General features: G+C 66.1%; 49 protein-coding genes (2 of these 49 cut by a window edge). 19 read left to right on the top strand and 30 right to left on the bottom strand.

Annotation, left to right across the window (positions count from 1 at the left end):
• The 3 genes in view from ASE39_RS18170 to ASE39_RS18160 are tightly spaced (at most 2 nt apart) and all read right to left on the bottom strand, a layout consistent with a single transcriptional unit that may run on beyond the window.
• A protein-coding gene (locus ASE39_RS18170; protein ID WP_057272036.1) for an enoyl-CoA hydratase family protein crosses the window boundary here: on the bottom strand, window positions 1-25 show its 5' portion. It extends 830 nt beyond the left edge of the window; 25 of the gene's 855 nt are visible here — the first part of the coding sequence; the start codon lies at window positions 23-25; the stop codon falls past the left edge of the window.
• Window positions 22-513: a MarR family transcriptional regulator gene (locus ASE39_RS18165; RefSeq protein WP_056745653.1), complete on the bottom strand. Its 492-nt coding sequence runs from the start codon at window positions 511-513 to the stop codon at window positions 22-24. Before ASE39_RS18165 ends, ASE39_RS18170 begins: the two co-directional genes overlap by 4 nt.
• A gap of 2 nt (window positions 514-515) precedes the next feature.
• The gene (locus ASE39_RS18160; protein WP_057272035.1) at window positions 516-2,888 is read right to left on the bottom strand and encodes a bifunctional salicylyl-CoA 5-hydroxylase/oxidoreductase; all 2,373 of its coding nucleotides are present in this window, start codon (window positions 2,886-2,888) and stop codon (window positions 516-518) included.
• 112 nt (window positions 2,889-3,000) lie between these two features.
• Between ASE39_RS18160 and ASE39_RS18155 the strand changes: the two genes are divergently transcribed.
• From ASE39_RS18155 to ASE39_RS18145, 3 genes are all read left to right on the top strand, one after another.
• Entirely contained in the window at window positions 3,001-4,269 is a 1,269-nt protein-coding gene (locus ASE39_RS18155) for a class I SAM-dependent methyltransferase (RefSeq protein WP_057272034.1), read from the top strand.
• A gap of 27 nt (window positions 4,270-4,296) precedes the next feature.
• Window positions 4,297-4,617, top strand: coding sequence for a DUF1840 domain-containing protein (locus ASE39_RS18150; protein WP_057229455.1), 321 nt, complete (start codon window positions 4,297-4,299; stop codon window positions 4,615-4,617).
• A gap of 172 nt (window positions 4,618-4,789) precedes the next feature.
• A complete protein-coding gene (locus tag ASE39_RS18145; protein ID WP_242421483.1) occupies window positions 4,790-5,383 on the top strand; it encodes a GyrI-like domain-containing protein in 594 nt (197 codons plus the stop codon).
• A 132-nt stretch (window positions 5,384-5,515) separates the two neighbouring features.
• On the opposite strand, the gene ASE39_RS18140 is transcribed toward ASE39_RS18145, so the two are convergent.
• The 9 genes from ASE39_RS18140 to ASE39_RS18100 form a co-directional block, all read right to left on the bottom strand.
• Window positions 5,516-6,538, bottom strand: a complete 1,023-nt coding sequence (locus ASE39_RS18140; RefSeq protein ID WP_057272032.1) for a tripartite tricarboxylate transporter substrate binding protein — start codon at window positions 6,536-6,538, stop codon at window positions 5,516-5,518.
• 190 nt (window positions 6,539-6,728) lie between these two features.
• The gene (locus ASE39_RS18135; protein ID WP_010462879.1) at window positions 6,729-7,715 is read right to left on the bottom strand and encodes a tripartite tricarboxylate transporter substrate-binding protein; all 987 of its coding nucleotides are present in this window, start codon (window positions 7,713-7,715) and stop codon (window positions 6,729-6,731) included.
• Between the two features lie 464 nt (window positions 7,716-8,179).
• Window positions 8,180-9,427: an AMP-binding protein gene (locus ASE39_RS18130; RefSeq protein ID WP_057272031.1), complete on the bottom strand. Its 1,248-nt coding sequence runs from the start codon at window positions 9,425-9,427 to the stop codon at window positions 8,180-8,182.
• A gap of 221 nt (window positions 9,428-9,648) precedes the next feature.
• Window positions 9,649-10,458, bottom strand: coding sequence for an ABC transporter ATP-binding protein (locus ASE39_RS18125; protein ID WP_010462875.1), 810 nt, complete (start codon window positions 10,456-10,458; stop codon window positions 9,649-9,651).
• A 236-nt stretch (window positions 10,459-10,694) separates the two neighbouring features.
• Window positions 10,695-12,026 (bottom strand): ABC transporter substrate-binding protein, encoded by a 1,332-nt coding sequence (locus ASE39_RS18120; RefSeq protein WP_010462872.1) that lies wholly within the window; start codon window positions 12,024-12,026, stop codon window positions 10,695-10,697.
• Between the two features lie 41 nt (window positions 12,027-12,067).
• Window positions 12,068-13,144, bottom strand: a complete 1,077-nt coding sequence (locus tag ASE39_RS18115; protein WP_010462870.1) for a branched-chain amino acid ABC transporter permease — start codon at window positions 13,142-13,144, stop codon at window positions 12,068-12,070.
• Between the two features lie 151 nt (window positions 13,145-13,295).
• Entirely contained in the window at window positions 13,296-14,225 is a 930-nt protein-coding gene (locus ASE39_RS18110; RefSeq protein ID WP_057229446.1) for a branched-chain amino acid ABC transporter permease, read from the bottom strand.
• A gap of 28 nt (window positions 14,226-14,253) precedes the next feature.
• Window positions 14,254-15,039, bottom strand: coding sequence for an ABC transporter ATP-binding protein (locus ASE39_RS18105; protein WP_010462867.1), 786 nt, complete (start codon window positions 15,037-15,039; stop codon window positions 14,254-14,256).
• A 38-nt stretch (window positions 15,040-15,077) separates the two neighbouring features.
• Window positions 15,078-17,024 carry an AMP-binding protein gene (locus ASE39_RS18100; RefSeq protein ID WP_010462865.1) on the bottom strand — a complete coding sequence of 649 codons (1,947 nt, stop codon included), beginning with the start codon at window positions 17,022-17,024 and terminating at the stop codon, window positions 15,078-15,080.
• Window positions 17,025-17,265: 241 nt separating this feature from the next.
• Here ASE39_RS18100 and ASE39_RS18095 point away from each other — a divergent pair, with 241 nt between their 5' ends.
• Complete coding sequence (locus tag ASE39_RS18095) at window positions 17,266-19,065, top strand: AAA family ATPase (RefSeq protein WP_057272030.1); 1,800 nt, start codon at window positions 17,266-17,268, stop codon at window positions 19,063-19,065.
• Window positions 19,066-19,067: 2 nt separating this feature from the next.
• Entirely contained in the window at window positions 19,068-19,901 is an 834-nt protein-coding gene (locus ASE39_RS18090) for a general secretion pathway protein GspB (protein WP_010462861.1), read from the top strand.
• A gap of 253 nt (window positions 19,902-20,154) precedes the next feature.
• Here ASE39_RS18090 and ASE39_RS18085 read toward each other — a convergent pair whose 3' ends face one another.
• Window positions 20,155-21,330 (bottom strand): ABC transporter substrate-binding protein, encoded by a 1,176-nt coding sequence (locus tag ASE39_RS18085; protein ID WP_057229440.1) that lies wholly within the window; start codon window positions 21,328-21,330, stop codon window positions 20,155-20,157.
• Window positions 21,331-21,516: 186 nt separating this feature from the next.
• On the opposite strand from ASE39_RS18085, the gene ASE39_RS18080 reads away from it, so the two are divergent.
• Window positions 21,517-22,254 carry a Crp/Fnr family transcriptional regulator gene (locus ASE39_RS18080; protein ID WP_035196981.1) on the top strand — a complete coding sequence of 246 codons (738 nt, stop codon included), beginning with the start codon at window positions 21,517-21,519 and terminating at the stop codon, window positions 22,252-22,254.
• Window positions 22,255-22,283: 29 nt separating this feature from the next.
• Here the strand turns inward: ASE39_RS18080 and ASE39_RS18075 are convergent, their stop codons facing one another.
• Window positions 22,284-23,987 carry a methyl-accepting chemotaxis protein gene (locus tag ASE39_RS18075; RefSeq protein WP_010462853.1) on the bottom strand — a complete coding sequence of 568 codons (1,704 nt, stop codon included), beginning with the start codon at window positions 23,985-23,987 and terminating at the stop codon, window positions 22,284-22,286.
• A 398-nt stretch (window positions 23,988-24,385) separates the two neighbouring features.
• Between ASE39_RS18075 and ASE39_RS18070 the strand changes: the two genes are divergently transcribed.
• The 6 genes from ASE39_RS18070 (at window position 24,386) to ASE39_RS18045 (ending at window position 31,877) form a co-directional block, all read left to right on the top strand.
• Complete coding sequence (locus ASE39_RS18070) at window positions 24,386-25,282, top strand: DUF4394 domain-containing protein (RefSeq protein ID WP_057272029.1); 897 nt, start codon at window positions 24,386-24,388, stop codon at window positions 25,280-25,282.
• Window positions 25,279-25,944 (top strand): methylamine utilization protein, encoded by a 666-nt coding sequence (locus ASE39_RS18065; RefSeq protein ID WP_057229434.1) that lies wholly within the window; start codon window positions 25,279-25,281, stop codon window positions 25,942-25,944. Before ASE39_RS18070 ends, ASE39_RS18065 begins: the two co-directional genes overlap by 4 nt.
• Window positions 25,944-28,286 carry an EAL domain-containing protein gene (locus ASE39_RS18060; protein WP_057272028.1) on the top strand — a complete coding sequence of 781 codons (2,343 nt, stop codon included), beginning with the start codon at window positions 25,944-25,946 and terminating at the stop codon, window positions 28,284-28,286. Before ASE39_RS18065 ends, ASE39_RS18060 begins: the two co-directional genes overlap by 1 nt.
• 372 nt (window positions 28,287-28,658) lie before the next feature.
• Window positions 28,659-29,486, top strand: a complete 828-nt coding sequence (locus tag ASE39_RS18055) for a pseudouridine synthase (protein ID WP_057272130.1) — start codon at window positions 28,659-28,661, stop codon at window positions 29,484-29,486.
• A 54-nt stretch (window positions 29,487-29,540) separates the two neighbouring features.
• Window positions 29,541-30,806, top strand: coding sequence for a permease (locus ASE39_RS18050; RefSeq protein WP_057272027.1), 1,266 nt, complete (start codon window positions 29,541-29,543; stop codon window positions 30,804-30,806).
• Between the two features lie 135 nt (window positions 30,807-30,941).
• The gene (locus tag ASE39_RS18045) at window positions 30,942-31,877 is read left to right on the top strand and encodes a hypothetical protein (RefSeq protein WP_057229428.1); all 936 of its coding nucleotides are present in this window, start codon (window positions 30,942-30,944) and stop codon (window positions 31,875-31,877) included.
• A 39-nt stretch (window positions 31,878-31,916) separates the two neighbouring features.
• Here ASE39_RS18045 and aqpZ read toward each other — a convergent pair whose 3' ends face one another.
• Complete coding sequence (gene aqpZ, locus ASE39_RS18040; RefSeq protein WP_010462839.1) at window positions 31,917-32,612, bottom strand: aquaporin Z; 696 nt, start codon at window positions 32,610-32,612, stop codon at window positions 31,917-31,919.
• 324 nt (window positions 32,613-32,936) lie between these two features.
• Between aqpZ and htpG the strand changes: the two genes are divergently transcribed.
• Window positions 32,937-34,913 carry a molecular chaperone HtpG gene (htpG, locus tag ASE39_RS18035; RefSeq protein WP_010462837.1) on the top strand — a complete coding sequence of 659 codons (1,977 nt, stop codon included), beginning with the start codon at window positions 32,937-32,939 and terminating at the stop codon, window positions 34,911-34,913.
• Window positions 34,914-35,035: 122 nt separating this feature from the next.
• Here htpG and ASE39_RS18030 read toward each other — a convergent pair whose 3' ends face one another.
• Window positions 35,036-35,344, bottom strand: a complete 309-nt coding sequence (locus tag ASE39_RS18030) for a hypothetical protein (protein ID WP_029413997.1) — start codon at window positions 35,342-35,344, stop codon at window positions 35,036-35,038.
• Between the two features lie 312 nt (window positions 35,345-35,656).
• Here ASE39_RS18030 and ASE39_RS18025 point away from each other — a divergent pair, with 312 nt between their 5' ends.
• Window positions 35,657-39,139: an IPTL-CTERM sorting domain-containing protein gene (locus ASE39_RS18025; RefSeq protein ID WP_242421482.1), complete on the top strand. Its 3,483-nt coding sequence runs from the start codon at window positions 35,657-35,659 to the stop codon at window positions 39,137-39,139.
• Between the two features lie 141 nt (window positions 39,140-39,280).
• On the opposite strand, the gene ASE39_RS18020 is transcribed toward ASE39_RS18025, so the two are convergent.
• The 10 genes from ASE39_RS18020 to ASE39_RS17975 all read right to left on the bottom strand — a co-directional run bounded on the left by ASE39_RS18020 (window position 39,281) and on the right by ASE39_RS17975 (window position 48,154).
• On the bottom strand, window positions 39,281-39,985 hold the full coding sequence (locus tag ASE39_RS18020) for a response regulator transcription factor (RefSeq protein ID WP_010462833.1): 705 nt from the start codon (window positions 39,983-39,985) through the stop codon (window positions 39,281-39,283).
• A 187-nt stretch (window positions 39,986-40,172) separates the two neighbouring features.
• Window positions 40,173-41,237, bottom strand: a complete 1,065-nt coding sequence (locus ASE39_RS18015) for a serine/threonine protein kinase (protein ID WP_057272025.1) — start codon at window positions 41,235-41,237, stop codon at window positions 40,173-40,175.
• A gap of 45 nt (window positions 41,238-41,282) precedes the next feature.
• Window positions 41,283-42,380, bottom strand: a complete 1,098-nt coding sequence (locus tag ASE39_RS18010; RefSeq protein WP_057272024.1) for a DUF2855 family protein — start codon at window positions 42,378-42,380, stop codon at window positions 41,283-41,285.
• An 85-nt stretch (window positions 42,381-42,465) separates the two neighbouring features.
• Entirely contained in the window at window positions 42,466-43,902 is a 1,437-nt protein-coding gene (locus tag ASE39_RS18005) for a bifunctional serine/threonine-protein kinase/universal stress protein (protein ID WP_057272023.1), read from the bottom strand.
• Window positions 43,899-44,657: a metallophosphoesterase family protein gene (locus tag ASE39_RS18000; protein ID WP_010462828.1), complete on the bottom strand. Its 759-nt coding sequence runs from the start codon at window positions 44,655-44,657 to the stop codon at window positions 43,899-43,901. Before ASE39_RS18000 ends, ASE39_RS18005 begins: the two co-directional genes overlap by 4 nt.
• A 136-nt stretch (window positions 44,658-44,793) precedes the next feature.
• Window positions 44,794-45,177: a DUF1304 domain-containing protein gene (locus ASE39_RS17995; protein WP_010462827.1), complete on the bottom strand. Its 384-nt coding sequence runs from the start codon at window positions 45,175-45,177 to the stop codon at window positions 44,794-44,796.
• A gap of 4 nt (window positions 45,178-45,181) precedes the next feature.
• Window positions 45,182-45,598 (bottom strand): organic hydroperoxide resistance protein, encoded by a 417-nt coding sequence (locus ASE39_RS17990; protein WP_010462826.1) that lies wholly within the window; start codon window positions 45,596-45,598, stop codon window positions 45,182-45,184.
• 72 nt (window positions 45,599-45,670) lie between these two features.
• Window positions 45,671-46,135: a MarR family transcriptional regulator gene (locus ASE39_RS17985; RefSeq protein ID WP_057229411.1), complete on the bottom strand. Its 465-nt coding sequence runs from the start codon at window positions 46,133-46,135 to the stop codon at window positions 45,671-45,673.
• 270 nt (window positions 46,136-46,405) lie between these two features.
• On the bottom strand, window positions 46,406-47,224 hold the full coding sequence (locus tag ASE39_RS17980) for a crotonase/enoyl-CoA hydratase family protein (RefSeq protein WP_057272022.1): 819 nt from the start codon (window positions 47,222-47,224) through the stop codon (window positions 46,406-46,408).
• Window positions 47,225-47,305: 81 nt separating this feature from the next.
• Complete coding sequence (locus ASE39_RS17975; RefSeq protein ID WP_057272021.1) at window positions 47,306-48,154, bottom strand: 3-hydroxybutyryl-CoA dehydrogenase; 849 nt, start codon at window positions 48,152-48,154, stop codon at window positions 47,306-47,308.
• A gap of 129 nt (window positions 48,155-48,283) precedes the next feature.
• Here ASE39_RS17975 and ASE39_RS17970 point away from each other — a divergent pair, with 129 nt between their 5' ends.
• Together ASE39_RS17970 and ASE39_RS17965 are read left to right on the top strand one after the other, a co-directional pair.
• Window positions 48,284-49,873: a choline dehydrogenase gene (locus ASE39_RS17970; protein ID WP_057272020.1), complete on the top strand. Its 1,590-nt coding sequence runs from the start codon at window positions 48,284-48,286 to the stop codon at window positions 49,871-49,873.
• 188 nt (window positions 49,874-50,061) lie between these two features.
• Window positions 50,062-50,799 carry a hypothetical protein gene (locus tag ASE39_RS17965; protein ID WP_057272019.1) on the top strand — a complete coding sequence of 246 codons (738 nt, stop codon included), beginning with the start codon at window positions 50,062-50,064 and terminating at the stop codon, window positions 50,797-50,799.
• A gap of 3 nt (window positions 50,800-50,802) precedes the next feature.
• On the opposite strand, the gene ASE39_RS17960 is transcribed toward ASE39_RS17965, so the two are convergent.
• Genes ASE39_RS17960 through ASE39_RS17950 form a run of 3 tightly spaced genes read right to left on the bottom strand, consistent with a single transcriptional unit; the run spans window position 50,803 to window position 53,520 of the window.
• Window positions 50,803-52,155 carry a GAF domain-containing protein gene (locus ASE39_RS17960; RefSeq protein WP_057272018.1) on the bottom strand — a complete coding sequence of 451 codons (1,353 nt, stop codon included), beginning with the start codon at window positions 52,153-52,155 and terminating at the stop codon, window positions 50,803-50,805.
• On the bottom strand, window positions 52,152-52,643 hold the full coding sequence (locus ASE39_RS17955; protein ID WP_057272017.1) for a hypothetical protein: 492 nt from the start codon (window positions 52,641-52,643) through the stop codon (window positions 52,152-52,154). Before ASE39_RS17955 ends, ASE39_RS17960 begins: the two co-directional genes overlap by 4 nt.
• A 22-nt stretch (window positions 52,644-52,665) precedes the next feature.
• On the bottom strand, window positions 52,666-53,520 hold the full coding sequence (locus ASE39_RS17950) for an ABC transporter permease (RefSeq protein ID WP_029413996.1): 855 nt from the start codon (window positions 53,518-53,520) through the stop codon (window positions 52,666-52,668).
• A gap of 123 nt (window positions 53,521-53,643) precedes the next feature.
• Here ASE39_RS17950 and cynS point away from each other — a divergent pair, with 123 nt between their 5' ends.
• Window positions 53,644-54,087, top strand: coding sequence for a cyanase (gene cynS / locus ASE39_RS17945; protein ID WP_010462809.1), 444 nt, complete (start codon window positions 53,644-53,646; stop codon window positions 54,085-54,087).
• A 112-nt stretch (window positions 54,088-54,199) separates the two neighbouring features.
• Here the strand turns inward: cynS and ASE39_RS17940 are convergent, their stop codons facing one another.
• On the bottom strand, window positions 54,200-54,772 hold the full coding sequence (locus ASE39_RS17940; RefSeq protein WP_057229395.1) for a DUF3455 domain-containing protein: 573 nt from the start codon (window positions 54,770-54,772) through the stop codon (window positions 54,200-54,202).
• Between the two features lie 332 nt (window positions 54,773-55,104).
• On the opposite strand from ASE39_RS17940, the gene purT reads away from it, so the two are divergent.
• Window positions 55,105-56,343, top strand: a complete 1,239-nt coding sequence (purT, locus tag ASE39_RS17935) for a formate-dependent phosphoribosylglycinamide formyltransferase (RefSeq protein ID WP_057272016.1) — start codon at window positions 55,105-55,107, stop codon at window positions 56,341-56,343.
• Window positions 56,344-56,433: 90 nt separating this feature from the next.
• Window positions 56,434-56,609, top strand: the beginning of a protein-coding gene (locus ASE39_RS17930; RefSeq protein ID WP_057272015.1) for an EAL domain-containing protein. The gene runs 2,236 nt beyond the window's last position; 176 of the gene's 2,412 nt are visible here — the first part of the coding sequence; the start codon lies at window positions 56,434-56,436; the stop codon falls past the right edge of the window.

The following is a 56,609-nucleotide window of genomic DNA, read 5'->3' as shown; positions in this document are numbered from 1 at the left end:
TGCTCGCGCCGATGAAATGTTTCATTCCGTGGTCTCCAGAGAGTTGTCTTGTGTGTGTTCCTTGACCCTGCCCAACAGGCGGTACAAGGTGGCGATGTCGCGTTCGCCCAGCGTGGCAAACGCTTCCACGATCCACTGCTCGTGTTGGCGCGCCATGTCGTTGAACTGCTGGCGGCCTTGCGGCGTGAGGCGCACGAGGTACGCGCGGCGGTCGCCTTCCACGTCCAGGCGCTCCACCAGGCCTTCCGCCACGAGCTGGTCGGTGATGCCGGTGATGTTGCCGCTCGTCACCATCATGCGGCGCGAGAGCTCTTTCATCTTCATGCCGTCCGGCGCGCGTTCGAGCTGCGCCATCAGGTCAAAACGCGGCAGCGTGGTGTCGAACTGCGCGCGCAAGTTGCTGCGCACCTGTTTTTCGATGAGCTGCGTGCAGGTGAGCAAACGCAGCCACAGGCGCAGCGCTTCGGGGTGCTCGCTGGGGGCGGCGCCGTGCAGGCGGGCTTCGAGGTCCATGGCTAGCCTTCTTCCTCGGATGCTCTGTTTTTGGTAGCTGAAAGCGCTTGTGCAGCCAGCGCTGCGATCTGTTTTTGCTTGGAAATCTCGCGCAGCATCTGGTCGCGGCCGCTGGTGTACTGCACCGGCCAGTCGGTGTGCGCTGCGGCCACTGGGCTCAGCTGCGCGGCGGCGTGCAGCGTCCAGGCCGGGTCGGCCAGGTGGGGGCGTGCAATGGCGCAAAGGTCGGCGCGGCCGGCGGCAATGATGCTGTTGGCGTGGTCCGCCTCGGTGATCGCGCCCACGGCCATGGTGGCAATGCCCACTTCGTTGCGGATGCGGTCGGCAAACGGCGTCTGGTACATGCGGCCGTACACCGGCTTGGCGGCGCGCGTGGTCTGGCCGGACGACACGTCGATCAGGTCGGCCCCGGCGGCCTGGAACAGGCGCGCAATCTGCACCGCATCGTCGGGCGTGGTGCCGCCTGGCGCCCAGTCGTGGGCCGAAATGCGCACGCTCAATGGCTTGTCGGCCGGCCACACGGCGCGCACGGCGGCGAGCACTTCCAGCGGGTAGCGGCAGCGGTTGTCGATGCTCCCGCCGTATTCGTCGGTGCGCTGGTTGGTGATGGGGCTGATGAAGCTGGCCAGCAGGTAGCCGTGCGCGCAGTGCAGCTCCAGCCAGTCGAAGCCGCAGGCCACGGCGCGCTGGGCGCTGGCAACGAACGCGGCGGTCATCCCGTCCATGTCGGCGCGGGTCATGGCGATGGGCGCCTGGTTCTGCTCGCCATAGGCCAGTGCGCTGGCGGCCAGCAGCGGCCAGTTGCCATCGGGCAGCGGCTCGTCCGTGCCCTCCCAGCCCACGCGCGTGGAGCCCTTGGGGCCGCTGTGGCCCAGCTGCAGGCCGATCTTGGCGGTGCTGCTGCCGTGCACGAAGTTCACGATGCGCGTGAACGCGGCCTGCTGCGCATCGTTCCACAGCCCGGTGCAGGCAGGGGTGATGCGGCCCTCGGGCGTGGGGCTGGTCATCTCCACCATCACCAGCGCCGCGCCGCCCAGCGCGCGCGCGCCCAGGTGCACCAGGTGGAAGTCCTGCGGCACGCCATCGACCGCACTGTAGGTGGCCATGGGCGAGACGACGATGCGGTTCTTGAGGGTGACGCCTTTGAGTGTGAACGGCGTGAGCATGGGTGGCACCGCAGCCTTGCCGCCCGCCAGCCACGCCTCGTAACCTTCGAGCCACGCCGCATCGCGCAGCCGCAGGTTTTCGTGGCTGATGCGCTGGCTGCGCGTGAGCAGCGAATACGCGAACTGCTCCACCTCCATGCCGGTATAGCGGTTCACGTTCTCGAACCACTCGGTGGAGTTGCGCGCGGCGTTCTGGATCTTGAGCACCTCGACGCTGCGGCGCGCTTCGTAGTGGGTGAGGATTTCATCCATGGGCATGCCGTTCGGCAGCCCGGTGGCGAATTCGTTGGCCAGGTCGATCGCGTCTTCGAGCGCGAGCTTGGTGCCGCTGCCGATCGAGAAGTGCGCCGTGTGTGCTGCATCGCCCATCAGCACGATGGGCACCCGCTTGCCTTGGATGGCCTCGCGGTGCACCCAGGTGTTGCAGATCACGCGCGGAAAACGGATCCAGTTGGCTGAGCCGCGCAGGTGCGTGGCGTTGCTGATGAGGGCGTTGCCGTCGAGGTACTTGGCAAACAGCTTCTCGCAGAACGCAATCGCCTCGGGCTGCTCCATGGCGTCCAGGCCATGCGCCTTCCACACTGCCTCGGGCGTTTCGATGATGAAGGTGGAGGTATCGGCGTCGAACTGGTAGGCGTGTGCCTGAAACCAGCCGTGCTCCGTCTGCTCGAAAGCAAACGTAAAAGCATCGAGTTTTTTGTGTGTGCCCAGCCACACAAATCGGCACTGGCGCAGGTCGATGTCGGGCTGGTAGGTGGCGGCGTAGCGGGTGCGGATGCGGCTGTTGAGGCCGTCACTGGCGATGACCAGATCGGCGTCGTACTGCGCGGCCAGCGCCTGGTCGTCGGCCACATCGGTCTCGAACACCAGCTCCACGCCCACCGCCAGGCAGCGGTCCTGCAGGATGTTGAGCAGCCGCTTGCGCCCGATGCCACAAAAGCCGTGGCCCGAGGAGCGCACGCTGCGGCCCTTGAAGAACACCTCGATGTCGTCCCAGTGGTTGAACGCATCGCCGATGAGCGCGGCCGAGGGCGCATCGGCCGCGCGCAAGTTGTCGAGCGTCTGGTCGGACAGCACCACGCCCCAGCCGAAGGTGTCAAAGGGCCGGTTGCGTTCCACCACCGTGACCCGGTGGGCAGGGTTTTGCTGCTTCATGAGCAGTGCGAAGTACAGGCCTGCGGGCCCGCCGCCAATGCAGAGGATGTTCATGGGAAAATAGTTTAGGCTTAAACAAAATACTGTCAATGGGGCGTTCCCGGCGAAACCCTGTTGCCGGCGCGGGGTGTTGACGCAGTGCAGCAATCTTTTCAAGATGTGTTGCATGAAGCACTTGCTGCACACCCTGGAGGGGCGGCTGGCGACCTTGCCGGTGCCCATGGCCGTTCAGTTGCCCGCGGGCCAGCAACTGGGCGCGCCCGAGCCTGCCGTCACCTTGCGGTTTCGCGACCGCATGGCCCTGGTGGCGCTGGCTACGGGCGAGATCGGCAATGTGGGCGCGGCCATCGTGGAAGGGCGGGTAGCGCTCGAAGGGGGCATGCGCGACCTGATGGCTGCCGCTGCGGGGCTGCTCACCCGCGACCCTGCCCGCGATCAGCGCCACGGCTGGTGGCAGCGTGTGCTGGCCCGGGCGCGTTCCATGGCGGTGCACACGCTGGCGCACGATGCGCGCCATGTGCGGTTTCACTACGACCTGTCGGACGACTTCTATGCGCTGTGGCTGGACCCGCGCCGCGTCTACTCGTGCGCCTATTACCGTTCACCGGACCTGACGCTCGCCCAGGCCCAGGAGGCCAAGCTCGACCACATCTGCCGCAAGCTGCAGCTGCAACCCGGGGACCGCTTTCTGGACATTGGCGCGGGCTGGGGTGGCCTGCTGCTGTGGGCGGCTGAGCACTACGGCGTGGATGCCACGGGCATCACGCTCTCGCGCAACCAGCATGCGCATGTGCAGCGGCTCATTGGCGAGCGCGGGCTGCAGGGGCGCGTGCGGATGCAGCTGGTGGACTACCGCGAGCTGCAGGTGGAAAAGCCCTTCGACAAGATCGCCTCGATCGGCATGTTCGAGCACGTGGGCCGCGCGCAGATGCCGCGTTACTTCGAAACGGTGGCGCGCCTGCTGCGGCCCGGCGGGCTGGTGCTGAACCACGGCATCACGGCGGGCGGCGCGGACAACGCGCAGCTGGGTGCGGGCATGGGTGATTTCATCGAGCAATACATCTTCCCAGGGGGGGAGTTGGTCCACGTGGGCGCGGTGCTGCACGACACGGCCCGCGCTGGCCTGGAGATGGTGGACACCGAGAACCTGCGACCACACTACGCCCGCACGCTGTGGGCGTGGTCTGACGCTCTGGAAGCCCAATTGCCTGCGGCGCGCGAAGTGCTCGCCGCACAGTCCGGCGCAGAGCAGGGTGATAAGGTATTGCGTGCGTACCGCTTGTACCTGGCGGGCAGTGCCCTGGGGTTCGAGCGTGGCTGGATGGCCCTGCACCAGATGCTGGCCGCCAAGCCCGACGGCCAGGTGGCCACGGGGGCCATGCCCGGCGCACAATCCGACTATCCATTCACCCGCGACTACATTTACGCGGGCTGAAAACCACACCAAGGAAAACGCTTCGCCATGCTCTACAAATTCAAGTCCCGCGCCGCCGCCGATCTGATCATGCTGGAGCCACAGGGCCGCCAGATCCTGCAGATCATCGGCAAGACACCTGGCGCCAATGGCATCGTGACCGCTGCGCAGATTCCTGGCGCCATTGCCGCACTGGAGGCCGCCGTGCTGGCCAGCGAGGCCCAGCCACCGGTGGCCGAGGGCCAGGAAGACGAGGACGAGCAAGGCGGCGGTGTGGAGGCGGTGCGGCTGCGCCAGCGGGCTGCGCCGTTCATCGAGATGCTGCGCAAGAGCGCCGCCGAAGAGGCGGATGTGGTCTGGGGGGTGTGAGCCTGCGAATGGTGCCCGGGGGTCATCAACCATCGGGACTCAACGCGATGTTCACGTCGGTTTTTTGCAAAAGGGGCGGCCTCCAAAAAAGAAGCGGACGCACCGCTGAAAAACTCAGGCGGCGCTTCTGGCGCCCCCGCATCCATGGGCCGAGCAAGTGTCAAAAATTGACTTGAAAAAAGAGCTGAAGTCTCTGTACCAACCCTCGCACAAGAGCGTGGTGGAAGTGGAGGTGCCCACGTTCAACTTCCTGATGATCGACGGCACAGGGGACCCCACCACGTCGGAGCCCTATGCGCAGGCCGTGGAAGCCTTGTTCGCGGTGTCGTACACCGCCAAATTCATGGTCAAGAAGGGTGTGGACGCCGTTGACTATGCGGTGATGCCGCTGGAAGGCCTGTGGTGGGCGGATGACATGTCAGCCTTTGTTGCCAACGACAGGGCCCAGTGGCAATGGACGATGATGATCATGCAGCCTGCCTTCGTACCGCAGGACGTGATCTCCGAGGCCATGGCCGAGGTGAAGCGAAAGAAGAAATTGCCGGGCGTGGATCGCATGCGGCTGGAGGCCTTTGCTGAAGGGCGTTGTGCGCAGGTGTTGCACATCGGTCCCTTTTCGGAGGAGGGGCCGGTCATCGAGCGCCTTCACGGATTCATCGACGCGCAGGCGGTGAGGGCGGGCAAGCACCACGAGATCTATCTCAGCGACATCCGCAGGGCGGCCCCCGAGAAATGGAAGACCATCATCCGCCATCCCATGGCGTGACAGACGCAATCTTGTGGGCATGGCGTTCATGGGCGCACGCGGAGCACAAGGCCCGGGGCGTCTCCTTATGATGCCTTGTGGCCAGATATCCACGGGCCCGAGGCGTGGGGTGCAGACGGGTTGTGGCGTCAGCTAGTCCACTTTTGCGCCCGACGTCTTCACCACCTGCGCCCATTTTTTGTGCTCGTTGTCGATGTGCTTGGCGAACTCGGCCGGCGTATTGCCGCCCGGGATCGCACCCTGGGCCAAGAGCCGTTCCTTCATCGCGGGTGTGGCCAGCGACTTGGCCACCTCCTGCTGGATACGGTTCACGACGTCCTGCGGCGTGCCTGCGGGGGCCAGAAGACCAAACCACGAACTCGCCTCGTAGCCTTTGAGCGTCGGGCCACCGGCCTGCTCGACGGTGGGCACATCCGGCAACGCGCTGGAGCGCTGCGAACTGGTCACTGCCAGGGCCGTTAGCTTGCCCGCCTTGATCTGTGCCATGGACGAAGGCAGGTTGTCGAACATCACGTCCGCGTTGCCCGCCACCATGTCCAGCAGCGCCGGGCCCGAGCCCCGGTAGGGCAAGTGCAGCATGAAGGTGCCCGTCATGCTCTTGAACAACTCGCCTGCAAGGTGGATCGAGGTGCCATTGCCGCTGGAGGCCATGTTCATCTTGCCGGGGCTGGCCTTGGCCACGCGGATGAAGTCTTGCACGCTGGTGATGCCCTGGGCCTTGGCCTTGTCGGCGTTCATCACCATCACGTTGGGCACGGCGGCCACCAGAGTGATGGGCACAAAGTCCTTGATGGGGTCGTAGGGCAGCTTGGCATACAGCGCGCGGTTGATGCCGTGCGTACCCACAGTGCCCATGAGCAGGGTGTATCCGTCGCCGGGTGATTTGGCCACGATCTCTGCACCCACATTGCCACCGGCTCCGGCACGGTTGTCCACGAAGAACTGCTGGCCGAAGGCGCGCGTGAGTTCCGGTGCCATGGCGCGTGCCAGGATGTCGGTGGTGCCGCCAGGGGCAAAGGGCACGACGATGCGCACGGGCTTGGTGGGCCAGGCCGCTTGGGCATGGGCGCCGTGCAGCCCGGGTGCTGCGCAGCCCAGTGCGAGCATGCCCAGGGTGGCAATGGTGCGGCGGCGTTCACGGGCGAGCCATGTCATGCGGGGTCCTTTCGTCGGTCGTGTGGGGGTGCTGTCTGTTCTACGCGGTGCCTGTGAATTGGTGCAGGTGGATAACCCCAAGGCCGACCATGGCGTGTGGCGGATTTCATCCGTAAAAAAGCCGCCTCGACCCTGGGGGCCGAGGCGGCTTGCGAATCAATTACCTGGTGATCTGCAGCGAGAAGAGGGATCAGTCTGCGTAGGTGCCTGCAGCCTTGATCACCGCGCCCCATTTGTCGATCTCGGCCTGCACAAACTTCTTGTGCTCGGCAGGTTCCATGCGTTTGTCGGTGACGACCACAGCGCCCAGGCCTTCCTGCTTCTTGATGAAGTCGGGGTCTTTCAGGGCGATCTTGAGGGCCTCATTGATCTTGGTAACGACCGGTGCCGGCGTGCCCTTGGGGGCGTACAGGCCGTGCCAGATGCTGACGTTGAAGTCCTTCAGGCCCGACTCCGCCAGGGTGGGCAGATCCTTCAGGGCCGGGGTGGACAGGCGTTTGGTGGTGGTCACGGCATAGGCCTTGACCTTCTTGCTCTCGATCTGCGGCGTGGTGTTGGTGGTCTGGTCACACAGCAGGTCGATCTGGCCGCCGATCAGGTCGGTGATGGCGGGGGCAGTGCCCTTGTAGGGCACGGGGGTCATGTCCACCTGCATGGCGCTCTGGAACATCAGGCCGCACAGGTGCGACGCTGCGCCCAGGCCCGCGTTGCCCAGGTTGATCTTGCCCTTGTTCTGCTGAATCCAGGCCGTCAGTTCCTTGAAGTTGTTCGCGGGCATGGTGGGCCGTGCGATCAGCGTCATGGGCACATCGTTGACCATGCCCAGGTATTCAAAGTCGTTGGGTACGCTGAAGGCGAGCTTGCGGTACAGCGCGGGCATGGTGGACATGCCGATGTGATTGAGCAGCAGGGTGTAGCCGTCCGGTGCGGCGCGGGCGACGCGTGCAGCGCCGATCGAGCTGCCGGCACCGGCCGTGTTGTCCACCACCACGGTGGCGCCCAGGGGCTTGCGCAGGGCTTCGGCCAGATCACGTGCCACGCGGTCGGTCGGGCCGCCGGCAGCAAAAGGAACCACGATAGTGACGGTCTTGTCCTTGGCGGGATAGTCTTGGGCGCTGGCGCCAAAAGCGGTGGCTGCGGCCGCGGCGATCAGCGCAAGTTTCAGAGTTTTTTTCATGGGTTGCTCCTGTGAATGACGGGCCATGATAGCGAGGGGGGTTTGCGGGAACATTGCGGATATTACGTAGCACACCGGGGGCATGGTTTTTAAGAAAAACAGGCTCGCAGCGCTTATCTGTAAAGCATTGTGTGCTATTAATATATGAGCAATGCTAGGGTAAACACTGCGGCCTGGCGCCGCGCGAAGTGGGCACTTCTTGCGCTGCCGCAAACCACCGGATGGAGCGGAAAGGACCCACGTTTGCGCGCATTTGCAGCGCGCCCATACCCCTCATCGTCGAAACAGGCGTGGCCCAACGCCAGCGCCACCGTGGAACTGGCTTTGCCAAGCCACGGGTGGCGTCCCCCTCCGGGGCTGAGGAGCTGCGGTTCCGAGCCTGCCTGCGCGGGCTTGGACCGCTCCGAAGGGCTGCCGCATCTGGTGGCTGCACCGAGGCGCCGAAGGCGGCACAGGGTGGCTGCCTACTTATAACTGCGTGCGTCCTCAATGACCTTGCCATCGTTGGGCAGAGTGCCCGGGGCCACCATCTGCACGTCGCCACGCAGCTTGGTCACTTCGCGGATGGCGTCGCCCAGCTGGCGCGCCAGGCCTTCGGCGGTCTCCACGGTTTCCACCTGCAGCACCATCTGGTCGTTGGCCATCTCGCCGCTGACCACCAGGCGTGCGCGCAGCACCTGCGGAAAGCGCCGTGCGATGGTCGCGATCTGGCCGGGGTGCACGAACATGCCGCGCACCTTGGTCGTCTGGTCGGCGCGGCCCATCCAGCCTTTGATGCGCGTGTTGGTGCGGCCCGTGGGGCAGGTGCCTGGCAGCACGGCCGAGAGGTCGCCGGTGCCAAAGCGGATCAGTGGGTAGTCGGGATTGAGCGTGGTCACCACCAGCTCGCCCACCTCGCCCTCGGGCACCGGGTCGCCCGTGCCGGGGCGCACGATCTCGACGATCACGCCTTCGTCGAGCACCAGGCCTTCCCGCGCGCTGGTCTCGTACGCGATCAGGCCGAGGTCGGCCGTGGCGTAGCACTGGTAGCCCGCGATGCCGCGCTCAGCAAACCAGTCGCGCAGCGAGGGCGGAAAGGCTTCGCCGGACACCAGGGCCTTGGTTACCGTGGGTAGCGCCACGCCCATCTCGGCAGCCTTTTCGACAATGATCTTGAGAAAGCTGGGCGTGCCGATATAGCCCGCAGGTTGCAGCTCGGCCATGGCCTGCACCTGTTGCTCGGTCTGGCCCGTGCCACCCGCAAACACCGTGCAGCCCAGCGCGTGGGCGCCGGTTTCCATGATCGAGCCTGCGGGCACGAAGTGGTAGCTGAAGCTGTTGTGGATCAGCTCACCGGGCCGAAAACCTGCCGCGTAGATGGCGCGCGCCATGCGCCAGTAATCGCGGCGCGTGCCCTCCGGTTCGTAGATGGTGCCGGGGCTGGCGAACACGCGCGGCATGCCCGCGCCAAAGCCCAGCGCCGAAAACCCGCCGAATACATTGCTCGCGCGCTGCGCTTGCTGGCGCTCCAGCAGCTCGTACTTGCGCGTGACGGGCAGCTGCGCCAGTGCCGCGCGGGTCGTGACTGCCGACGCATCGACGCCAGCCAAGATGCCAGCAAATGCGGGCGACGCCGCCTGGGCGTGGGCCACCTGGGTGGGCAGAGCGGCAAGCAGTGCGGCCTCGCGCGCTGAAGGGTCGCGGGTTTCCAGGGCGTCGTAAAACGTGCTCATGCCATGGGTTCCTATGCGGTGGTTGTGAATGAAATGGGCCTCTAGCGCTTGTCCATAAAGCGCAAGCAGCTATGAAAAAAGGAGTTCTGATCTATCTTTGCCATCTGTGGCGCAATCGTTGCCACCGTCGTGGCCCCCTCCCAGCGCACCCGTGGATCTGGCTCTGCCAGCCCACCGGGTGCGTCCCCCTGGGGAGGCGCGCCAGCGCCTCAGGGGGCACCTCAAGCCAGCCAGCGCTTGCGCCGCTTGTAACTCTTCACGTCCTTGAAGCTCTTGCGCTCGCCGCCACCCACGCCCAGGTAGAACTCCTTGACGTCCTCGTTGTTGGCCAGGTCGCTCGCGGCGCCGTCCATCACCACACGGCCGCTTTCCATGATGTAGCCGTAGTCGGAATATTTGAGGGCCATGTTGGTGTTCTGCTCGGCCAGCAGAAAGGTGACCTTCTCCTTGGTGTTCAGGTCCTTCACGATGTTGAACACCTCTTCCACGATCTGCGGCGCCAGGCCCATGGAGGGCTCATCGAGCAGCACCATGCTGGGGTTGGCCATCAAGGCGCGGCCGATGGCGCACATCTGCTGCTCGCCGCCCGACGTGTATGCCGCCTGCGAGGTGCGGCGCGTCTTGAGGCGCGGAAAGTAGTTGTAGACCTTCTCCAGATTGGCCGCGATCTCGGCCTTGCTGGTGCGGGTGTAGGAGCCCGTCATCAGGTTCTCTTCAATGGTCAGGTGGGCAAAACAATGCCGCCCCTCCATCACCTGTACCACGCCGCGATTGACGAGGTCGGCAGGCGAGAGGTTTTCGATGCGCTCGCCGCGCAACTCGATCGAGCCCTTGGTGACCGCGCCGCGCTCCCCCTGCAGCAGGTTGGAGATGGCGCGCAATGTGGTCGTCTTGCCCGCGCCATTGCCCCCCAGGATGGCCACGATGGAGCCCTGCGGCACCTGCAAGGAGACACCCTTGAGCACCAGGATCACGTGGTTGTAGATGACCTCGATGCCGTTGACGTTGAGAACGATGTTTTTCGGTTCCATGATGTTGCCTTCGCTGTGCCAATCCAAAGAGCTGCTGTTGCACAACCCTTTGGATTGGCGGCTGCCCCGCGTGGGAGCAACCGCTTCGTCACCGGCCATTGATACGGTCGCCGCCCAATGCCAGGGCCACCGTGCAAGGGCCGCCCCGCCGCACCGGTGGCGTCCCCCTTCCCGAATCGCGCAGCGATTCGAGAGAAGGGGGAAGGCGCGTCAGCGCTTCAGGGGGATGTACCGAATCAAGACTGGCAGTCCGCCGGAGTGCGCGGCGTCAGTTTCTTCTCGGCCGCGTACTTGGCTGCAATGGACTTCACCAGCGGCTTGAGGATCTGCTCATCGGCCTGCAACCAATCGGACGTGAACTTCCAGGCCTTGCCGTCCCAGGTGTGAATGCGGGCCCAGGCGGCGCCCATGTGGTCGGTGCACGAGGTGCTGATGGGGCGCATCACGCCTGCGAAGCCCAGGGCATCCAGCTTGGGTTGCGTGAGGTTCAGGTTTTCCAGGCCCCAGCGCACTTGTTCGCCGTTCATGACCTTGCCCTTGCCAAAACGGTCCTGCGCAGCGCGGATGCCTTCCACACCCAGCATCGCGCTCATGGCGCCACGCATGTACAGCACTTGCCCGACTTCGTCCTTGGGTCCCGTGCCCTGGCCCTTGTCGTGCAACTGGGCAAGCACCTCCTTGACCAGCTTGGACTGGGGCTCCGCACCGTGCTGCATGGCCACAGCGTTGTAGCCCTTGGCACCGTCGCCCAGGTCCTTCACATCGGGTTCGGCGCCGGACCACCACGCTCCATACATCTTCTCGCGCGGGTAGCCAGTGGCCTGTGCTTCCTTGATGGCGGTGGAGTTCATCACGCCCCAGCCCCACAGGGCGACATAGTCAGGGCGCGACTGGCGGATCTGCAGCCAGGTGGATTTTTGTTCCACGCCAGGAGCGGTCACGGGCAGCAATTGCAGCTCAAAGCCATGCATCTTCGCCCGTTCCTGCAACATGGGGATGGGCTCCTTGCCGTAGGGGCTGTCGTGGTAGACCAGGGCAATCTTCTTGCCCTTGAGCTTGTCGAGGCCGCCTTCCTTTTTGCCAATGTCCTGCACGATGGCGTCGGCAGCTACCCAGTAGTTTCCGGCCAGCGGAAAATTCCATTTGAAGATGGTGCCATCGGCCGCTTCGCTGCGGCCGTAGCCGATCGTCACCAGAGGGACCTTGTCGGTAGGGGCCTTCTCGGTAATCGCGTAGGTTGCGCCAGTGGACAGGGGCTGCACCAGAGCGGCACCTCCGTTTTTACCCTTCAAGCGCTCATAGCATTCCACGCTGCGTGCTGTGTCGTAGCCGGTTTCGCACTCTTCAAACGTCAGCTTCACACTGTTGATACCGCCACGGGCGTTCACCAGCTTGAGGTAGTCCACGTAGCCATTGGCCCAGGGCGCACCGTTAGGGCCGTAGGGGCCGGTTCGGTACGACAGCACGGGAATGAACTGTTCTTTGGGCTGCGCGAAAGCGCTGGTGCTCACCGCCGAGGCGCCTGCAGCGACCACTGCGGCAGCAATCACGAGTTTCGAAAGCTTCATGGATGTCTCCTTTGGATGAATGTGTTGAAGCACGAGGGAAATCAGTGGGGGAAAGGCCAAAGACGCAGCTTCTGCTTGCCCATGGACCACAGCTTGGCCAGGCCATGGGGCTCCACGATGAGGAACCACACGATCAGGCCGCCAAAAATCATCAGCTCGGCGTGCGATATGCCGGCGGTGGAGATGCTGATGCCAAACAGACCCAGGAACAGGGGCAGAAACTGGTTCAGCGCAATGGGCAGCACCACGATGAAGGCCGCGCCAAAGAAGCTGCCCATGATGGAGCCCATGCCGCCGATGATCACCATGAACAGCAGCCGGAACGACATGTCTACCGAGAACGCGCCGGGCTCCCAGGCGCCCAGGTAGACGAAGGCCCACAGGCCACCGGCCACGCCGACGATGAAGGAGCTGACGGCAAACGCGCTGAGCTTGGCGTACATGGGGCGGATGCCAATCACCGCCGCTGCCACGTCCATGTCGCGGATGGCCATCCACTCGCGGCCAATGGCGCCGCGCACCAGGTTTTTGGCAAGCAAGGCCACGATGACCAGGATCGCCAGGCAGAACAGGTACTTGCTGGTGGCGCTCTCAATGGGCAAACCAAACACCTGCAGGTTGGACACCGAGATCGCGCCCGAGGGCGTGTCGAGCGTGAACCACTTGATGCGCAGGAACATCCAGTCGCTGAAGAACTGCGCCGCCAGGGTGGCCACCGCAAGGTACAGCCCCTTCACACGCAGGCTGGGCAGTCCGAACAGAATGCCGAAGAACGTGGCACACAGGCCGCCCAGGATGAGCGCGGGGATCAGCGGCAAGCCCGGCAGCCGCATGAAAAAGTTGTAGGCGCCATAAGCCCCCACCGCCATGAAGGCACCCGAGCCCAGCGAGATCTGGCCGCAGTAGCCCACCAGGATGTTTACGCCCAGGGCCGCCAGCGACATGATCACGAACGGGATCAGGATGGCGCGAAAGAAGTAGTCGCTGGAGAGCATGGGCACAGCCACAAAGGCCACGGCCAGCAGCAGCGCGATCATGATGCGGTCCTGCGCGATCGGGAAGATCTGCTGATCGGCCCGGTAGCTGGTTTTGAACTGACCATTTTCACGGTAGAGCATGTGGTTCTCCTTGTTGTTCTTGCTGTGGGTTACACGCGGTCAATGATCTTTTGCACGGGGGCGCACCTGCAGTGCTCCGCGGCGCCTGCGGCCCCGCTGACAACGCGCGGTGCGCGTTGTGCCTCCTTCGAAAAATTATTGGTCTCGTATTTCATACGCGATCAATAATTTTTTCGCCGAACAAGCCTTGGGGCCTGAACAGCAGGAACACCAATGCAAGCGCATACGCAAACCAGATCTCGATGCCCCCACCGACAAACGGCCCCAGGTACACCTCGGACAGCTTCTCGCCCACGCCGATGATCAGCCCGCCGATGATGGCGCCGGGTACGGAGGTCAAGCCGCCCAGGATCACCACGGGCAGTGCACGCAGCGCCACGGTGGCCAGCGAGAACTGCACCCCCATCTTGCTGCCCCAGATCATCCCGGCCACGAGGGCCACCACACCGGCCACACACCACACGATCACCCAGATGCGGTTGAGCGGAATGCCGATGGACTGGGCGGCCTGGTGGTCGTCGGCCACGGCGCGCAGGGCGCGGCCGGTGGAGGTCTTTTGGAAGAACAGGGAGAGGGCCACCACCAGCGCAGCGGCGATGGCGGCGGCGATCACGTCTTCCTTGTTGATCAGAATGCCGCCGGGGAACAGGTTGTCCAGAGCGAACAGCGGCTCCTTGGGCATGCCGATGTCGATTTTGTAAATGTTGCCGCCAAAGAGGGTCTGGCCCAGGCCTTCCATGAAGTAGGCAATGCCCAGCGTGGCCATGAGCAGCGTGGCGCCTTCCTGATTGACGAGGTGGCGCAGCACCATGCGCTCGATCACCCAGGCCACCACAAACATCACCGCGCCTGCCAGCACAAAGGCGATCAGGTTGGCTGCAATCTTGTTGTCCAGTCCGGTCCACTGGGGGATCCACTCGGCAAAACGTGCCATGGCGAGGGCCGCAAACAGCACCATCGCGCCCTGCGCAAAGTTGAACACGCCCGAGGCCTTGTAGATCAGTACAAAGCCCAGCGCCACCAGCGAATACAGCATGCCGGCCATGAGGCCGCCCAGCAGTGTTTCCAGAAAAAATCCCATGTCTTAGTCTCCTGCGCCGTCTGTGGTTTCAGTGCGAGGTGCCGAGGTAGGCACTGATCACGTCTTCGTTGTTGCGCACTTCGTCTGGCGTGCCGTCACCGATCTTCTTGCCATAGTCGAGCACCACCACGCGGTCGCTGATGTCCATCACCACGCCCATGTCGTGCTCGATGAGCACGATGGTGGTGCCGAACTCATCGTTCACGTCCAGGATGAAGCGGCACATGTCCTGCTTTTCCTCCACGTTCATGCCGGCCATGGGCTCGTCGAGCAGCAGCACCTGCGGCTCCATGGCCAGGGCACGGCCCAGGTCCACGCGCTTTTGCAGGCCGTAGGGCAGCTGGCCCACGGGGGTCTTGCGGTGGGCCTGGATTTCCAGGAAGTCGATGATGTGCTCGACCTTCTCGCGGTGCGCGATCTCCTCGCGCTCGGCAGGGCCCCAGCGCAGCGCCTGCAGGAACAGGTTGCTTTTGATCTTGAGGTTGCGGCCGGTCATGATGTTGTCGATCACGCTCATGCCCTTGAACAGCGCCAGGTTCTGGAAGGTGCGCGCCACGCCCATTTCGGCCACCTGGCGCGAGTTCATGTGCGAGAACGTCTTGCCGCGGAAGGTGATGGAGCCGTCCTGCGGCGTGTATACGCCGTTGATGCAGTTGAGCATGGAGCTCTTGCCCGCGCCGTTGGGGCCGATGATGGCGCGGATTTCGTGCTCTTTGACGTTGAACGAGATGTCGGTCAGCGCTTTCACGCCGCCAAACCGCAGGCTGATGTTCTTGACGTCCAGGATGACGTCACCGATCTTCTTTTTGGTCATGGTGGGGTGTTGCTGCTCGGGCGGGTAGAGAGCGGGTTTCATGCGGCGGCCTTGACGGGCGAGAAGGTCTTGGTGTCCGACAGCTTGAGCGTCGCGCTCACGCTGCCGGTGCGGCCGTCCTCGAACTTGACCTGGGTCTCGATGAACTGCTCGGTGCGGCCTGCGTACAGGGCCTCGACCAGCACGCCGTACTTGTCGGCGATAAAACCGCGGCGGACCTTGTTGGTGCGCGTGAGTTCGCCGTCGTCGGCATCCAGTTCCTTGTGCAGCACCAGGAAGCGGCTGACCTGGCTGCCCGCCAGCATGGCGTCGGTCGCCAGGTCGGCATTGACCTTTTCCACGCACTCGCGGATCAGCTCGTACACCTCGGGCTTTTGCGCCAGGTCGGTGTAGCCGGCGTAGGGCAGGTTGCGGCGCTCGGCCCAGTTGCCCACGGCGTCGAAGTCGATGTTGACCATCACGCACACCTTCTCGCGGCCGTCGCCCAGGGCGACCACTTCCTTGATGTGCGGGAAGAACTTGAGCTTGTTCTCCACATACTTGGGCGCGAACATGGCGCCGTCGTTGGCGCCGCCCTTGATGCGGCCCACGTCCTTCACGCGGTCGATGATCTTCAAGTGGCCGTGTGCGTCGAGGAAGCCCGCATCGCTGGTGTGGTACCAGCCGTCGGCCGTCAGCACTTCGGCCGTGGCCGTGGGGTTCTTGTAGTACTCCTTGAGCAGGCCGGCTGACTTGACCAGGATCTCGCCGTTGTCGGCCACCTTGATCTCCACGCCGCGGATCGGCACGCCCACCGTGTCGGCACGGGCCTGGTTGTCGGGCTGCAGGCAGACAAACACGGCGGTCTCGGTGGAGCCGTACAGCTGCTTCAAATTGATGCCGATGGACCGGTAGAAGGTGAACAGATCGGGGCCGATGGCCTCGCCCGCCGTGTAGGCCACGCGCACGCGGCTGAACCCGAGGTTGTTGCGCAGCGGGCCGTACACCAGCACATTGCCCAGCGCGTACTTGATGCGGTCGAGGGTGCTGACGGCTTCGCCGTCCATGAGGGCCGGGCCCACGCGCTGCGCCACTGCCATGCAGGCCTGGAACATCTTGCGCTTGAGGGTGCCTGCGTCTTCCATGCGGATCATCACGCTGGTGAGCAGGCCTTCAAAGATGCGCGGGGGGGCAAAGTAGTAAGTGGGGCCGACTTCCTTCAGGTCGATGGTCACGGTGCTGGCCGACTCGGGGCAATTCACCACGTAGCCGCAGGCCAGCCATTGCGCGTAGCTGAAGATGTTCTGGCCGATCCATGCGGGAGGCAGGTAGGCCAGCACCTCTTCGCTGCCCGTGAGCTTGTCGAACTCAGCCCCGGCGGAGGCGCGGTCGAGCAGCGTGCTGTGGGTGTGCACCACACCCTTGGGGTTCCCCGTGGTGCCGGAGGTGAAGAACATGGCCGCCACGTCGCCGGGCTGGGCCTTGGCGACTTCGTTGCGGAACCACTGAGGGTTCTTGGCAATATGCGCCTTGCCCGCTTCGATCAGGGAGTCCAGCGACGCGAGGCCTTCTTCTTCATAGTTGCGCAGGCCGCGCGGGTCGTCAAAGTAGATGTTCGAAATCTGGGGGCACTGCTCGCGGATCTCCAGCAGCTTGTCGACCTGCTCCTGGTCTTCCACCAGGCAAAAGCGCACCTCGGCGTTGTTGAGCGGGAACACGCATTCGGCCCCGACGGCATCCTGGTACAGCGGCACCGGAATGGCGCCCAGCGACTGGGCAGCCAGCATGGTGGCGTACAGGCGCGGGCGGTTGGCGCCGATCACCACCATGTGTTCGTGGCGCGCAAGGCCGGCCAGGTGCAGGCCGGCGGCCACCTGTTCCACCAGGCGTGCCAGGTCGGCCCAGCTGTGGGCCTGCCAGATGCCGTATTCTTTTTCGCGCAGGGCCGGAGCCGTGGGGCGCTCGGCGGCATGCTTGAGCAGCAATTGCGGGAACGTGGTCAACATTGCAGGTTCCTAAAGATAAGAGGTGTCCGTCCGGTGACTGCCGGGATCGCGGCCTTGTGGCTGCGTATGGGTGTATGGATCGGATGCTAGGACTGACTTTGACGCCATCTTGTCTTGCCGACGACAATTTACGGGAAACTACTCCTCGGGTCTAACCCTGATCCCTGGCCGGGGCCGGCTTGGCAGCAGTGGCGGGCAGGGTATCGGCGGGCCCTTCACGCGGGGGCGGTATCCTCACGGCATGTACGCCCCGTTCTTCGGTCTCCAGCACCCGCCGTTCTCCATAGCACCCGACCCGCGCTATCTTTTCATGAGCGAGCGGCATCGGGAGGCTCTGGCGCATCTGCTCTATGGCCTGGATGCGGGGGGTGGCTTCGTACTGCTCACGGGCGAGGTGGGGGCGGGCAAGACCACGGTGTGCCGCTGCTTTCTGGAGCAGATCCCGTCGCATTGCAACGTGGCCTACATCTTCAACCCCAAGCTCACGGTGCGGGAGCTGTTGCGCTCCATCTGCGACGAGTTCGGGGTGCCGCACAAGCCCACCGTGCCGGGTGGGGTGGAGACGGTCAAGGACTACATCGATCCGCTCAATGCGTCGCTGCTGGCGGCGCACGGGGCGGGGCGCAACACGGTCCTCATCATCGACGAGGCACAGAACCTCTCGGCCAACGTGCTGGAGCAGCTGCGTCTGCTCACTAACCTGGAGACCAGCGAGCGCAAGCTGCTGCAGATCATCCTGATCGGCCAGCCTGAACTGCGCGCCATGGTGGCGACGCCTTCAATGGAACAGCTGGCGCAGCGCGTGATTGCGCGTTTTCACCTGGGCGCACTGAGCCCGCAAGAGACACAGCAGTACATCGCCCACCGGCTGGCCGTGGCCGGGCTCACCGGACCGCTGCCATTTGACCGGCGGGCCATGCAGCGTGTGCATGCGCTCTCGCATGGCGTGCCACGGCGCATCAATCTGCTGTGCGACCGGGCGTTGCTGGGAGCCTATGCGGCCGGGGCACGGCAGGTGACCCGGGCCATCGTCAACCGCGCCGCGCGCGAGGTGTTTGACGCACCGGCATCCGCCGCTGCAGCGCGCAGTGCGCGGCCGGGGACGCTGCCGCGCTGGGCCTTGGCGGGCCTGGGCGCCGTCGCAGGCGCTGCGGCGGTGGCGGCTGCGGGATGGGGCATGGGGGTCTGGCCCGCGCACCGTGGCGCGCAGGTGGCCGCCACAGGTCCTGGCGCCACCGTGGCGCAGCGTACGGCATCCAGCCCGGCCACCAAACCCCCGGCAGCCGTGGCGCCTGCCGCGGTGCTGCCTGCGTCCGCAGCGTCATCCGCTGCTGTGGCCATGGCCCCTGTGGCTGCTGCGTCGGTGACCCCAACCCCATCGGGCACGCCCGCTGTGCCCGCTGCGCAGGTGGCGCCGCCTTCCGCGCTGGACCAGTTTGTGCTGGCCCAGCCCGCGACCGATGCACCGGCCTGGCAGGCGCTGGCCTCGGCCTGGGGGGCGGCGTTGCCTGCGGGCGCTGACGCCTGCACCACCCTGCCGCGTGAAGGCCTGCGGTGCTACCGCAACCGCCGTGCGGGCCTGAACCTGGTGCGCCAGATCGACCGGCCTGTGCTGCTGGCGCTTTATCCTTCGGAAGACGCAGAGGCCCCCGTCTTGGTGGTGCTGCGTGGCCTGGACGGCGACAACGCCACGCTCGAAGGCGGTGGCCGCACCTTGCGGGTGCCGGTGGCCGAGCTGGCCCAGGTCTGGCGCGGCGAGATTGCGACGCTGTGGCGCGCACCGGTGGGCATGCCCGACCGTGGCGAGATCACCGACTCACCGGCAGGCGCTGCCTGGCTGGACCAGCGGCTGGCCAGCAAAGCCGCGGGTGGCACGGGCCCCGCCAGCAAGCCGGTGACACCCGCCCAGCGCCAGTCGCGCATCCACCGGTTCCAGCTGGCCCAGGGCGTGACGCCCGACGGCCGCGCGGGCCCCCTCACTCTCATGCTGCTCAACCGCGCCACTGGCGTGAACGAGCCGCGCCTGCGGAACACGCCTTAACCATGTCCTACATCCTTGATGCATTGCGGCGTGCCGATGCCGAACGCGGCCGAGGCGCCGTGCCGGGGTTGCACACGCAGGCGGCGCCGGCCACCGGCGCCTCCCCTTTGCCCGGCCGGGCCGGGCCGACCAACCTGTGGCTGGTCGCTGCGGGCGTGGTGGGCGCGGCCGTGCTGGCGGCTGGTGGCACCTGGTGGGCCCTGCGGCCCCAGGCCCCGGTGGCGGATGTGGTGGTGGCTGCGGCCCCCGCTGCGCCTGCGCCCGCCGCCATGGCACCCGCCACCGCCACGTTGCCCCCACCGGCACCGGCAACGCTGCCGCCCCCATCACCCGTGCCCGAACCCGCCCCAAGCCCGGCCCTTGCGCCGCTGGCTCCCTCCGAGCCCCGCAGCGCAAGCAAGCGCCCGGCAGACAAGTCCGGTGCCGCACCCCAGCGTGAACGCGAGCGGTCGGTCGCTGCCGTGGTGGTGGCCCCACCCCCGGCCGCCCGAGCGCCTGCGGCCGAGCCGCCCGTACGCCCGCGCAGCCCGGTGGCTGCGCCAGCGCCCCTGGCGCCCGCGCCACGCCCGGCGCCGGAGGCCGGCGTGGCACCGCCACCCGCCAGCCCCGTGTTTGCGCAGGCAGACCTGCCCGAAGCCTTGCGCACGCAGTTGCCCGCGCTCAAAGTGACGGGCGCCACCCATTCGAACAACCCGGCGTACCGCATGGCCATCGTCAACGGGCAGGTGCTGCACGAAGGCGATCAGGCGGCTCCCGGCCTGGTGCTGGAGCGGATCGAACCGGGCCGCACGGTCTGGTCGTTCCGAGGCTACCGGTATGGGGTGGCGGCGCAGTAGGCGCCTGGGTGCCAGGATTTGAAGCCAAAAAAGGCTCCAGCGCTTTTCTGTTTTTATTTGTGTGCTATTGAAGATATAGCGTTTGAGCTGAATCTCCGGGCCTGCGCGCGCAGGGTCCACTCCGCGCTGTCATCTCGGGTTTTCATGGCAGTGCGAGCGTCCCGCAACGTGGTGCCGGCCCCGCACAAGCCAGGCACGCCCCGCAGTGACGCAGCGGGCGCCGCCCCTGGGAAGGGCGGCACGGGGAAGCATGTCAGCGCAGGAATCTTCCGTCGCGCCCCACCAGCGTCAGCTCCACAAAACGTGACGCATTGCGGTCCGGGGTGCTGGCGTTGACCTCGAAGCCGCCCAGGTCCCACTTCTTGAGGTTCCAGGTGGCGTCGATGAAAGCGGCGCGTGTGGGGTTGCGTCCTGCGCGCTGCAGGGCCTCGGCAAAGACGCGGGCGTTGATGTAGCCCTCCAGCGCCAGGTGCGATGGGTCGGCCGTGGCGCCCGACGCCTTCCAGGCGGCCTGGAAGTCCCGCACCACCGGCATGACCACGTTGGAAGGCAGGGGCACGACCTGTGAGATGGCCATGCCCGTGGCATCTGCGCCCAGGGCTTTCACGGTGGCGGGGGTGCCCATCACCGACAGCGCATACAGCGTCACGCCGCGCTTGATGGCGCGAAACGCCTTCACGAATTCCAGCGTGGGCTTGCCCGCCAGGCCGATCACGATGGCTTCGAGGTCGCCGCCCGCCAATTTGGTGGCAGCGGCGCCCGCATCCGATGCGTTGTTCTCGACCGTCACCGTCAGCGCCTCGGGCAGCTTGAGGCGGTCCATCGACTGCTTGGCCGAGCTGAACACCTCTTTGCCGAATGAGTTGTTCTGGTAGACGATGCCGATGCGCTGGATGCCGATGGTGGACAGGTGCTGCACGAGCTTTTCGGCCTCGTCCGCATAGCTGGCGCGGATGTTGAACACGTTGCGGGCGCTTTTGGTGCGGCTCAGCTGCGCTCCGGTGAAAGGCGCGAAGAACGGGATTCCGCTGTCGATCACCTTGGGCAGCATGGCGTCGATCATGGGCGTGCCCATGCAGTTGAACAGCGCGAAGGTGCCCGGGTCGGCCAGGAACTGCGTCACGTTGGCCAGGGCCTTGGGCACGTCGTAGGTGTCGTCCTGGGTGACCAGTTCGATGGCCTTGCCGTGGATGCCTCCCCGTGCATTGATGCCCGCAAACGCTGCCTTGGCGCCCTGGTGCATGGCCGAGCCCAGATCGCCCAGCGGGCCGGTGAGGGCGGTGGACTGCGCAATCCGGATGGCCCCTTCCTGCGCGCGGGCGCTGCCCAGGCCCAGCCAGGGCAGGCCGATGGCAGCGGCCGCCAGCAGCTGGCGCCGGGCAATGCGGGATGGGGGGTGGGAGGCAGTGTGGGCAAGGTCGGCGGGCATGTGGGTCTCCTCAAAGGGCCCGGGCCAGCACATGGGCGGCCTGGGGAGGCGACATCATCCCGTCACGATTGGCATTTTTTTGTCATTCTGACGACAATCTGGGTCGTGGTATTCCCGCATCCCCTTCGCCCTTCTGAGCAGATTTTCAGGGCCCGAACCCCCAACCCTTGTTGATATTGCACTGCCATGGACTCACGCATGAACCAGGATTTGTCACTGCACCAGCGGCGGCGCCCCCCCACGGCGGACGAGCTGGACGGCATCCCCTGGCTGCGCCTGCTCCTGCCTGTCGAGCGCGAGCGGGCCGTCGCCTCGCTGCTGGTGGGGGATGCCAAGGCGGGTGATTATGTGTGCCGCGTCGGGCGCCCGGTGACCTACTGGTTTGGCGTGGTCGAGGGCCTGCTCAAGATGAGCACCGACAACGCGCAGGGCCAGACCATGACCTACGCCGGCCTGCCCCCGGGTGGCTGGTTTGGCGAGGGCACCACCATCAAGCGCGAGCCTTACCGCTACAACATCCAGGCACTGCGCAAAAGCGTGGTGGCGGGCTTGCCCATCGACAGCTTCCATTGGCTGCTGGACCATTCCATCGGCTTCAACCGCTTTGTGATGAACCAGCTCAACGAGCGGCTGGGCCAGTTCATCGCGGCCCGCGAGATCGACCGCCTGAACAACCCCGATGTGCGCGTGGCCCGCAGCCTGGCGTCGCTGTTCAACCCCGTGCTGTACCCGGGGGTGGGCGAGGTGCTGCGCATCACGCAGCAGGAGCTTGCTTACCTGGTGGGCCTGTCGCGCCAGCGCGTGAACGAGGCGCTGGCCGCGCTGGAGGCGCAGGGCGCCATCCGTGTGGAATACGGCGGCCTGCGCGTGCTGGACCTGGCCGCGCTGCGCTCCAGCATCTTTCAACTCCAAGGCGGCGGCTGACCGGGGCGCTGCCGGGGTGCCGCTGAAGCTCAGCGGGGCAGGGACGGCAGCTTGCCGCGGGGCTGGTGCGAGGCCTGCAGGCTGGCGCGCTGTGCAGGCGCCGGGACGGGGGATGCTGCCGGGGCCGACGCGCTCCAGCTGTTTTCTGCACTGCCTTCGCGGGTGAGGCGGAAGGTGCCCACCATCTGCGTCAGGCGTCCTGCCTGGTCCTTGAGGCTGTCGGCGGCGGCAGCGCCTTCTTCCACCAGGGCTGCGTTCTGCTGGGTCATTTCCTCCAGTTCGCCCACGGCGTGGCTCACGTGGCCGATGCGCTGGCTCTGTTCCTGTGTGGCAGCCGTGATTTCGCCCATGATGTCGGACACCCGGCGCACGGACAGCACCAGCTCGCCAATGGTCTTGCCCGCGTGGTTCACCAGGGTGCTGCCCTCCTGCACCTGATCCACACTGGCGCCGATGAGGGCCTTGATCTCGCGCGCGGCGTTGGCCGATCGGCCCGCCAGGTTGCGCACCTCGCCCGCCACCACCGCAAAGCCCCGGCCCTGCTCGCCGGCGCGGGCGGCTTCCACCGCAGCATTCAGCGCCAGGATGTTGGTCTGGAAGGCGATGCCGTCGATCACGCTGATGATGTCGGCGATCTTGCGCGAGCTGGCGCTGATGGTGTCCATGGTGCGGACCACCTGCGACACGACCTCGCCGCCGCGCGTTGCGGCGTCCGATGCGGTGGAGGCCAGCTGGTTGGCCTGGCGGGCCGAGTCGGCACTCTGCGACACCGTGCCGGTCAGGTCCACCAGCGAGTTGGCCGCGCTTTGCAGGTTGTGCGATGTTTGTTCGGTGCGCTGGCTCAGGTCCAGGTTGCCCGATGCCACTTCAGAGCTGGCGACCAGGATGGAGTCTGCCGTCTGGCCGATCTCGCCGACCAGCGTGCGCAGCCGCTCCTGCATGGCGGCGATGGCTTCGAGCAGGCGGCCGGTTTCATCCTGGATGCGCACTTCGACTTGCGAGGTGAGGTCGCCGCGGGCAATGCGCTCGGCCACCACCACGGCACGGCCAATGGGCGCCGTGATGCTGGTGGTGATGCGCCACGCAATCAGCGCGCCGAGCCCGATGGCCAGCAGCACGAGCAGACCGCCCACCACGCGGGCCTGGCTCTGCGTGTTTTCGGCCGACGCCGTGGCTTCGGCGTTCAGCGTGTTCTGCAGTTCGACGAGCTCGCCGAGCTTGCTGCGCCACGCGGTTTCGGCGGGGGCCACGCGGGTCATCAGCGTCAGGGTGGCGCTCACGGTGTCGCCATCGTCGGTGGCCTTGATGGCGGCGTCGAGTTCGGGGCGGGTTTTTTTGCCCATCGCCTGCACCTCGCCCAGCAGCTTGAGCTCGGCGGGGGTGGCGCTGGCGGGGGTCAGCAGTTCGGCCAGGGCGGTTTCCTGGCGGGTGTAGTCCTTGAGCGTCTTGGCCACCGCATCGATCTGCCCGCGCGCCTGTTTGGGGTCGATGTCGTTGAGCATGGCGGCGGAGCGGCTCTGGATGCCAATGGCACTCACGCTCTCCAGCATGCCGTTGACCAGCTTGGACTTGTTGGCGCCGATGCCGGTGATCTGGAGCATCTGGTCATGCACCTTGCCCACCGAGAGCTGGCCCACGGCGGCCACCGCCACCAGCAGCACCAGCATGCAGCCAAAGCCCAGGCCCAGCCGGCTGGAGATCGACAGGGATTTCAGTGACGTTGCGGCCTGCATGGTGTTCCTTGGTGTCTCTGGGGACAGTGAATCGGGTGGGAAGTGCGAAGCAATAACGGTGCCCGTGTCAGCTGCCCGTCTTCCGGCATTGCTTTGTGCGCAGTCCCAAGGCAGTGTAGGCAAAAATTACAAAATGTGTCATGACGCTTGCGGATAGTGGTATGCCCGATGTGCATGGCTCATTTGTTACAAATACCCGGATGGCTGCATGGCGCAACTGCTGCCTGGCTGGCGACAGTTGTATCGCTGAATTGTGGGTGAAAAATGGCATTTGCGCTTTTATTTAATGGCTATTGTGCTATATAAATAATAGCAAATCAATGGTTTGACAGTGGCCCGTCACCCCCAAGGGGTGCGACCCATCAGGTATAAACCCGTTACAGATGTGAGGCATTCCGATGAAATCGTTTTCCTTCTCCCTGGTGCGCCCCACGGCTGCCGTTGCGCTGATGGGCGCCTTGCTGGCAGGCTGTGCCACGGCGCCGTCCCCCGAGTCGGGTTTGCGCGAACAGGTCGTCGCGGTGACGACCTCGCACGAACTCATCACCTTCCATGCCGGCCAGCCGGAGCGCATCCTGGAGCGGCGTCCCGTCACGGGCCTGCCGGCGGGTGAGCGGCTGGTGGGCATCGACTTTCGCGTGGCGCGCGGTGTGCTCTATGCGCTCTCGCAGGCGGGCCGCCTGTACACGCTCGACATCCCCACCGGCGCATTGCGCCCCGTGGGCCCCGCACCGGCCGTCGTGGGCTTGCGGGGCACGGCCTTCGGCTTTGACTTCAATCCCGTGGCCGACCGGATTCGGGTGGTGTCGAACACGGGCCAGAACCTGCGCCTGCACCCCGACACCGGTGCCGCCGTGGACGGCGACCCGGCCGTCGAGGGCGTGCAGCCCGATCCGACCCTGCGCTATGCATGGAGCGACACCAACGCCGGCCGCGCACCCGACATCGCAGGCGCCGCCTACACCTACAACACACAGGACAGCAAGATCACCACCAACTACGCCATCGACCGCGCGCTCGGGGTGCTGGTGATGCAGGGTTCGCGGGAAGGCACCACCCCCGTGGTATCGCCCAACACGGGCCATCTGCGCACCGTGGGGCCGCTGGGCCTGCCGCCACTCATCGACGTGGCGTTCGATATTTCGGACGTGGGCAACGTTGCCCTGATCGCCGTGCGCACGTCCGCGGACAGCCAGACCCGGCTGCACCTCGTGGACCTGCGCACGGGGGCTGCCAAGCCGCTGGGCAAAGTGGGTGAAGGTGCCCCCCTGCTGGGCATGGCCATCGAACCATGACAACCTGCGGCCATGCCCAGCACACCGGGGCTTCGCCGGCCCTGACCGGCGTGGTTGTGTTGTCTGTGGTGTCTATGGTGTGTTTGGCAGGCCTGTCCACCGCTGCGCAGGCCACCACGGTGCAGGTGGAGGTGCTGGATGCGGCAGGCAAGCCATTGGCCGATGCCGTGGTGTTTCTAGAATCCGCCGATGCGCGCAAGGCGGTCAGGCCGCTGGCCGGCGCGGAGATGGCGCAGGAGAAACGGCAGTTCGTGCCCGGCGTGCTGGTGGTCCCCGTGGGCACTGAGGTGCGTTTTCCCAACCACGATTCAGTGCGCCACCACGTCTATTCGTTCTCGCAGACCAAGAAGTTCGAGCTCAAGCTCTACACCGGAACACCCTCCAATCCCGTGCTGTTCGACAGCCCGGGCGTGGCCGTGCTGGGCTGCAACATCCATGACCAGATGGTCGGCTGGATTCTGGTGGTGGACACCCCGTACTACGCCCGTACACCTGCCGCACCGGGCCGGGCGCAGATCGACAACGTGCCGCCCGGCGCGTACACCTTGCGCACCTGGCACACACGGTTGCCCGTGGGCGCCCCCGCGCAGGAGCAGGCACTCACCGTGCCCGCCACGGGGGCCGCTGCCGCATCGGTGCGTTTGGCGGGGCTGCAGCCTTGATGCAGTTGCGCCTGCTGCGGCGCAGCCTGATCCTGCGGCTGGTCGGGCTCTCGCTGTTGCTGCTGTTGATCGTGCAGGCTGCGGGCTTTGCGGTGGTGCGAGCCACCATCGACCGCAATGCACGCGCGCAGATTGCCCAGGCCCTCGACCTGGATGAAAACGTGTGGCGCCGCCTGCTGGAGCAGAACGCCGACAAGCTGCGCCAGGGCTCGGCCTTGCTGGCGGCCGACTACGGTTTTCGCTCGGCCGTGAATTCGGGCGACGAGGAGACCATCCAGTCGGTGCTCGAGAACCACGGCAGCCGCATCGGAGCGGCGGTCACCGCGCTGCTGGGCACTGACCTGGAACTGCGCGCGGTCAGCCTGGCGGGCAACATGGAGGCGTTTCCGGCCACCTTGCGCGCGCTGGTGCCGCCACTGGCCGCCCAGCCGCAGGGCAGCCAGATCGCGGTGATGGACGGTGTGCCCTACCAGTTCGTGATGGTGCCGCTGCGCGCGCCGGTGGTGATTGGCTGGGTGCTGATGGGTTTCCCGGTCAACCAGCCGCTGGCCGACGAGATGCGGCAACTGCTGTCGGTGCACGTGGCGCTGGTCGTCCAGGGCGCGGACGGCACCGCCAAGGTACCTGTGAGCACGCTGCCGCCGGGCTCCCTGGCGCTGCTGCAGCGCCAGGGGGTGCCCTCCGGGGAGCTGCAGACGCCCGAGGGCACCTTGCTGGCCCGCGCCATCCGCCTCGATAGTGTGGGGAGCGAGGTGCAGGCGCTGCTGCTGCGTTCGGTGGATGAAGTGCTCGCCCCTTACCGGCAGCTGCAGGTCCTCCTGGCCATCATCACCGTGGCAGGTGTGCTGCTGTTCGCCGTGGGCACGGGGCTGGTGGCCCAGCGTCTGACCACGCCGCTGCGCTCTCTGCTGGCCGCCACGCAGCGGCTCTCGCGCGGTGAATACGACGTGCCGCTGGAACACACCGATCGCAGCGACGAGATCGGCAACCTCGCGCGCTCGTTCGACCACATGCGGGTGGACATCGGTGCGCAGCAAACCGAGATCCGCCGCCTGGCCTACTGGGACCGGCTCACCGGCCTGCCCAACCGGGAGCGCTTTCGCGAGGCGGTGGTGTTGGCCATTGCGCACAGCACCGGCGGCGCGGCGCCCCAGCACCCGCTGGCCGTGCTCACGCTCGACCTGGACCGCTTCAAACACGTGAACGACGTGCTCGGCTACGCGTTTGGCGACCGCCTGCTGCAGGCAGTGGCCGAACGGCTGCGCCAGCAGGTGCCATCGCCCGACAACATGGTGGCCCGCCTGGGCGGCAACGAATTCGCCGTGCTGCTGCAGGGCGCCGATGCGGCCACCGCCCACGCCACGGCGCTGCGCATCACGCACTCGTTCGAAGAGCCGCTGGCGTTCGAGGACCAGACGGTGGACCTGAGCGCTGGCATTGGCATTGCCTGCTGGCCCGGGGACGCCGATGATGCAGACACGCTGCTGAGCCGCTCCGAGATCGCCATGTATGCCGCCAAGCGCAGGCTCAGCGGGGCGCTGCAGTACGACGCATCGTTCGATTCGGCCAGCACGCAGACCCTGTCGCTGCTGACCGAGCTGCGCCACGCGGTGGAGCACCACGAGCTGCGTCTGTACCTGCAGCCCAAGGTGCCGCTGCACGGGCAGCCCGGCCGGGCCGCCGAGGCCCTGGTGCGCTGGCAGCACCCGCAGCGTGGCCTGGTGCCACCCATGCAGTTCATCCCGTTTGCCGAACAGACGGGGTTTGTGCGGCAGCTCACGCTGTGGATGTTTGAAGAGGTGGCGCGCCTGCTGGCGGACCCGCGCACCCAGGGCCTGGCATTGCGGGTGTCGGTCAACCTGTCCACGCGCGACCTGCTGGACCCGGAACTCAGCACCCGCCTCGCCGACATCCTGGTGCGCCATGGTGTGCTGGCCAGCGCCTTCTGCCTGGAGATCACCGAAAGCGCCATCATGGACGACCCCCAGCGCGCCGAGGCCATGCTCAACCGCCTGTCGGAGCAGGGCTTCAAATTGTCGATTGACGACTTCGGCACCGGATATTCGTCGCTGGCCTACCTCAAGCGCCTGCCGGTGGACGAACTCAAGATCGACAAATCGTTTGTGATGGGCATGGAGACGGGCGAGGACGACGCGATGATCGTGCGCTCGACCATCGACCTGGCGCACAACCTGGGGCTCACCGTGGTGGCCGAGGGGGTAGAGACTGCAGCCATTCTGGAGCGCCTGCGCACCCTGGCGTGCGACGAGGCGCAGGGGTACCACATTGCCCGGCCTTTGCCGGTCGATGATTTCCTGGCCTGGCAGGCGCGCCAGGGGTAAGCTTCTGGTGCTTTTCACTGGTCGCGACGACCCTTTGTGCATTGCCGACCCGTTTTCATTTTTGGCACCTCTGGCCCGCAGGCGAAAATACGCGCAATGTCCTCTTCCAGTCCCCGCCCACCTGCTGGCCCCGTTCCTGCCCCTGCTTCCGGCGCAGGCGGCCCAGCCGCCTCTGCCCCCGCAGCATCCCCCACGCGCCCCGTGCTGCGTCGCCCCACCGTGGCGGCCAAGGCTGCGCCCGTTCGGCCCGCACCACCGCCCCGGCCCGCCAGAGCGCCGGCACCCCCCAACTACCGCACAGCGTCGGGCCCGTTTGTGGCGCCCATCAAGCAAGCCCCAGAACGAGCGTCCGCGACCGTCACGGTGAACGGCATGGTCAGTTCCCGCCTGAACAAGCGCATGGCCGAGCTGGGCCTGTGCTCGCGGCGCGAGGCGGACGACTGGATCGCCCAGGGCTGGGTCAAAGTCAATGGCCAGGTGGCCGAGATGGGCGTGCAGGTGCTGCCCACCGACCGCATCGACGTGGACAAGGTGGCCCAGGGTTTTCAGGAACAGCGCGTCACCATCCTGCTGCACAAGCCCATGGGCTATGTGAGTGGGCAGGCCGAAGATGGCCACACGCCCGCCGTGGCGTTGATCAACCCCCGCACGCACTGGCGCGACGACCCCAGCCGCAACCGTTTTTCGCCGCCGCAGCTGCGCGGACTGGCGCCTGCGGGGCGGCTGGACATCGACTCGGTAGGCCTGCTGGTGCTGACGCAGGACGGCCGGGTAGCGCGCCAGCTGATTGGCGAGGACTCCACGGTCGACAAGGAATATCTGGTGCGTGTGGTTTACCAGGCACCGGGTCAGGCAGTGCCACGCCATCCCAGTGAACGCTCCGCGCCGCTGCAGGAGATTGACGAGCGCGATCCTGTCAGCACCAATGTGCAGGCGGTGTTTCCGCCCGAATTGCTGGATCGCCTGCGCCACGGCCTGAGCCTGGACGGCGAGCCGCTCAAGCCCGCCAAGGTCGATTGGCAGAACCCCGAGCAACTGCGGTTTGTGCTCACCGAAGGCAAGAAGCGCCAGATCCGCCGAATGTGCGAGCTGGTGGGCCTCAAGGTGGTGGGGCTCAAGCGCATTCGCATCGGGCGCATCACCTTGGGAAATCTGCCGGTGGGGCAGTGGCGCTACCTGTCTCCCAACGAGCGGTTCTGAGTGCCACCAGGCTCCCGCGTCACCGCATCGCATCTTCTGAACGGAGCCTTCTCCATGCCCACCTCACCGCGCCCGCGTGCCGATGCTGCCAACGCCGCCAGACCCAATCCGCTGCGCCAGCTGCGCGCGTCCGACTTGCGGGGGGTGGCTCGGCTGGCCACACAGGCCACGACGGGCATCAGCCGGGTGGCTGAGGGTGTGCACCAGTCGGTGCTGGGCACCCTGGGGTTGCCCGGTGGGCAGCAGCCGGGCCAGGCGCGGGGCCTGACCGGGCTGGTCTACCAGAGCATTCGGGGCGTGACACGCCTGGTCGATGCGGGCCTGCAGGCAGGTCTGGCGCGGCTGGAGCCGTTTTTTGAATCCGATGTGCCGTCTGCCGCAGTGCAGTGGGAGCGCGAGGCCGTGCTGGCTGCCCTCAACGGCGTGATGGGCGACCGCCTGCAACGCGACAACAACCCGCTGTGCACCCGCATGGGGTTCTACCGGGATGGGCTGCCGTTGGACCTGCCCGCCCTGGCCGCCAGCGGTGCGGTCACCGGCAAGGTGCTGGTGCTGGTCCACGGCCTGTGCATGAACGATCTGCAGTGGCTGCACCAGGGCCATGACCATGGCGCCACCCTCGCGCAGGCGCTGGGCTACACGCCGGTCTACCTGCGCTACAACACGGGCCTGCACACGTCCGCGAATGGTGCCGAGCTGGCAAACCAGCTGGAGTCCCTGGTGGCGGCCTGGCCCATGCCCGTGGAGGAGGTGGCGGTGCTGGCGCACAGCATGGGCGGTCTGGTGGCCCGCAGTGCCTGCCACCAGGCAGCGGCTGCGGGGCAGGGCTGGCTGGGGCTGCTGCGGCACCTCGTATTTTTGGGCACGCCCCACCATGGGGCTCCGCTGGAGAAAGCGGGCCACTGGGTGGACACCCTGCTAGGCAGCACGCCGTATTCCCGGCCTTTTGCAAAGCTGGCGCAGCTGCGCAGCGCGGGCATTACCGACCTGCGCCATGGCCATGTGCTGGAGGCCGACTGGCAGGGCCGTGACCGCTTCGGGCGGCACCCTGACCGGCGCACCCCAGTGCCCCTGCCCGAAGGGGTGGCCTGCCATGCCGTGGCCGCCACTCTGGCAGCGCGGCGCAGTCCTGTGGCTGAGCGGCTGGTGGGGGACGGGTTGGTGCCATTGCACAGTGCCCTGGGCATCCATGATGATGCGAGGCGAACCCTGGGTTTTGCCAAGAGCCGGCAGGCCGTGTTCCACCGGATGGGCCATCTGGCGCTGCTGGGTGATGCGGGCGTGGCACGGCAGCTGGAGCAATGGCTGGAGCCCGCGTGAAGAGAAGAAAAATCCAGGGAACAAGATAGAAGAGGGAAAGCGGCCCGGATGGTCCGTTTTTCCCTGCCAGCGGTCTTGCCGGGTGTGGGGCCGCCGCTACCATGTGACCACAAGATATGTAACAAGGAGAAGCTAGTGAGCGACGTGAAATACCGCCTGGTAACCCGCAGCGACTTTGACGGCCTGGTGTGCGCCGTGCTGCTCAATGAGCTCAACCTCATCGACGAGATCACCTTCGTCCACCCCAAGGACATGCAGGATGGCAAGGTTGCCATCACCAGCCGCGACATCACCACCAACCTGCCCTATGTGCCCGGGGCCCACCTGGTGTTTGACCACCACGAGTCCGAGACCATTCGCAATTCGGGCCGACGCGATGAAAACCACATCATCGAAGCCCATGCCCCGTCGGCGGCACGCGTGGTCTACAACCACTACGGCGGCAAGGCGGCCTTTCCGCGCATCACCGACGAGATGATGGCGGCCGTGGACCAGGCCGACTCGGCCCAGTATTCGCGCCAGGACATCCTCGACCCCCAGGGCTGGGTGCTGCTGAACTACATGATGGATTCGCGCACGGGCCTGGGGCGCTTCCGGGAGTTCCGCATCAGCAACTACGCGCTGATGATGGACCTCATCCAGTACTGCCGCGACCACACCATCGAAGACATCCTGGCCCTGCCTGATGTGCAAGAGCGTGTGACGCTGTACCGCGAGCAGGCGGCCAAGGCCAAGGACCAGCTGCAGCGCTGCGCCATCCGCATCGGCAAGCTGGTCGTGCTCGACCTGCGCGAGGAGGACACCATCTGGGCGACCAACCGTTTCATGATCTACGCGCTGTTCCCCGACTGCAACATCTCCATCCATGTGATGTGGGGGCTGCAGAAGCAGAACACGGTGTTTGCCACCGGCAAGTCCATCCTGGACCGCAGCAGCCAGGTGCACATTGGCAACCTCATGCTGGAGTTTGGTGGCGGCGGACATGCGGCTGCGGGCACCTGCCAGGTGGCCAACGACAAGGCCGACCAGATCCTGCAGTCGCTGGTGCAGCGCATCACGATCGAGGGCTGATCACCCGGAGCACGGCCCGCAGCCCGTGCGGGAGTCGTTTCAGTCGTCGCTGAGCAGCGCGCGGTAGATGGCTGCGCCCAGCAGAGCACCCGCAATGGGGGCGGCCCAGAAGACCCACAGTTCCGACAGCGCATAGGCCGGGCCAAACAGCGCCGGGCCGGTGCTGCGGGCTGGGTTGACCGAGGTGTTGGTCACCGGGATGGAGATCAGGTGGATGAGCGTGAGGCACAGGCCAATCGCCAGCCCGCCAAAGCCGCTGGCCGCGCGTTTGGCCGTGGCGCCCAGGATCACGATGAGGAAGATGGCCGTCAGCACGACCTCCGTCACCACAGCAGCCACCAGCCCATAGCCGCCGGGGGAGTGTTCGCCATAACCGTTCGTGGCAAAGCCGCCGATGTCTGCGCCTGGCTTGCCCGTGGCAATGAGATACAGCACACCCGCCGCGGCAATGGCGCCCAATACCTGGGCCACCACGTAGCCGGGCAGCTCGGACGCCTTGAACCGGCCCCCCAGCGCCAGCCCCACCGACACGGCGGGGTTGAAATGCCCGCCCGAGATCGGTCCCAGGGCGTAGGCCCCTGTCAGCACCGTGAGGCCAAAGGCCAGGGACACGCCGACAAAACCAATGCCCAGCTGCGGGAAGGCGGCGGCCAGCACGGCACTGCCGCAGCCGCCCAGGGTCAGCCAGAACGTGCCGAGGAACTCGGCGGACCATTTTTGAAGGGATGTGGGCATGGCAGGAAGGCTCCGAAGGGAAGGGGCAAAGGATTTGAAGGCCGCCCCTCGCAGAGCAGCTTCAGCCGCGTGCATCTTATGGGGTCTAAATGACAAAAAATACTGCCAACTTCCTGCAAATTGTCAACAATCTTCAGCGTTGGCCGGCTTTGGGGGGCGAGCCCAGGTAGCGAGGACGGGTGGTGCGGGGGTTTGCTGCGCAGGCCTGCCCTTGAAATCAACCAGTCTGCCCCGAGGTGAACACGCGCGAACGCCTTTCCTCGCCGACCTTCGGCGCGCAAAAGGCGTTCTTTTTGCCCCCTACACAGCAACCCCCAAGACACCATGAGCACCAAACAGACCCTGTCGTTCCAGGCCGAAGTGGCCCAGCTGCTGCACCTTGTCACGCATTCGCTGTATTCCAACCAGGAAATCTTCCTGCGCGAGCTGATCTCCAATGCCTCGGACGCGTGCGACAAACTGCGTTTTGAAGGCCTGAACAACTCTGCACTGTTCGAGGACGCCCCCAACCTCGAAGTGCGCGTGACCTTTGACAAGGATGCCAAGACGCTCACCATCACCGACAACGGCATCGGCATGAGCGAACAGGAGGCCATTGACCACCTGGGCACCATTGCCAAGAGCGGCACCAAGGACTTCATGGGCAAGCTCAGCGGCGACCAGAAGCAGGATGCCCAGCTCATCGGCCAGTTCGGCGTGGGCTTTTATTCAGGCTTCATCGTGGCCGACAAGATCACGGTCGAATCGCGCCGCGCCGGCCTGCCCGCCGACCAGGGCGTGCGCTGGGTGAGCGGCGGCACGGGCGACTTCGAGGTCGAAGCCATCACCCGCGCGCAGCGCGGCACCAGCATCATCCTGCACCTGCGCGACGACGCCGAGGAATATCTCAATGCCTGGAAGCTCAAGCAGGTCATCGCCAAGTACTCCGACCACATCAGCCTGCCCATCCTGATGGAAAAGGAAGAGTGGAAAGACGGCGAACTCATCACCCCCGGCGACGAAGCCGGCGGCCGCCAGCCCGGCGGCATGGTCAAGACCGGCGAGTGGGAAACCATCAACAAGGCCAGCGCCCTGTGGACCCGCCCCAAGAAGGACGTGACCGACGAGCAGTACGCCGAGTTCTACAAAACCATCAGCCACGACCACGAAGCTCCGCTGACCTGGGCGCACAACCGCGTCGAGGGCAATACCGAGTACACGCAACTCCTGTACATCCCCGCCAAGGCGCCATTCGATCTGTGGAACCGCGACAAGAAGGCGGGCGTGAAGCTGTATGTGAAGCGTGTGTTCATCATGGACGACGCCGAGGCGCTGCTGCCGACCTACCTGCGCTTTGTGAAAGGCGTGATCGACTCGGCCGACCTGCCCCTGAACGTGAGCCGCGAGCTGCTGCAGGAAAGTCGCGACGTGCGCGCCATCCGCGAAGGCTCGACCAAGCGCGTGCTGAGCATGCTGGAAGACCTGGCCAAACATGACAAGCACGACGCGTCGGCCAACGCGGATGGCGTGACCGACGTGGTGGATGCCGACGACAAGGCCAAGGAAGGCAAGTACAGCCAGTTCTACGCCGAATTCGGCGCTGTGCTGAAAGAAGGCCTGGGCGAAGACTTTGGCAACCGCGAGCGCCTGGCCAAGCTGCTGCGTTTTGCGTCCACCACCAGCGATACCGCCACCGTGGGCTTTGCCGACTACAAGGCGCGCATGAAGGAAGGCCAGGAGGCGATTTACTACATCACTGCCGACACCCTGGCCGCCGCCAAGAACAGCCCGCAGCTCGAAGTCTTCAAGAAGAAGGGCATCGAAGTGCTCTTGATGACGGACCGCGTGGACGAGTGGGCGCTGAACTACCTGCACGAGTTTGATGGCACCCCGCTGCAAAGCGTGGCCAAGGGCGCGGTCGATCTGGGCACGCTGCAGGACGAAGCCGAGAAGAAGGCCGCCGAAGAAGCCGCCGAAGCCTTCAAGCCCGTGCTGGCCAAGCTCAAAGAAGCGCTCAAGGACAAGGCCGAAGACGTGCGCGTGACCACGCGCCTTGTCGATTCACCCGCCTGCCTGGTGGTGCAGGACGACGGCATGAGCACCCAGCTGGCCCGCATGCTCAAGCAGGCTGGCCAGCAGGCGCCCGAGACCAAACCCGTGCTGGAGGTGAACGCCGAACACGCTCTGGTCAAGAAGCTCGACGGCAGCGTGCACTTCCACGACCTGGCGCACATCCTGTTTGACCAGGCGCTGCTGGCCGAAGGCGGCCTGCCCGAAGACCCCGCTGCGTATGTGAAACGCGTGAACGCCTTGCTGGTGTAAGAGTTGAGGCCAAATGGACCGCTGGCGCATGTATATCAAGCGCTATAAGCTATTGAAATAATAGCAAACCCCGATCGCGCCTGGCGCCATCGGGGTTTTTTTATGGGGCTTTCCGAGGCTGTTCAGTCTTCGGGCTGTGCCTGCTCCAGGATGCGGCTGTGCGCCTGGTTGCGTTCCTGCGGGTCGGTGTCGATCAGCTCCTTGAGCGCGCCCTCTGGTACGCGCTGTCCCTTGCGCCGGTCGTTCTTGACCGGCAGGTTGCGCCAGCCCGAGAGCACCAGCCAGTCCCACAGCTCCCGGGGCACCGGGTGGGTGATGGCCATCTTGACCTCTCCCCGCAGGATGACGGTGCCCACGGCGGGCAAAGGCCCCACGGGGGCGGGCCTGCGCTTCTGGCGAATGGAGAGGAGCGTGCGAAACATGTCCTTCATGGGTGGGCCAACTCGCGGTGGATCAAAGATGGCGCAGCATAGCCCAGGGGTCCCCAGCCGGTCCACCACCTGTGCTGCCCACAGGGAGGGTGCGCGCCCGTGGTGCAAACAATACGCAATACCGTTCACAACTGTTAACGATTGTTGCTGGGCGGATTGCGCACCCGTCCGTCGATAAATTCCAACCCAGCCTTGGTCCGTGGCGGCCACGGCACATCCACGCACTCCCATGCATTTTTTGCCAGCCCATCGGGGCCTGGTGAGGTTGCGGCGTGGCCGGAAGTTGAAGCCATTCACCTCAGGAGAATTTTGATGCTCTATCGATTGACGCGACCCTGGATGAGCGCATGCGCCTTCTGGCGCGCGCAGACATCCAGCGGGTCCGTGCAGCCGGCCACAAGCCCTGCCACCCCGCAGGCGCGGGTTGCCCCGCGCCCTGTGCAAAGCGCGGTACGCCGCTTTCGCTGGCTCTTGCTGGCCGGTGGCTTGTTTGCGGGGGCTGCCATGGCGCAGTCCGCCGACCTGGTGGTCAACCATGCAGACTCCCCCGACCCCGGGCCCGCTGGCGGCATCTTCACCTACACGCTGCGCATCGACAACAACGGCCCCAACGGCGCTACCGGCGTCACCCTGGTGGACACCCTTCCGGCGGGTTCCACGTTCATCGACGTGAACACCACGGCGGGCACCTGCAACCAAGCAGGCGGGACCGTCAATTGCGCGCTGGGCAACATTGCGTTCAACACCAACCAGACCGTGACCATCCGCGTGCGGCTGCCCTCTGCCGGGGTGTGGACCAACACGGCCACGGCCTCCAGCGCCACGTCCGATCCCAACACCAGCAACAACGTCAACAGCGTGCAGGACACCACCGCCACGCAGGCGGCGGACCTCGCGCTCGTGGCCACGCCTTCGGCCGCCAACGTGGTGGCCGGCCAGGCCTACAGCTATGCGCTGCAGGCTGCCAACAACGGCCCGAACGCGGCCGATGGCAGCCAGCGCATCACCTTCACCGTGCCCAGCGGCGCGTCGATCACGGCAGCGCCTTCGGGATCGGGCTGGTCGTGCACACCGTCCAGCGGGTACCCGCTGAGCAGCGGCACGGTCACCTGCACGCGCACGGGCACACTGGCCAACGGAGCGTCCGCCTCGGTGCTGACGGTTCCCGCCGTGTCCAATGTCAATGGCACGGTCACGGCGGCCTTTGCCATCGATGGCATCAAGCCCGACAACTCCGCCATGCCCGATGGCAATACGTCCAACAACACCACCTCGGCGGACGTGACGTCCGCTTCGGGTGCCGACGTGTCCATCACCAAGACAGCCTCCAGCTCCAACGTGGCCCAGGGCGCCAATGTGGTGTACACCCTCACGCCACGGCTCAATGGCGGGGTGTCGCTGGTGGGCCAGCCCGTCACGGTGACCGATACGCTCGGCGCGGGGCTCACCTTCGTGTCCGCTGTGGGCACGGGCTGGACCTGTGACGCCACGATCACCTGCTCGCGCACGGAATACACCGGCGCCAACTTCACCAACATGCCCGTCATCACCGTGACCGCCACGGCCAACAGCGCAGGTACGCTAGGCAACACGGCGGGCGTCAGCACGCTGCTGTCCGACCCGGTGCCCGGGAACAACTCGGCCTCGTTCAACGTGACGGCCAGCAACGATGCGGACATGCTGCTGACCAAGACGGCCAGCATCAACCCTGTGGTGCCGGGCCAGGCGTTCAACTACACGCTGACGGCGCGCAACGCCGGCCCCTTGGCGGTACCCAACGGCCAGGCCATCACCATCTCCGACGTGGTGCCTGCCGGTGTGACGCTCAACAGCCTTGTCAGCGCCACGGGCTGGACCTGCGATGCACTGCCCTTTGTCGGCAACGGCGTGGCAGCCTGGAACTGCACCCGCTCCACGGGCCTGAACGCGAACTCCAATGCGCCTGCCGTCACCGTGTCCGCCGTGCTGGCCAGCGCGGGTACCGTCACCAACAATGCCTGTGTGGCGCTGGGGGTTGGTGCGCGAGTGGACAGCAATGGGGCGAACAATTGCGTGGGCGTGGGCGTCACTGCCACGGCCACCCAGGCTGACCTGCGCGTCGTGTCCAAGACGGCTGCGCCGGACCCCGTGGTCGCGGGCCAGAACCTGACCTACGTCATCACGGTCGACAACGTCGGCCCGGCGGCTGCCACCAACGTCATCGTGTCAGACACGCTGGCCAGCCTGGTGAACACCGGCGGCTTCCAGTCCGCCGTGGCCTCGCAAGGCAGTTGCACCCCCAACGGCGTCACCAACGGTACTTCGCAGAACCTGAGCTGTAACCTGGGCACGCTGAACTCCGGGGCGCAGGCCACGGTGACCGTGGTGGTGCGCCCCAGCATCGCCGTCACCGGACCGCGCACCAACACCGCCACCGTGCGCTCCCCCGACGTGGGCGACCCCAACCAGGCCAACAACAGTGGCAGTGTGACCAGCCAGGTTACGGCCATCGTGGACGTGACCGCCGCCAAGACGGCCACGCCTTCCACCGTTGCGGCTGGGGCACCCATCACGTTTGTGGCAACGATCGGCAACACGGGACCTTCCACCGCGCAGACCGTGCAGATGGTGGACACCCTGCCGTCCAATGCTGCCTTTATCGACGTGGTGAGCGTGAGCGGGGGGGGCAGCTGCGCGCCCATCGCCGCAGGCACGGTGGGCGGAACGCTCACCTGTAACTGGGCCAGCATCAATTCCGGCACGCAGCAGACGGTGAACTACCGCATGCGCCCCCTGGGCAGTGCAACGGGCAGCACGGTGGTCAACAGCGTGGCCGCCACCACGGCCACCACCGAGTCGAACACCGCCAACAACAGCGCCACGACCTCCACGCCCGTGACGGCGGCGCAGCTGGACATCCTGGTGAACAAGGTGGACAGCTCTGACCCGGTGGACCTGGGGCAATCGACGACGTACACCATCACGGTGAACAACAGCGGACCGTCCTTTGGTACCAACGTGGTGATGACCGACGTCTTCCCCGCGCCGGGCTCCTCGCCCACGGCCACCTTCAGCTACCAGGGCGCGCTCACGGTGAATGCCGGCGGCGCCTGTACCGAACCCACCGTGGGTGCGACCAGTGGCACGCTGATCTGTAGCTTCCCGGGGCTGAGCAGCGGCCAGAGCGCCACGATCACCTACGCCATGCGCGCCGAGACCCTCACCGTGGCAGGCGCCACCAGTGGCACCGCCTTCAACCAGGCGAGTGTGGTGGTGGAAGAAACCGAGACCACGCTGGCCAACAACGTGGTGACGCATGACACCACCGCACGCCGCTTCACCGTGGCGACCGATCTGGCGCTGAGCAAGACCGCAGCAGCCGGACCTCTGGCCGCCGGTGCGCCGATTGACTACACGCTGGTGGTCACCAACAACGGCCCGTTGGCGAGCAATGGTGCCCAGGTGGTGGATACCCTGCCACCGGGCGTCAACTTTGTGTCCGCTGCGGGCTGCGTCAACTCCGCAGGTACCGTGCGCTGCGCTGTGGGCGCACTGGCAGTGGGGGCTTCGCGCACCTTCACCATCAGCACCACGCTGGCGTCTCCTTACAACGGCGCTCGCCCCCTGGTGAACACGGCCACGTTGGACGCACCGGGCGACACCAACCCCAGCAACAACACCTCCAGCGCAACGACGACCGTGTCGAACCTGCCGGTCAGCGGTATTCCCACGCTGTCGGAATGGGGCCTGATCCTGCTGGCGGCCTTGCTGGGCCTGATGGCCTGGCAACACCCTGCCATCGGCCGCCGCCGGTAGCCCTGGGCACAGCCGCCGTCGCGATCACTTCGCGGCGGCCGGTGGAACGCCAAAAGGCCAGCACGCTGCAAAGCGTGCTGGCCTTTTTTGTGGTCAGGGTGGGGCGGATGGCGGCTGATGCAGTGCCTTCCGCGTGGCCGTTCAGGGGCGTAGGTTCGCCAGGTCCACCGTGTCCAGCCGGTAGCCCATGCCGTAGATGGCGGTGATCGTGTAGCCGTGGGCCTGCTGCGCCAACTGCAGCTTGGCGCGCAGGCGCGAAACGTGGGTGTCGAGCGAGCGCGAAGGCGCTTCGCTGCGTTCGCCCCACACCGCTTCGCGCAGGTGTGCGCGCGACAAGAGCCGCCCCGCGTTGCGGAACATGAAAAGGGCCAGCTCGTATTCCCGGTTCTTCAGTGTCAGCGGTTCTCCTTGCAGAAACAGCAGCCGTTTCTCCGGGTCGAACCGGTAGGGGCCGAAAGCCAGCTGCTCGCCCATGGCCTGCGGGTACGCCCGCCGCAGCAGGGCCGCCACGCGGGCGACCAGCTCACCCACCCGCAGGGGTTTGACCATGTAGTCGTCCGCGCCACGGTTGAGGGCCTCGATCACGTCGCGTTCTTCGTTGCGGCGTGTGACCAGCAGGATGGGCAGTTGCTGGCCGGCCATCTCGCGCAGGCGCTGGATGACCTCGATGCCGTCCATGTCCGGCAAGTGCCAGCCAGAGATCAGCAGGTCAAAGGTTTCGTGCCGTGCGTCCTTGAGCAGGCTCGCACCGCTGGTATAGAAATGGCACACATGGTGGTGGCGCTCAAGGGCGCCCCGGATCATGTCGGGCAAAAGGGGGTCGTCGTGCAGGACGGCAATGCGCATGATGTCGGTCTTCGGGCGCAGGCGCCCTTCACAGGTCAGAAATCGCCTTTCCAGGAAGGCATCTCTGGATGTTGCGCGACATCGCGCCCCTGTGCACACGGGTTGACAATCGTTTGCAATGGGCGGTGCGCCATCGCGCCCGCCCGCCCGGGCCCTGGCGCCTAAGGCGGCGCAGGGAGAGTTCGTCTTACACCGCCAGGGGCTCTTCCTGCATGGCCTCGATCTGCTCGATCAACATGTCCACCTGCCCGCGCCAGTAGTCGCTGGTGCCAAACCACGGGAAGTTCACCGGGAAGATCGGGTCCTGCCAGCGGCGCGCCAGCCAGGCGCTGTAGTGGATCAGGCGCAGCGTGCGCAGCGGCTCGATGAGCGCCAGCTCGCGGCGGTCGAAGCTGCGGAACTGTTCGTACCCTTCGATCAGTGCGCTGAGCTGGTGGGTGCGCTGGCGCCGGTCGCCCGACAGCAGCATCCACAAGTCCTGCACGGCCGGCCCCATGCGCGCGTCGTCCAGGTCCACGAAGTGCGGGCCACCCCGGCCCCATTCGTCCAGCGGCGTCCAGAGGATGTTGCCGGGGTGGCAGTCGCCATGCAAGCGGATGGGGGTCGCATCTTTCAAGCCAAATGGGGCTCCAGCGCTTGATGGATAAGCGCTGGCAGCTATCAATTCAAGAGCTTTTTCGCACTGGGCCTTCCACAGGGCCTGCATGTCGAGCGGGATGATTGCCTGGGCCAGCAGCCAGTCGTACGAAGCCGTGCCAAAACTCTGCAGGTCCAGCAGAGGGCGGTGCACAAAGGGTTGGGCTGCGCCCACGGTGTGGATGCGCGCCAGAAAACGGCCAATCCATTCCAGTACCTCAAAATCATCCAGCTCGGGCTGCCGGCCGCCACGCCAGGGGCTGACCGAAAACGCGAACCCATCGTGCTGGTGCAGCGTGCTGCCGCTCAGCATCAGCGGTCCCACGGCGGGTACCTCGGCGGCCATCAGCTCGGCGGCAAAGGCGTGTTCTTCGAGGATCTGCGCTTCGCTCCAGCGGCCCGGGCGGTAGAACTTGGCCACCACGCGCTCGCCATCCTCCAGCGTGACCTGGTACACCCGGTTTTCGTACGACGACAAGGCCATGAGGCGCCCATCGCCATACAGGCCCACGCCGGCCAGTGCGTCCAGCACCTGGTCGGGGGTGAGGCGGGCGTAGGGGTGCTGGTCGGCGGCGGCGTGGGTGTCGGGCGCGGGTTCAGGGGGCAGTGGGGTCATGCCCCATTGTCGCTGTCTGCCCAGCCCTCAGCTGCCCGTGAAATGTCAGCCCGGCAGCATGGTGGCGATATGGCCTGCGCGCGGGTCGCCGCTGCCGGCCAGCACGGCGGCAAACAGCGCCTGCGTGGCCTCGGGCCCCGTGTGGTGCTGCACCACCAGCCAGGGGGTGGAGGCGGTCTGTACGGCGGCGCTGAACTGGTTCCAGGCCGCCACCAGGCGGTCGTTCAGGCCCTGTGCACCCCAGTCGGTGTGGCGCTTCTTGACCTGGGCAGGGGCAAAAAACATCACCGGGCGCGGGCCGGGCAGCTGGCCCGCGCCGCCCAGGTCCTGCACATGGCTGGCACCCACCGAGCAGCTGTAGGACAGGCCCGTGAAGTGGGCGTGGATGCGCTGGCGCAGGCCCACGCTGCCCGCAAAGTCGATGTACACGCTGGGCGTGGCGTCGTCAATCTGCGATTCCAGCGCGTCGTAGGTGACCACGCGGTCGTAGCAACCCAGGCTTTCGCAAAACGCCACATTGCCGAGTGAGGTCAAGCCGATGACCTCGATGCCTTCGCGCTGCGCGAGCTGGAACGCGGTGCCGTAGGCCGTCTTGCTCGATGCGCTGGACAGCAGCATGCGTTGGGCGCCAAAGAACTGCTGGTCCTCCAGAAAGTCGTCGATAAGCCACGAGGTGATGAACAGCGGCCGCAGCAGCGCCTGCACGTCCTCGTTGTCGGTGCGGTACAGCGGGTCGGTGCTGGTGCGCAGGTAGTGGTTGTAGACGGCGTGCAGGCCCGCGCGATGGGGCGCACCGTCGCTGAAACCGGCCGCGTTGGCGCGGTGGGGCGAGAGCACCGCCTGGGTGCCCATGGGCCAGTAGCCATAGAGCCGCTCGCCCACGGCCACGTCGGGGTGCATTGACTCGGTCACCGTGCCAAAGCCCCACACGGGCACGATGCCCCAGCCGGGCTCGCCGGTGGGGAAAAACTGCCAGTAGTTCAGCATGTCGCCCAGGGCGGCATAGGTGATGTTGTTGGACGTGAGGGCGAACGAATCGACCCGCACGCGGACCTGGCCTTCGGTGAGGGCGGAGTCTTCGGCGGCCGACAGGCGGGTGGTGGCCAGGTTGTCCTGGCGCACGAGGAGGGTGGTGGTGCTCATGCCACCACGCTAAACGAAAGCCCGGCGCGGCTCAAGCGGGCCGCGCCACCTCGGCGACAGCGGGGCCCACTTCTTGAACAGGCGCTTAGCCTGAGAACGTCTGCCCCAGCTGCTCGAACGGCAGCGCCTCCTTGACCAGGATGACGGTGCAGGGCGCATCACGCGCCACGCGGATGGGCACGGTGTCGATGAAGCGCTGCATCTGCAGCCCGTGGGTGGCGGCGCCCAGGATCATCATGCTCACGTGGTTGCTGGCTGCATAGCGCACCAGCGCCTGGGCCACGTCGCCCGCTTCGAGCACGTGGTAGCTCACCGTGTGCCCGGTCAGGTCCAGGGCCTGGGTCCACTGGCGCAGGCGGGCCATGTGCTGGCGGTGCAGCGTGGTTTCGCTGCGGTTGCTGTCGCTGGTGCTGCTGGCGCCGGGCGAGATCACCGTCACGCAGGCCAGCCGCGCGCCGGGGCGGATGCCCAGCGAGCGGGCCACGGCCTGGCGCAGCGAGTACAGCGTGGCATCGCTCACATCGGCATGGGGCACGGCGACCATGAGGATGGGTGTGTCTTCGATCTGCGCTGACGGCAGGGGGCTGGGCGTGTAGTGCATGCCGGCCGCCCGCAGCCAGCGCCGCAGGTGGGTGCGCAGGGATGTCCCCTGTGTGCGCTCGCCGCGCTCTGTGATGAGCACCTGGTCGGGGTGCGCCAGGTCAAAGGCGAGGTGGGCGGCCGAGGGGTAACGGTGGGAGGCCTCGGGCTCCAGGCAGCGCAGGATGATCTCCTGCAGCCAGGGCGGGATGTCGGCGCGGTGCTTGCGCGGGGGCGCGGGTGTCATCCACAGGCGCTGGCGCATGCCACCGCGGGTGGTGGGGGCACCAAACGGCAGCTCGCCCGTGGCCAGCTCGTACAGCATCACGCCGATGGCGAAGATGTCGCTGCGCGGGTCGCCGCGCACGCCCACCACCTGCTCGGGGGCAATCCACGCGGGCGAGCCCACGGCCTGGCGCATTTCCTCGGCCAGCAGGTCGGGGTAATGGGCGTGGCAAGAGAGGCCAAAATCCAGCAGCACGGCGTTGCCGTCGGCCTTGATGAGCACGTTGGCAGGCTTGAGGTCCAGGTGGCAGACGTTCTGCTGGTGCAGGCTGTGCGCCGCATGGGCCGTGGCCGCGCCCAGGCGGGCTATTGTTGAGGTGTCGCAGCGTTCAGGCGAATCCACCCAGTGTTGCAGCGTCTGGCCGGGGATGTACTCCATGACGAGGAAGGGCAGGCGCACGAGGTCGCCCGCCGCTACAAAACGCGGCACATGCGGGCCGCTGAGCACGGGCAGGATCTGCAGCTCCACCTCGAAGCTCACGATGTTCTCGGCGCCATCGCCTGCCGTCATGCGCGGGATCTTCATCGCCATGGCAAAGCCGGGGCTGCGGCCTTCCTGTGCGTAGTCCACCGCATAGATGTGCGCCATGCCGCCCGCGTGGATGCAGTCCACCACACGAAAGCCGTCGATCTCGGTGCCGGCGGCCAGCAGCTTCATTGGCCGTGCTCCAGGCGGTCCGCGTAGAAGCCCGGCAGGCCTGCCGCGCGGATGGCGGCGGCGGCGGCCAGGTGGTCATACGGCACGCGGTAGAAGGTGATCTGCCGTGCCGTGTCGTCAAACAGCGCGTACATGGCGCGCGCGTCACCGTCGCGCGGCTGGCCCACCGAACCCACGATGCCCAGCCACTGGCGGTGCGGTGGCACGGGCACGGGCACGCCGGGCTCGGGCGCAAAACGCATGAGCTTGGCGGTGGGCGTGAGGAAGTACAGCGCCTGTGCGTGCACATGGCCGCAGAACACGTAGCGGATGGCCGGGTCGATGGCCTGGGCCGCCGTCATGCTGCGCTCGGCGGCGTTGGAGTCCTCCACATAGCGCCATTGCTCGGGCGCATCCACGCTGGCGTGCACCAGCAGCGCACTGGTCCCCAGGCGCGCGGTGAGGGGCAGCGATTGCAGGAAGGCGATGTGGCTGTTGCCGAGCTGGTCGTGGGTCCACTGCGCGCCCATTTCGCTGCGATTGCGTGGTGCGGCGGGTGGTGCCAGCGCCATGGCGTCGTGGTTGCCCAGCACGCAGAGCGCGCCTTGCTGCGCGAGCGCTCGCGCCTGTTCGACCACCGCCACGGGTTCGCCACCATAGCCGACCAGGTCGCCCAGCAGCGCGAACTGCTCTGCACCCTGGGCGCGGGCGTGCTGCAGGCAGGCGTCCAGGGCCTCGCGGTTGGCGTGGATGTCGGACAGCAGGGCGATCTTCATGGGGTTGTCTCCAGCCCCATCATCGCGCGTGTCGCTGAATGCCAGCTTGCAAAGGCCGATGGGCCTGTGCGGATTTCAATAAAAAATAGCTGCCAACGCTTACTGAGTAAGCGCTGGAAGCTATGATTTTTGATGCTTAGTGGTTGCGCTGTGTGGCGGGCTTGTCAAAGGCCAGCACCAGGCCCAGTGCAATGATCGCGGGCAATGCCTGGCTGAAGAAGATCTTGGGCGCTGCCGTGGCGGCGCCAAACACCCCGGCCACGATCACGCAACCCAGGAAGAAGATCTTGAACAGCCGGTTGCTGGTGAACAGGCCCCAGAACAGGCCGGCCGCCAGGAATCCGTTGTACAGACCCTGGTTAGCCGCCAGCGTGGTGGTGGCGTCGGCCAGCTCTTGCGTCAGGTTGAACGTCTTCATCCCCAGCGGCTTGTTCCAGAAGAACATCTCCAGCACGAGGATGTACACATGCTCGATGGCCACCAGGGCCACCGCGATGCGGGGAATCAGCAGGCGGCCCATGGTCTTAGACGATCGTGATGGTCACGTCGATGTTGCCGCGCGTGGCGTTGGAGTAGGGGCAGACCTGGTGGGCTGCGTCCACCAGCTTCTGGGCGGTTTCCTTGTCCAGGCCGGGCAGGCTGATGGCCAGGCGGGCGGCGATGCCGTAGGCGTTCGGGATGGGGCCCAGGTCCACTTCTGCGTCGATGGACACGTCCTGGGGCACAGGAATGCCGATCTTGCCGCCGACGGCCTTCATCGCGCCGATGAAGCAGGCTGCGTAGCCGGAGGCAAACAGCTGCTCGGGGTTGGTGCCGGTGCCGGCCGTGCCGGGCGAGGACAGCTTGACTTCCAGGCGGCCGTCATCGGTCTTGGCGGCGCCATCGCGGCCACCGGTCACGTGGGACTTGGCGGTGTACAGGACTTTTTCGAGCTTGGTCATGGTGTCTTCCTTGCGGTTGTTGCCCACTGGCGGGCGGTGGAGGGAATCGGTGTTTGCGTTGTCTGCAGGCCGTCAGCGTTGCTCGCTGAGCCGGTCTCGCAGCTGCTTGAGTTCGGTGGTCAGGGCCGTCAGCTCGGCAATCGAGCACTGGCTGCTTTGCAGCACACAGGGCGGGATGGTCTCGGCCTGGTCGCGCTGTGCGCGGCCTTGCGACGTGAGGGTGATGCGCACGCGGCGCTCGTCCTGCACATCGCGCAGGCGGGCAATGTGGCCCTGCGCCTCCAGGCGCTTGAGCAGCGGCGTGAGCGTGCCGGAGTCCAGAAACAGGCGCTCGCCCAGCTCGGACACCGTCACGCCATCCTGCTCCCACAGCACCAGCATCACGAGGTACTGCGGGTAGGTCAGGCCGATCTGGTCGAGCAGGGGCTTGTAGAGCTTTGTCATCGCCAGCGAGGCGGAATACAGCGCAAAGCAGACCTGGTTGTCCAGCCGCAGGATGGCGGGGCTGGGAGTGTGGGGTGTGCTGTGGCTGGGCATGGGGTGAATTGTGAGCGTGAATTCAATTGTGTGCAATTGAATTGTGAAAAACATTGTTAATGGATGGGATTGTGTCGGTGGGGGAGCGGCGCCGCGCCATCGGTGCTATTTGCGCGCTCCGCTTGCGCAGGCGGGGGTGCTGTGCCCCTTCACTCTCGGGAAATTGCTATCAATAGCAGAGCTTCTGGCGCATGATTCATATGCGCTAGCGGCCGATTAGGCTTGAAATTTGGCATGTAGTGGTTCGGGCGACGACGAGCCACCAGGCCCTCAGCGCCCGCTGAACTGCGCGGGCCGGCGCTCGACAAACGCGCGCACGCCTTCGGCGGCGTCCTCGCTGTTGGCCAGTTGCTTTTGCACCGGGATGAAGTCCGCCACCGCAGCCGCCTGGCCTTGCTCGATGGCCTTGAGCACATTCAGGCGAGTGGCGACCACCGCACGCGGCGCCTGTGCGGCAATGCGCTGGGCAATCGCCAATGCCTCGTCCAGCTCCTGGCCAGCCGGCACCACTTTCTGCACAAAGTTCAGGCGGTACGCCTCGGCGCTGCCAAACTCGTCGGCCGTGAGCAAATGCAGCAGGGCATTGCCCATGCCCGCGCGCTCGGCCATGCGCAGCGTGGCGCCACCTGTGGCCATGATGCCGCGCTGCACCTCCATCTGCGAGAAACGGCAGTTGTCGGCCGCCACCACGATGTCGGCGCCCAGCATCAGCTCGATGCCCACGGTGAAGCAGATGCCCTTGACCGCCACCACCATCGGCTTGGCACGGCGCCGGTAGCCGGGCAGGCCGTAGTCGTGGGGCTCCACCAGGCCCTCGGGAATGGCCTTCTCGCCGCGCTGCATGTAGGCGCTGACGGCGGGCAGGTCCAGGCCTGCGGTGAAGTGGTCGCCCATGGCATGCAGCACACCGACGCGCAGGTCGGGGTCATCATCCAGTCGGGTGTAGGCCTCCGCCAGCTGGCGGAACATGGGGGGCGTCCAGCCGTTGCGCTTGGCAGGGCGGTTGATGCCGATCAGCAGCACGTGGCCAAGCACCAGGGTGTCGATGCAGCCCTCGGGCGGGGGCGTGGTGGGGGTGATGTTTGTCATGGGCGCGGGTCTCCTGGCCCATGATTGAAAACCCACCGCGATGGGCGCGCCGTCCCCGTGGGGACAGCGCGCCCGGAACGGTCAGTACGTATAGACGCCTTGGCCCGTTTTGCGGCCCAGGCGGCCGGCCGCCACCATTTCCTTGAGCAGCGGGCAAGGGCGGTACTTGCTGTCGCCAAACTCGGTCAGGTACACGTCCATCACGGCCAGGCACACATCCAGGCCGATCATGTCCGCCAGCGCCAGCGGGCCGATGGGCTGGTTGCAGCCCAGTTTCATGCCCGCGTCGATGTCCTCAGGTGTGGCCAGGCCCTCGGCCAGCACGAAGAAGGCCTCGTTGATCATCGGCACCAGGATGCGGTTGACCACGAAGCCGGGCGCGTTCTTCACGGTGATGGGGCTCTTGCCCAGCGCCTCGGCCAGGGCCTTCACGGCGTCGTGCGTGGCGTCGCTGGTCTGCAGGCCACGGATGATCTCCACCAGCGCCATCATGGGCACGGGGTTGAAGAAGTGCATGCCGATGAACTTGTCGGCGCGGCTGGTGGCGGCGGCCAGCTTGGTGATGGAGATCGAAGACGTGTTCGATGCAATCAGCACCTCGGGCGCCACGATGGCGTCCACCTGCTTCAGGATCTTGAGCTTGAGCTCGTAGTTTTCGGTGGCGGCCTCGATCACGAGCTGCGCGGCCTTGAGGTCGTCGTAGCTGGTGGAGGTCTTGATGCGTGCCAGCGCCGCGTCCTTGTCGGCGGCGCTGATCTTGTCCTTCTTGATCAGCCGGTCCAGGCTGCCGGCCACGGTGGCCAGGCCTTTTTGCACGGCGGCCTCGGAGATGTCGACCATCACCACATTGATACCGGACACCGCGCAGGCCTGCGCAATGCCGTTGCCCATGGTGCCGGCGCCGATGATGCCAACGGTTTGAATCGTCATATAGAGAGCTCTCTTCAAAGTGAAACGGATGGATGGAATGGTAAAGCGAATCGCACGACCGTTCGGTTATCGTGCCTTCACCCTGGACAACCAACCCGCTGCACAGCATGGCGGAGGAGACAACACAACATGTTCGACTACATCGTCATTGGCGGCGGCTCTGCAGGCTCGGTACTGGCGGGGCGGCTCACCGAAGACCCTGCCGTGCGGGTCTGCCTTCTGGAGGCGGGGCCCGCCGACAAGAGCGTGCTGATCCACTGCCCCGCCGGGCTGGCCGTGATGGCCAAGTTCGAGCTCAACGGCTGGGGCTTCAACACCACGCCGCAGTCCGCGCTCAACAACCGCCAGGGCTACCAGCCACGCGGCAAGGTGCTGGGGGGGTCCAGCTCCATCAACGCCATGGTGTACATCCGTGGCCAGCATGCCGACTACGACCACTGGGCCGCCCAGGGCAATCCTGGCTGGGGCTGGGAGGATGTGAAGCCCTACTTCCTGCGCGCCGAGCACAACGAGCGCGGCGCCGATGCCTGGCACGGCCGGGGCGGGCCTTTCAACGTGGCGGACCTGCGCACGCCCAATCGCTTCAGCCGCCACTTTGCCGAAGCGGGCGTGCAGGCCGGGCATCCGTACAACGCCGACTTCAACGGCGCCTCGCAAGAGGGCGTGGGCCCTTACCAGGTCACGCACAAGAATGGCGAGCGGCACAGCGCCGCCAAGGGTTATCTCACGCCGCATCTTGCGCGCCCCAACCTGCAGGTCATCACCGGGGCGCATGCCACCCGCATCCTGTTCGAGGGCAAGCGTGCCGTGGGCGTGGAATACCGCCAGGGCGGCGCGCTGCACCAGGTGAAGGCGAGCCGCGAGGTGCTGCTGAGCGCGGGCGCGTTGCTCTCGCCGCAGCTGCTGATGCTGTCGGGCGTGGGGCCGGGCGCGCAGCTGCGGCAACACGGCATCCCGGTGCTGCACGCCCTGCCGGGCGTGGGCGCGCATCTGCATGACCACCCCGACGTGGTGCAGGTGCTGGATGCCCCCGAACTCAAGGACCTGTTCGGCCTCTCGCTGTCGGGCATGGCGCAGACGCTGCGCGGCATGGTCGAATGGCGCAAGCACCGCACCGGCATGTTGACCACCAATTTCGCCGAGGCGGGAGGCTTCATCAAGAGCGATCCGTCGGAGGCCGTGCCGGATCTGCAACTGCACTTCGTGATCGGCAAGCTCGTGGACCACGGGCGAAAGACCGTGTTCGGCCATGGCTACTCGGCCCACGTGTGCCTGCTGCAGCCCAAGAGCCGGGGCTCGGTCACGCTGGCAAGCCGCGACCCCATGGCGTTGCCATTGGTAGACCCGAACTTCCTCGCGGACCCGGACGACATGCTGCGCATGGTGCGCGGCTTCCAGCGCACACGCGAGATCCTGGCGCAGCCAGCGCTGGCGAAGTTCGGCGCCAAGGAGCTGGCGGCCTCGGCCAATGCACGCACCGATGCGCAGATCGAGCAGTTCATCCGCCAATACGCAGACACCATCTACCACCCCGTGGGTACCTGCCGCATGGGGCCGGGGCCTATGGACGTGGTGGACGCCGAACTGCGCGTGCACGGCCTGTCGGGCCTGCGTGTGGTGGATGCGTCGATCATGCCGCGCATCGTGAGCGGCAACACCAATGCGCCCACCGTGATGATTGCGGAAAAGGCGGTGGACCTGCTGCGCGCTGCCGCGTGAAGGAATTCACGTTTACTGCGCGGAACACCGGTTTTAAGGTTTGTGGAAGGTCTGTTTAAGGAGTTTTTAACAGGCAAGAACGCGGCGCGTTCCTAGACTTCTTTTCATGGAAACGGGCGCATGGTGCACCCGGCCCGGCGCCAGAAACATGGCGCTGACAGAGCCCACCGGGGCCATGAAAGAACGTGATGAAAATTGATTCCCGCGAAATCGCCGCACTGGCCCAAGCCCAGCCCTCCGCCCCCCGCATGGACATGTACGCAGGCATTCACAAGGCCCTGCGCGCCTTCATGGCCGACACGCTGCTGGGCCTGGGTCGCATGGATGTGGACGACGACCTGGAGTTTGCGCAGACCTGCGACCGTGTGATGCAGATGCTCGACTTCTGCCGATCGCACTTGCGCCACGAGAACCAGTTCGTGCACGCGGCCATGGAGGCGCGGCAGCCTGGCTCCAGCCAGCGGGTGGACAGCGAACATGTCGAGCATGAGCAGGCCATTGCTGCGCTGGCGGCCGGTGTGTCGCATTTGCTGTCTTGCGCGCGGCCGTCGCGTCCCGCTGCCACACAGGCCTTGTACCGCCAGCTCGCGCTGTTCATCGCCCACAACTTTGAGCACATGCACGAAGAGGAGACAGCGCATAACCAGGTGCTGTGGGACCGCTACAGCGACGAAGAGCTGGTGCGCATCCACGACGAACTGGTTGCGTCCATTCCGCCCCAGGAAATGCTGGTGACGGCCCGCTGGCTCGTGCCTTTCATGTCACCTGCCGAACGCACGGCCATGCTGTCGGACATGCAGCAACATGCCCCCAAGCCGGTGCTGGCGGCGGTGCTGGCCCACGTGCAGCCCCACCTCACGCAGCAGGAATGGACGAAGCTGGTTCGCAGCCTGGGGCTGCCTCCGGTGCCCGGGCTCGTGCACTGAAGCTCAAGCGTCTTCCAGCACCAGGGGGCGCAGCACACACAGCCGAAAGCGCCCACGCCCGGTCTTTTCGATGTGGATGTGCGGGCTGTTTTCCTGCAGGCGGCGCTGCAACAACAACAACCGGGCTTCAAGGTTGTCGGCCACGTCGGGCAGGCGCAGCGCGGGGTCCAGGCGCAGTTCGCGGTTGGTGAAGTCCACGCGGCCACTCGCCAGGTGGTCGCGCAGCAACTTACAGAAGATGGCGCCCGCCACGCCTTTGATCAGGTAGTCGTCATTGATGAACACGCTGTCGTTGGCCGCGAAATGGCGCACCCGCAGCGCGCTGCCACTCACCAGTGGCGCCGCAGGGGGTGATGCCGGGGGCTCGGGTGCGTCGGGCGCCGCCTGCAGCAGGTCGATGGCGGCGGCCAGCTGCCCGGCGATGGCCACGAGCAGGTCTTCGTCCTCGAAGCCAAAGCGCATGTCCTCGGGGCTTTCGGCAAACAACACGCCCAGCAGGCGCCCGGCCGACACCAGCGGCACGGCGATCTGGCTGTGCGGCTCCGCGAGGCCCGGGTAGGGAATGTCCATGCCGCGCTGCAGCTGCGCGCCGGCATCGGCATGGGCGTCCAGGCTGTCGCGGATGGCATGGCTGTAGCGCGCGGCATTGGTCACGTGGCTGATGCGTACCGGTGTGCGCTCTTGCGCGGCCACACCGATCACGCCCTGCCCTAGGCGGATCTCCGACCCCACGCCGGAGGTGGCGTAGCCACGGCTTGCCACCGTGTAAAGCTGCTCGGCCGTGGCATCCAGCATGAGCACCATCGCGTAGCCGATATCGAGCTGCTCTTGCAAGGTGCTGAGCGTGCAGGCCAGCAATTCGTCCAGCCCCACGCAGCGGGCCATGCGTTCACTGCCCGTGCGCAGGGCATGCAGCAGCCCGGGGCGCTGCGGTGGGGGTGGCAGGCTGTCGCCCGAGACGGCCTCGATCCGCTCCACCAGATAGATGTCTGAGCCCTTGAGATCAAAGACGCCCGCCATGCCGGCATGCGAGGCGATGCCCGCCAGTTGCGCGCGCATGCTCTCGAACACCGGACCATGGTCCTCGGTGCGCTCGTAGTACAGGTGCAGCCGGTAGAAGCTGGCCGTGCGCGGGTCCAGCACCAGCACGGCGGCGCGCGGATTGCGCAGGATGTTCTGGCGGGTCTTGTTGAAGAACTGGAACGAGAGCGCGACATGCCCCTCGTCCACATAAACGGCCTGCGAGATGTAGGCCACGTTGGGCGTACCGTCCGCGTCGCAGGTGGCCATGATGGCCGGGATGGCACCTTCCAGGCAGGGACGGATGGCGTGCAGCGACAGGCTCACGGTGCTCATCCGGCCTGCGGTCCTGTCAGGGCGGCGCCAGCGCGGGGGCCTGGCGTCTGGTCGAAAGCTGCGGTGGGTGTGAAGCTGACCGCCACCACATCGGCCAGCGGCGCGGCCAGCATGGCACCCACGTAGCGCGGGCCATAGCCGACCAGGCCCACTTCGTGCTCCATGGAGCGCAGATAGGCCTGCAGCACGGGCAGGTCTTCCTCCGTGGCCGCGCGTTGATGCGCCTGGAGGGCCTTGAGCTGGAGCGTGCGGTGGGTGGCGGGTTCGCTGAACACCACTGCGATCCGCCCGGTATCCGCAATGTCCTGCAGCAACTGGCGCGACTGGCTGCGCCGCAGGTACACCGTGACGCAATGCCCATCGGCGCTGAGGTGGCTGCCCACCGCCCGCATGATGCTGGGCTGCAGCGCCGCGCTGCACGACGCCACGATGGCGGAGACACCCTTGGACACCATCGCGGTGCGGCCAGGGTCGAGCAGCAAGGTCATGGGCGGGCCGGTAAAAGCGCGGTCATGCCTTGAAGCGCTTGCGGGTCAGCGCCAGCGCCACCCAGAACGCAGCCACGGTGGTCACCACCAGCACCAGCCCATGGCGCCACGGATGGGCGGGCCACTGGTCCATGAACAGCGGGCGCACCAGCTCGACCGCGTTGGTCAGCGGCAGCCAGTCGGAAATCGCGCGCACGATGGGTGGCAGCTGCTCGCGCGGGAAGAACACGCCCGAGAGGAACATCATCGGCGTGAGCACCAGCGTGAAGTAGTAGGTGAAGAAGTCATACCCTTTGGCCAGCGCATTGAAGATGAGCGCGATGCTGGAGAACATCACTCCCACGAACAACAGCACCGGCCAGGCCACCAGCAGCTTGGGGCTGTGGCTGATGCCCAGCGCCAGCATCACGCCCAGGATGGCGGTGACAGTGAACAGGGCCTTGAAGGCGGCCCACAGCATTTCGGCCAGCACCACGTCGTCCAGGCTGATGGGCGCATTCATGATGCCGTCCCAGGTCTTTTGCACATGCATGCGTGAAAAGGCCGAATACAGCGCCTCGAAGCTCGCTGCATTCATGGCGCTCATGCAGATCGAGCCACTGGCCAGGAACAGGATGTAGGGCACTTTGGTGTCGCCACCCGCCCCCGCGACGTTCACCTGCCCCACCAGTGCCCCCATACCGTAGCCAAAGGCCACCAGCCACATCAGTGGCTCGGCAATGTTGCCCACCAGGCTGGGGATGGCCAACTTGCGCCACACCAGCAGGTTGCGCAGGAACACTGGCCAACAGCGCGCTGACAGGCTGGGCGCGCGCCACACGGATGGAGGAGGTGGGGAGACGGAGGAGACTGGCGGGGAGGGGGGGGCGGTCTGCATGCGCTTATTGTGCGGCGTCGGGTTCGCGACAGCCAGCACTTGTCGTGCACCAGGGCAGGCATGGGCATTGCTTGTGCCACGGAGGTACCGATCTTTGTCCTTACAACACCCCCAGGAGACTGCATGAACCGCACCGACGTCACCGAGAAAATCATCAGCACCAAGGTCGCCAAAGGCCTGCAGTGGAGCGCCATCGCCAAGAAGGTCGGCCAGTCCAAGGAGTGGACGACCGCCCTGTGCCTGGGCCAGATGACCGCCACCCCCGAGCAGGCCAAGGTGCTGGGCAAGATCTTCGGCCTCACGGCCGAGGAACAGAAGTGGCTGCAGGTGGTGCCCTACAAGGGCTCGCTGCCCACGCCCGTGCCTACCGACCCGCTCATCTACCGCTGGTACGAGGTCGTGAGCGTGTACGGCACCACCATCAAGGAGCTGATCCACGAGGAGTTTGGCGACGGCATCATGAGCGCCATCGACTTCAGCATGGACATCACGCGCGAGGCCGACCCGAAAGGTGACCGCGTGAACGTCGTTTTGTCGGGTAAGTTCCTGCCGTATAAACAGTATTGACCCCTGAGGCGCTGCGCGCTTTCCCCCAAGGGGGACGCACCCGGTGGCCTGGCGGAGCCAGTTCCACGGGTGCGCTGGCGGGGCGCTGTGCCGCCGGCGTCGGGGGCGCGGCCTACGCGGCCTTCCAGAAGATGTAGTCGGCCTGGTACTTGACGATCTGGCGCTCGCCCTTGTTGGCGGGCGCACAGGTCGAGGCGGGCGCCACGCCGCCCTTCAGGGCCACGCGCTGGATGAAGGTCACACCTGACATGGCGCCGGTGCCCATGGCGGGGTTGGCCTTGACCAGCTGATACGGCAGGTTGCCTGCACCCGATGGCGCCACGGCCAGCTGGGTGGCGGTCAGCTTGGAGCCATCGCCCGACTCCCAGGTGGCAGGTGGGCCGTAGTAGGTGCCCACTTGTTTGCCGCTGCGGTCGTTCAGTACCGCCTTGGGGCCCACGAACACCCATTCGGTCTGGCCGGGCGCGTTGGCCTTGTCGCGGCATTCGTAGGTGATTTCGCCCACGCCCACGGTTTCCATGGCGACCTTGTTGCCTGCAGGCACCTTGATGGTGTCGGGCAGGCTGTCTTGTGAGTACATGGGGCTGGCGGAGGGCTTCATGGCGCCGCAGGCCGCCAGCAAGGTCGCGGCGGCAAGTGCGCAGGTCAGGGGAGCGAGGCGAGAGTGCATGGGCTGGGTGTGCATGGTGGTTCCCTTTTCTTCAATGGGGTTGAGGGCACAGCGGCCACGGAAAGACCGGCTGCAACAGGGAGTACGTGCGCAAGCGCGGCCTGGATGTGCCCCGTGCAAAATAAACATGACTTACGCAAAACAGGGTGCAGGCAGGCGGTTCACCCCAAGGCGAGGCGGTTGTTGCATCTCGATTTGCGTAATTCCTGGTCAATTCGGGCGGACTTGTTCCGCGCTGGCGCTCCCTGTGGTTTCGCCCGGAACCCATGCATTAAAGTCGCCAGATGGCGGTGGCCGGTTCACCGCCTTCCGCTGCCCTTGCCCTCACTTTTTCTGGAAAACCTCCCATGACCACCCTCGGAACCCCCCTGTCCCCCCATGCCACCAAAGTCATGCTGCTGGGCTCGGGCGAGCTGGGCAAGGAGGTGCTGATCGCGCTGCAGCGCCTGGGCGTGGAAACCGTTGCGGTGGACCGCTATGACAACGCCCCTGGCCAGCAGGTGGCCCACCATGCGCGCACCATCACCATGAGCGACTCGGCCCAGCTCAAGGCCCTGATCGAGGCCGAGCGCCCGCACCTGGTGGTGCCTGAGATCGAGGCCATCGCCACCCCCATGCTCGAGGAGCTGGAGGCCGCAGGCACCGTGCGCGTGATCCCCACGGCCCGCGCCGCCCGCCTGACGATGGACCGCGAAGGCATCCGCGTGCTGGCCGCCGAAACGCTGGGCCTGCCCACCAGCCCGTACAAGTTCTGCAACTCGCTTGATGAGCTGCAGGCCGCCATCGATGGCGACAACGGCCAGGGCATCGGCTACCCCTGCATCGTCAAGCCCGTGATGAGCAGCTCGGGCAAGGGCCAGAGCAAGATCGACGGCCCGGCTGACGTCAAGAAGGCCTGGGACTACGCCATGGCCGGCGGCCGCGTGAGCCACGGCCGCGTGATCGTCGAGGGCTTCATCGACTTCGACTACGAAATCACCCAGCTCACCGTGCGCTCGGTGGGGGCGGATGGCCAGATCGCCACCAGCTTCTGCGACCCTATCGGCCACGTGCAAATCAGCGGCGATTATGTGGAAAGCTGGCAGCCCCACCCCATGCACCCGGCGGCGCTCGAGAAGTCGCGCCAGATCGCCAAGGCCGTGACCGACAACCTGGGCCAGGGCTTTGACGGGAAACCCTCCGGGCTTGGCCTTTTCGGCGTGGAGCTGTTCGTCAAGGGCCAGGACGTGTGGTTCAGCGAAGTGAGCCCCCGCCCCCACGACACGGGCCTGGTCACTTTGTGCACCCAGCACCAGAGCGAATTCGAGCTGCACGCCCGCGCCATCCTGGGCCTGCCGGTGGACACCCGCCTGCGCAACCCCGGCGCGAGCGCGGTGATCTACGGCGGAGTGGACGCCGTGGGCATCGTTTTCGACGGCGTGGAAGAAGCCCTGCGTGTGCCCGACACTGACCTGCGCCTGTTCGGCAAGCCCGAAAGTTTCACCAAGCGCCGCATGGGCGTGGCGCTGGCGCGTGCGGCCGATGTGGAGACGGCGCGCGGCAATGCCAAGCTCGCGGCCCGCAAGGTCAAACCGCGCAAGGTGTGAAGGCGGGCCGCCGTTCCGACGGCGCTGCATACTGTTGGAAATACGTGGCACCGGGGTTGCGGTGCCGCCAGATCTTTCAAGAGGTCTCTTTTGAGCTTGCGTGCGCGTATCTTGTGGCTGGTGTTGGCGGCGTCGCTGCTGCCGGTGCCTGCCATTTTGTGGCTGTTGCTGGAGATCCGTTCGGTCACAACTGCACAGGCGCGTGAGCGGCTGGTTGCGCGCGCCGGCATCATCGCCAGCGACCTCGATGACAAGATCGCGGGCAC

Origin of the sequence: Acidovorax sp. Root267, from assembly GCF_001429215.1 — a bacterium.
Classification (GTDB): Bacteria; Pseudomonadota; Gammaproteobacteria; order Burkholderiales; family Burkholderiaceae_C; genus Acidovorax; species Acidovorax radicis.
The sequence above is the reverse complement of the archived record's forward strand: the minus strand, read 5'-3'. Positions and strand labels throughout refer to the sequence as shown.

Excerpts from the sequence above, each read along its gene's own strand:
- ASE39_RS18165 (WP_056745653.1), bottom strand. The coding sequence starts at position 513 with ATGGACCTCGAAGCCCGCCTGCACGGCGCCGCCCCCAGCGAGCACCCC.
- ASE39_RS18160 (WP_057272035.1), bottom strand. The coding sequence starts at position 2,888 with ATGAACATCCTCTGCATTGGCGGCGGGCCCGCAGGCCTGTACTTCGCA.
- ASE39_RS18155 (WP_057272034.1), top strand. The coding sequence starts at position 3,001 with ATGAAGCACTTGCTGCACACCCTGGAGGGGCGGCTGGCGACCTTGCCG.
- ASE39_RS18150 (WP_057229455.1), top strand. The coding sequence starts at position 4,297 with ATGCTCTACAAATTCAAGTCCCGCGCCGCCGCCGATCTGATCATGCTG.
- ASE39_RS18140 (WP_057272032.1), bottom strand. The coding sequence starts at position 6,538 with ATGACATGGCTCGCCCGTGAACGCCGCCGCACCATTGCCACCCTGGGC.
- ASE39_RS18135 (WP_010462879.1), bottom strand. The coding sequence starts at position 7,715 with ATGAAAAAAACTCTGAAACTTGCGCTGATCGCCGCGGCCGCAGCCACC.
- ASE39_RS18130 (WP_057272031.1), bottom strand. The coding sequence starts at position 9,427 with ATGAGCACGTTTTACGACGCCCTGGAAACCCGCGACCCTTCAGCGCGC.
- ASE39_RS18125 (WP_010462875.1), bottom strand. The coding sequence starts at position 10,458 with ATGGAACCGAAAAACATCGTTCTCAACGTCAACGGCATCGAGGTCATC.
- ASE39_RS18120 (WP_010462872.1), bottom strand. The coding sequence starts at position 12,026 with ATGAAGCTTTCGAAACTCGTGATTGCTGCCGCAGTGGTCGCTGCAGGC.
- ASE39_RS18115 (WP_010462870.1), bottom strand. The coding sequence starts at position 13,144 with ATGCTCTACCGTGAAAATGGTCAGTTCAAAACCAGCTACCGGGCCGAT.
- ASE39_RS18110 (WP_057229446.1), bottom strand. The coding sequence starts at position 14,225 with ATGGGATTTTTTCTGGAAACACTGCTGGGCGGCCTCATGGCCGGCATG.
- ASE39_RS18105 (WP_010462867.1), bottom strand. The coding sequence starts at position 15,039 with ATGACCAAAAAGAAGATCGGTGACGTCATCCTGGACGTCAAGAACATC.
- ASE39_RS18100 (WP_010462865.1), bottom strand. The coding sequence starts at position 17,024 with ATGTTGACCACGTTCCCGCAATTGCTGCTCAAGCATGCCGCCGAGCGC.
- ASE39_RS18095 (WP_057272030.1), top strand. The coding sequence starts at position 17,266 with ATGTACGCCCCGTTCTTCGGTCTCCAGCACCCGCCGTTCTCCATAGCA.
- ASE39_RS18090 (WP_010462861.1), top strand. The coding sequence starts at position 19,068 with ATGTCCTACATCCTTGATGCATTGCGGCGTGCCGATGCCGAACGCGGC.
- ASE39_RS18085 (WP_057229440.1), bottom strand. The coding sequence starts at position 21,330 with ATGCCCGCCGACCTTGCCCACACTGCCTCCCACCCCCCATCCCGCATT.
- ASE39_RS18080 (WP_035196981.1), top strand. The coding sequence starts at position 21,517 with ATGGACTCACGCATGAACCAGGATTTGTCACTGCACCAGCGGCGGCGC.
- ASE39_RS18075 (WP_010462853.1), bottom strand. The coding sequence starts at position 23,987 with ATGCAGGCCGCAACGTCACTGAAATCCCTGTCGATCTCCAGCCGGCTG.
- ASE39_RS18070 (WP_057272029.1), top strand. The coding sequence starts at position 24,386 with ATGAAATCGTTTTCCTTCTCCCTGGTGCGCCCCACGGCTGCCGTTGCG.
- ASE39_RS18065 (WP_057229434.1), top strand. The coding sequence starts at position 25,279 with ATGACAACCTGCGGCCATGCCCAGCACACCGGGGCTTCGCCGGCCCTG.
- ASE39_RS18060 (WP_057272028.1), top strand. The coding sequence starts at position 25,944 with ATGCAGTTGCGCCTGCTGCGGCGCAGCCTGATCCTGCGGCTGGTCGGG.
- ASE39_RS18055 (WP_057272130.1), top strand. The coding sequence starts at position 28,659 with ATGGTCAGTTCCCGCCTGAACAAGCGCATGGCCGAGCTGGGCCTGTGC.
- ASE39_RS18050 (WP_057272027.1), top strand. The coding sequence starts at position 29,541 with ATGCCCACCTCACCGCGCCCGCGTGCCGATGCTGCCAACGCCGCCAGA.
- aqpZ (WP_010462839.1), bottom strand. The coding sequence starts at position 32,612 with ATGCCCACATCCCTTCAAAAATGGTCCGCCGAGTTCCTCGGCACGTTC.
- htpG (WP_010462837.1), top strand. The coding sequence starts at position 32,937 with ATGAGCACCAAACAGACCCTGTCGTTCCAGGCCGAAGTGGCCCAGCTG.
- ASE39_RS18030 (WP_029413997.1), bottom strand. The coding sequence starts at position 35,344 with ATGAAGGACATGTTTCGCACGCTCCTCTCCATTCGCCAGAAGCGCAGG.
- ASE39_RS18025 (WP_242421482.1), top strand. The coding sequence starts at position 35,657 with ATGCTCTATCGATTGACGCGACCCTGGATGAGCGCATGCGCCTTCTGG.
- ASE39_RS18020 (WP_010462833.1), bottom strand. The coding sequence starts at position 39,985 with ATGCGCATTGCCGTCCTGCACGACGACCCCCTTTTGCCCGACATGATC.
- ASE39_RS18015 (WP_057272025.1), bottom strand. The coding sequence starts at position 41,237 with ATGACCCCACTGCCCCCTGAACCCGCGCCCGACACCCACGCCGCCGCC.
- ASE39_RS18010 (WP_057272024.1), bottom strand. The coding sequence starts at position 42,380 with ATGAGCACCACCACCCTCCTCGTGCGCCAGGACAACCTGGCCACCACC.
- ASE39_RS18005 (WP_057272023.1), bottom strand. The coding sequence starts at position 43,902 with ATGAAGCTGCTGGCCGCCGGCACCGAGATCGACGGCTTTCGTGTGGTG.
- ASE39_RS18000 (WP_010462828.1), bottom strand. The coding sequence starts at position 44,657 with ATGAAGATCGCCCTGCTGTCCGACATCCACGCCAACCGCGAGGCCCTG.
- ASE39_RS17995 (WP_010462827.1), bottom strand. The coding sequence starts at position 45,177 with ATGGGCCGCCTGCTGATTCCCCGCATCGCGGTGGCCCTGGTGGCCATC.
- ASE39_RS17990 (WP_010462826.1), bottom strand. The coding sequence starts at position 45,598 with ATGACCAAGCTCGAAAAAGTCCTGTACACCGCCAAGTCCCACGTGACC.
- ASE39_RS17985 (WP_057229411.1), bottom strand. The coding sequence starts at position 46,135 with ATGCCCAGCCACAGCACACCCCACACTCCCAGCCCCGCCATCCTGCGG.
- ASE39_RS17980 (WP_057272022.1), bottom strand. The coding sequence starts at position 47,224 with ATGACAAACATCACCCCCACCACGCCCCCGCCCGAGGGCTGCATCGAC.
- ASE39_RS17975 (WP_057272021.1), bottom strand. The coding sequence starts at position 48,154 with ATGACGATTCAAACCGTTGGCATCATCGGCGCCGGCACCATGGGCAAC.
- ASE39_RS17970 (WP_057272020.1), top strand. The coding sequence starts at position 48,284 with ATGTTCGACTACATCGTCATTGGCGGCGGCTCTGCAGGCTCGGTACTG.
- ASE39_RS17965 (WP_057272019.1), top strand. The coding sequence starts at position 50,062 with ATGAAAATTGATTCCCGCGAAATCGCCGCACTGGCCCAAGCCCAGCCC.
- ASE39_RS17960 (WP_057272018.1), bottom strand. The coding sequence starts at position 52,155 with ATGAGCACCGTGAGCCTGTCGCTGCACGCCATCCGTCCCTGCCTGGAA.
- ASE39_RS17955 (WP_057272017.1), bottom strand. The coding sequence starts at position 52,643 with ATGACCTTGCTGCTCGACCCTGGCCGCACCGCGATGGTGTCCAAGGGT.
- ASE39_RS17950 (WP_029413996.1), bottom strand. The coding sequence starts at position 53,520 with ATGCAGACCGCCCCCCCCTCCCCGCCAGTCTCCTCCGTCTCCCCACCT.
- cynS (WP_010462809.1), top strand. The coding sequence starts at position 53,644 with ATGAACCGCACCGACGTCACCGAGAAAATCATCAGCACCAAGGTCGCC.
- ASE39_RS17940 (WP_057229395.1), bottom strand. The coding sequence starts at position 54,772 with ATGCACACCCAGCCCATGCACTCTCGCCTCGCTCCCCTGACCTGCGCA.
- purT (WP_057272016.1), top strand. The coding sequence starts at position 55,105 with ATGACCACCCTCGGAACCCCCCTGTCCCCCCATGCCACCAAAGTCATG.